The organism is Rhodococcus tukisamuensis NBRC 100609, from assembly GCF_001894985.1.
Lineage (GTDB): Bacteria > Actinomycetota > Actinomycetes > Mycobacteriales > Mycobacteriaceae > Rhodococcus_G > Rhodococcus_G tukisamuensis.
This window is the reverse complement of record NZ_BCXG01000019.1, coordinates 1-55,807: the sequence shown is the minus strand read 5'-3', so window position 1 is coordinate 55,807 and position 55,807 is coordinate 1. Positions and strand designations below refer to the sequence as shown.

Genomic DNA, 55,807 nt, shown 5'->3' with positions numbered 1-55,807 from the left:
GCCGTCACCCTCGGCATCGAGGTCTCCGAACTGTTCGGCTGCACCCTGCGCGGCGACGTGCCCCAGTGCACGGCGGAGGACATCGACCGCGGCCTCGACGAGGTCTACGCGATGGGCGTGCGGCAGCTCATCCTCACCCACAAGTTCGACAACGCGCTCGGCGGAACACGATTCGACCCCGGCACCACCGGCATGGCGATCAACATGGGGAACTTCCTGGGCACCGGGAGGTTCTGGCAGGTGGAGCCGTGCCAGGGCGAGGCGACGGACAAGACGCTCGAGTCGATCGCCCCGGCCGAGATCGCCGACCTGTCGGCCTCCCTGCCACTGGGCATCGCGGCGCCCACGTACCCGGACGGCCCGCACTGCAACATCCGAGGGCTGAGCGACCTCGGCGAACACGCGGTCCGGGGGATGATGAGCCGCGGCATGATCGTCGACATCGACCACATGAGCGCGAAGGCATCCGACGCCACCCTCAACCTCCTCGAGGCCGCCCGGTACTCGGGCGTGGTGTCCAGCCACGGCTGGACCGACGAGACGAACGTCCCGCGCATCTACGCGCTCGGGGGGTTCGTCTCGCAGTACGCGGGCACCCTGCCCGGCTTCGTGGAGACCTGGCACGAGACGCGGGCACAGCGCAGCGACAACTACTACTTCGGCTTCGGCTTCGGCGCCGACACCAACGGATTCGCACCGCAGGTCGCACCCCGCGAGGACGCCGCCGAGAACCCGCTGCGCTACCCGTTCACCACGTTCGACGGCGGCACCGTGATGGACCGCCAGCGGACCGGGGACCGCGTGTTCGACATCAACACCGACGGCGTCGCGCAGTACGGGCTGATCCCCGACTGGATCGCGGACGCGCGCCTGGTCGCCGGTGCGGACGGCGACCAGCTCGTCGAGGACCTGAGCCGCGGCGCGGAGGCCTACCTGCAGATGTGGGAGCGGGTCGCGAGGTAGCGGGCCGCTAGCGGGCGAACCGCAGGGCGGCGCGGGCGATGGCCAGCTCCTCGTTGGTCGGCACCACCAGCACCGCCACCGCCGAGTCGTCGGTCGAGATCAAGCGGGCACCACGGTCTTTCGCCGTGTTCCGATCCGGGTCCACCTCGATGCCGAGACCGGCGAGCCCGGCCAACGCGTCGGCCCGCACCTCCGCCACGTTCTCCCCCACGCCGGCGGTGAAGGTGATCGCGTCGAGCCTGCCGAGCGTCACCAGGTAGGCGCCGATGTACTTGCGCAGCCGGTGTACGTAAACGTCGTAGGCCAGCACCGCGTCGGCGTCGCCCGTGTCGATCAACCGGCGCAGCTCGCGGAAGTCGTTGACCCCGCACAGACCCTTGAGCCCGGAACGGCGGTTGAGCAGGGCGTCGATCTCCTCCACGTCCATCCCGGCGCTGCGGTGCAGATGGGTCACGACGCCAGCGTCGATGTCGCCGCTGCGGGTCCCCATCACCAGGCCCTCGAGCGGGGTCAGGCCCATCGAGGTGTCGACGGCCCGGCCGCCCTCGATGGCCGACGCGGACGCGCCGTTGCCCAGGTGCAGCACGATCTGGTTGAGCTCAGCCACGTCCCGCCCCAGCGTCGCCGCAACCTGACCGGCGACGTACTCGTGCGAGGTGCCGTGAAAACCGTAGCGGCGCACCGAGTGCTCGCGAGCGACGTCCCGGTCGATGGCGTAGGTCCGGGCCCGCGCGGGCAGCGTGTGGAAGTACGCGGTGTCGAAGACCGCGACGTGCGGCACGTCGGGCAGTTCCCGCACGGCGCCCTCGATGCCGGTCGCGTTCGCCGGGTTGTGCAGCGGCGCGAGCTCGGACAGTCGGGATATCTCGGCGAGCACCTCGGGGGTGATCTCGGTCGGCTGGTAGAACACCTCGCCGCCGTGCACCACCCGGTGCCCCACCGCGGCGATGCCCGCGGACGCCAGGTCCAGCCCGACCTCGGCCAGCATCGAGAACGCCTGCCGCAGCCCCTCGGAGTGGTCGGCGATCGGCCCGCGGTGCTCGGTGTCGACGCCACCGTGCCGCAGCTTCACCAGCCCCTCGGGCTCGCCGATCCGCTCGACGATGCCGTCCGCGACGGCGTCCCCGGCGTCCGGGTCCACGAGCTGGAACTTGATCGACGACGACCCCGAGTTGATAACCAGGACAGAGCCTTTCACGACTCCCCCTTCTTCGCAGACTGGCCCTGCGCCTGGATGGCGGTGATGGCGACGGTGTTGACGATGTCCTCGATCAGCGCGCCCCGGGAGAGGTCGTTGACCGGCTTGTTCAGTCCCTGCAGCACCGGGCCGACGGCGACCGCGCCGGCGCTGCGCTGCACCGCCTTGTAGGTGTTGTTGCCGGTGTTCAGGTCCGGGAAGACGAAGACGGTGGCCCGGCCCGCCACGTCCGAGCCCGGCAACTTCGCGCTGGCGACCGTCGGTTCCACCGCGGCGTCGTACTGGATCGGACCCTCCACCAACAGGTCCGGCCGCCGCTCACGGACCAGCGCGGTGGCCGTGCGCACCTTGTCCACGTCAGCGCCGGAGCCCGAGTCGCCGGTGGAGTAGGAGAGCATCGCGATCCGGGGGTCGATGCCGAACTGCGCGGACGTGCGCGCGGACGAGATCGCGATGTCCGCGAGTTGTTCGGCCGTCGGGTCGGGCACCACCGCGCAGTCGCCGTACGCCAGCACGCGGTCGGCCAGGCACATCAGGAAGATGCTCGACACCGTCGACACCCCGGGCTCGGTCTTGACGATCTCGAAGGACGGGCGGATGGTGTGCGCGGTGGTGTGCGCGGCGCCGGAGACCATGCCGTCGGCAATGCCCTTGTGCACCATCATCGTTCCGAAGTAGGAGATGTCCGTCATCACCTCTCGGGCACGTTCGAGGGTCATGCCCTTGTGCGCCCGAAGTCGGGCGTACTCGGCGGCGAACTCCTCGGTGTACTCACAGTCCCTCGGGTCCAGCACCGTCGCGGCGGCCAGGTCGACGCCGAGTTCGGCGGCGCGGCGGCGCACCGGGCCCTCCTCGCCGAGGATCGTCAGCTCGGCCACCTGCCGCTGCAGCAGCCGGCTGGCGGCGCGCAGGATCCGGTCGTCGTTGCCCTCGGGCAGCACGATGTGTCTGCGGTCCGCGCGGGCCCGCTCGATCAGCTGGTACTCGAACATCTGCGGCGTCACCACCTCCGGGCGCGCCACCTCGAGCCTGGCCAGCAGCTCCCTCGAGTTCACCCGCTGCTCCATCAGACTCAGCGCGGTGTCCACCTTGCGCTGCGATCCGACCGCGACCCGGCCACGGGTGCGGGCGGCGGCCGACGCGGTGTCGAACGTGCCGAGCGCGGTCTGCAGGATCGGCAGCCGCGGCCGCAGCCCGGCCATCAGCTTCGCCACCGCCGGGTGCGGGCGCAGGCCACCATTCATGATGATCCCGGCCAGTGACGGAAAGCCCTCCGCCTCATGCGCGTTGACGACGGCCAGCAGCACGTCGGACCGATCGCCGGGCGCGATCACCACCATGCCCTCGGCGAGCCGCTCGAGGATGTGTTCGGCGGTCATCCCGCCGACCATCACCTGCAGCACCTCCCGCTGCAGCAGTTCGCTGTCGCCGCTGTACATCTCGCCGTCGACTGCGGTGAGCAGCTCGTTCATCGTCGGCGCCACCAGCAGCGGGACCTCCGGCAGGCTCCACGTCGGCACCCCCAGCGGGGCCAGCGCCTCGGTGACCTCGTCGAGTCGCTCGGGGTCGCAGCGGTTCGCCACCACCCCGACCAGATGCGCGTGCTGGGCCCGCAACTCGGACGCGCAGATCTCGCCGAGCTTGTGGACCTCCTCCGGGCTGCGTTCGGAGCCGCGGAGCGCGAGCAGCACCGGCGCATCCAGGTTCACCGCGATGCGCGCGTTGAAGCCGAGCTCGGTGGGACTGCCCACGTCGGTGTAGTCGCTGCCGACGATCACCACGGCGTCGCACTGCTGCGCGACCGCGTGGTAGCGGGCGACGATCTCGCTGATCGCCAGCTCCGGATCCGCGTGCACCTGTTCGTAGGTCACGCCGAGGCACTCGTCGTAGCCGAGCTCCGCGGTGGTGTGGGCCAGCAGCAGTTCCAGGATGTAGTCCGGCTCCTCGGTGGAGCGGGCGATCGGCCGGAACACCCCCACCCGGGCGGCACTGCCGGCGAGCATCTGCAGGACGCCGAGTGCGACCGTCGATTTTCCGGTGTCCCCTTCCGGAGAGGCGATGTAGATGCTCGAGAGTGCCGATTCACCGGAAGCCATGGCGTCCACCCTAGTGGTGCGGATCGTGGTGCGGATCGTGGTCCGCCGACGGCCACAGCCGCTCGCCGCGGCGCCGGAATCGGGTAGTCGTCTACTCGTGCCCGATCCGGCACACGGTGGCAGTGTCGTTTTCAGGCTCGATCGGTGTGATCTGGCCACAGGGGATGAATGTCGATGCGAACTGCATCCTGGCCGATGATGCCCGTGTTGGCCGGCGCGGTCTTCGCGCTGGCGCTCGGCCTGTTCGCCCCCGGGTCCGGGACGGCGGTGCCGACGCCACCGCCAGACACGTCGACGACCGACGAAACTGGGCCCACCGACGAAACCGGACCGGCTGACGAAACCGGACCAACTGACGGATCGGGGTCGGTTACCGGAGAGACCGTGCGACACGCGACCCTCACCCTCAATCCAGCTGAGGCACCTGTGTCCACGACCGTGACTGTTCGGGTCACGTGCAGGGGGAATATCGACAGGGAGACTGAGTCGTTGTCAATCGATTCCTCCGATGGAGAGCCAATACCCCTCGACGGGGCAGACCTGCTCCCGCCGCTCGGCGACGATGACTTCCACTCTGCATTCGTCGCGAGTTTTGTGGTCCCGGACATCGAACCCCGCCAGTACACCCTCCATACGATGTGCGGTGGGCAAGCTCCCTTCACCGTGACCGAGGAGCCGTCCGATCCGATCCTGACGGTCTCGCCCGATCACGGTGTCCCGGGTACCGAGGTCGTGTTCCATGGGACGAATTTGCCCCGGTGCACCCAATCGTGGAGCGTCACGCTCGACGGATCCGTACTGGGCAACGTCACCCAGGACGGCGACACCTTCGACCACCCCACCACGGTCCCGGCGAAGGCCGTCCCGGGTGGCCAACTGGCCCGGATCGAGTGCGCGAGCCCCGAGTCGTCCGCACAAGCCGACTTCGAGGTCGAGTCCGGCCCCAGCACCAGCACCAGTACTGGCCCCGGCAAGAAGACCACAACCACGACGAAGAAGGTGTCGTCGACAACGACCACCGATCAGCCGATGACAGCCACCGACGAGAAGGTCGCATCCGACTCGAAGGGCAACCCACAGGTCGCCCTGATCGCCGTGGCGGGACTGACCTCCGTCGCCGCGGCCGTGAGCGCCGGGTTCATGGCGCGGGCCCGACGGGCCCGGAGGTGGCTGAACGAGCACGTGGACACCCAGCCGAGGCCGGCGCCTCCCGCCGTCGCGGTCGATCCGCCGCCGGGGCAGGTGCGCGGCCGGTCCGTGCGACTCGAGCCCCGGGGAGACGCCGGCCACCAGATCATCGAGGAGAACGGCCGTGACCAGAACTGAGATCGTGCCCAGGTCGACCCTGCGCGCCGCGGTGTTCGGGCAGGAATCCGACGATGCCCTCACCGCACGCATGAAGCCACACGTGCCGCCGACCGGAATGGCCCCGGCCCGGGTGACCGGGACGCGCTCGGTGCCGCGCTCGACGCTGCGGCTGATCGACAGCCGGATCCTGTCCACCGCGTTGAAGTTCCTCGATCAGGACCCCTGCCCCCTGCTGTTGTCCGGCGTGAAACGCTTCCGGGCCCTCACCGAGGCCGCGCGCGTCACCACGGCCGCGCCCGGGCGGGAGGAGGTGGTGATGCTGGTCGATCCCTACCGCGTCACCTCCGAGCACCGGCCGGAGGTCGCGCTGCTCGTCGACGGCGCCGAGATCGCCCTGATCGCGTTCGACCTGCGGGTTGCGTTCGCCATGTGCGAGACGGCCGTCGCGGTGCGGCTCGGGGCCATCGATTCCGTTGCCTGCGAGGCCGGGTCGCTGACCGTGGACCTGTCCGTCCCCGGCGGCGAGCACCTGCTGCACGGTGAGGCCAAGTACTCGGTGCGGCGCGAGGTGCGGCCGCCGATCACGATTCCACTGGTCGATCCGCGCGCACAGTTGCATCACTGATGCATGCGCCGACCGCCCGGTAGCGCTGCGGGCACGCCCCGCGCTCAGACCACCGGTGCCCGGTTGATGTCGGAGACGTCGGCGCCGGCCGCCTCGAGCCGCCGGAACAGCGCGTCCGGGCCGCTGTTCGACGCGAAGTCGAGTTCGCTGTCGCTGATCGGCACGGCCTGCAGCCAGGTGGTGACACCGTCGTCGTCCTCGACCAGGATCTCGAGGTCCGGCCAGATGAACGGGGCCACCAGCAGGGCGTGGCGCATCGCGGCGTCGGGGTCCACCTCGCGGACCGCGTTGGGGATGATGCAGTTCGGTGTCACGTGGAACGAGCCTGTCGCGATCGCGAAGGCGCAGCGGGCCAGCACGTCCGCGAGCGGGCGGTAGTCGGCGCGGCCGACGGTGACCAGCTCGGTGCGGATCTGGGAGCCGTCGTCGGTGGTCACATTGGTGGGGAAGCGTGCCATGTCCAGGGTCGAGTAGGACGCGTACCCCGGCCCCGGGCAGCCGTCGCCGACCGCGATCGTCACCTCGTCGGGGCCCTCCCCCTCCGCAGCCTCCGGGTCGACGGCATTTCGGAACTTGAGCACCCGGGTGGCCTCGCCGAAGACGAGACCGATGCGGCGGGCGGATTCCTTGGCGTCCATGAGGGACAAGCCTAGTGATCCACCCGCCGCCGACTTGGCTCAGGCCAATGCACGCGCCTGGTCAGGCCAATGCACGCGCCTGGGGGTCAGGCCAATGCACGCAGCCGCGGCTCCAGGTCGCGCTGGAACAGGTCGAGGAAGCGGCGCTGGTCGTGGCCCGGCGCGTGGAAGACCAGGTGGTTCAGGCCCGCGTCGGTGTACTGCTTGACCTGCTCGACCGCCTCGTCGGGGTCGGACGCGACGATCCAGCGCTTCGCGACCTGCTCGATCGGCAGTGCGTCCGCCGCGGCCTCCATCTCGATCGGGTCCTCGATGCTGTGCTTCTGCTCGGGGGTCAGCGACAGCGGCGCCCAGAACCGGGTGTTCTCCAGCGCCAGTTCGGGGTCGGTGTCGTAGGAGATCTTGATCTCGATCATCTTGTCGATCTCGGCGACGTCGCGCCCGACCTTCTCCGCACCCTCCGCGACCGCGGGCAGCAGCTTCTCGGTGTAGAGGTCCATGCCCTTGCCGGAGGTGCAGATGAAGCCGTCGCCCGCGCGGCCCGCGTACCGGGCGACGACCGGTCCGCCGGCCGCGATGTAGACCGGGATGCCGCCCTCGGGCACGTCGTAGATCGAGGCGCCGGTGGTGCGGTAGTACTCGCCCTCGAAGTCGGTGCGCTCGCCGGTCCACAGCGCACGCATCAGCTGCACCGACTCGCGCAGCCGCGCGAAGCGCTCCTTGAACTCGGGCCACTCGCCCTGGTAGCCGGTGGCGATCTCGTTGAGCGCCTCGCCCGTGCCGACGCCGAGCATGACGCGGCCCGGGTACAGGCAGCCCATGGTCGCGAACGCCTGCGCCACCACCGCCGGGTTGTACCGGAACGTGGGGGTCATCACCGACGTGCCCAGCTGCAGCGTCGTGGTTCGCTCGCCGACCGCGGTCATCCAGGACAGCGAGAAGGGCGCGTGGCCGCCGTTGTGCCGCCACGGCTGGAAGTGGTCGGAGACCGTCGCCGAGTCCATGCCGTGCGCCTCTGCAGACACCGCCAGTTCGACGAGCTCGCGCGGGCCGAACTGTTCCGCGGACGCCTTGTACCCGAGCTTGAGAGCCACCGTTCCTCCTCTTGGAAACTGCTGTGGAAACACCGAAGTGGATGCCGTGCGGTGACGGCCGTTACAACAAATCAATCACGCTGACCCGGTCGTCGGTCCGCCGGGTCTCGATCAGCGACACCGAACTCAGACGGCTCCGAGCACGGTCACCACCACGGCGGCCACCGCGACCAGCGCGATGACGACCGCGAACAGCCACAGGTCTTTCGCCTCCGGCATCGGGGCGCCACGTTCGAGCGCGTTGCGCACCTGCAACCAGCGCCGCATGCCGACCAGCGCGGCCAGCACCGCCAACGCCAGCAGCACCAGGCCCAGCGAGGTCCGCACCCAGCCGGTGCTGAACTCAGGCACCAGGTGCACCATCGCGATGCCGCCCGCCAGGAGTCCGAGCGAGGTCCGCATCCAGGCCAGGAAAGTCCGCTCGCTCGCGAGGGTGAATCGTTCGTCGGGCCGGTCCGGTTCCACCACTCGGCCATCCTCGCACCGCAGGCCGCCAAACGCGTGGCACAACACCCTGACTGTGAGCGCCGCGTAGTACCCCTGCCGGAATCCAAGACCCTCTGCCGTCACGGCCGGCGCCCGGGCATGAGAAGGACGCCGACATGACGCCCAGGATCCAGCGGTTCTGAGCCTGGCCACGGCACCTGGTCCGAACGCGGTGCAGCAAGTCACGTGATCGACCGAGTCGACGCGGTGAGTGATCTGTAACACTCCGCGGTCGAATTGTTATCTAACAACTGACCGCTACTCGACGCCGGCCAGGAGGACATCCACGTGACCCCATCGACAGTGAGCGGAAACCGCACCAGGCACCTCCGCCGGACCTTCGTCGCGGCCGCACTGGCGGCCGGCGTGGTGGCCCTGCCTGCCGCACCCGCGTTCGCGCAACCCTCGTCCGGCAGCGCGGGCAGCTCCTCCGGGTCCGGCAGTTCCACCGGGTCCGGAAGTTCGGACTTCGCACTGCCCATCTCCAGCCCCGCCGGGCTGATCGCGTTGGCCGCCGCCACCACCCAGACCGGCAAGCCGTACCTGTGGGGCGGAACCGGGCCGAATGCCTGGGACTGCTCAGGCCTGACACAGTGGGCCTTCCGCCAGGCCGGCGTGAACCTGCCCCGGGTCAGCCAGGACCAGGCCTGGGTCGGCGCGTCGATCCCGTTCGCCGCGATGGCGCCGGGCGACATCATCACGTTCCGGACCGCCAACGACCATGTCGGCATCTACGCGGGCTTCGGCCAGGTGCTCAACGCGTACGGCGCCGGCGTACCGGTCGGGCTGACCCCGCTGTCGGAACTGCCGCCGATCAACCAGATCCGCCGCTTCTGACGAGTTGCCCGAGCTCCGGCCGCGATGAGTTCGGCCCGCGAGTCTGGTCTACATCGATGTACCCACTCGACCGACCGAGAGGACCGAACATCATGCAGAAGATCACGCCGTGCCTGTGGTTCGACACCCAGGCCGAGGACGCCGCGAAGTTCTACACGTCCGTCTTCAAGAACTCGAGCATCGGCGCCGTCAGCCGCTATTCCGAGGGCATGCCGATGCCCGCGGGCACCGTGCTGACCGTCGCCTTCACCTTGGACGGCCAGGAGTTCACCGCCCTCAACGGCGGCCCGGCGTTCCACTTCACCGAGGCGATCTCCTTCCAGATCGACTGCGCCGACCAGGCCGAGGTCGACGAGTACTGGAACCGGCTCACCGACGGCGGCGAGGAGTCGCAGTGCGGCTGGCTCAAGGACCGCTTCGGGGTGTCCTGGCAGATCGTGCCGAGCGACCTCGAGAAGTACATCGGCGGCCCGGACACCGCCGGCGCGCAACGAGCCGTGCAGGCGATGATGCAGATGCGCAAGATCGACATCGACGTGATCCGGAAGGCGTACGAGCAGGACTGACCCGCTACGTCGACCCGCTACGAAAACACCTCCCCGGCCCTGACTCGAAAAGGTACGACTCACCGTTTCGGTACAACTCGCGGAATCCGTACCGATTCCGCGTTTCGTACACATTCGGCGTGTCGTACCTTCTCAATTCACGGTGGACGGTTGTTCTCGAGGCCCGGTCTTTGTTCGCTGCGCAGTCCTTTCGCGACACAGCCGCGACCACCGTGACGCGGCACACGACCTCCGGGACTGGTCGGTAACCCCGGCCAGGCGGCACACTTGACCCGTGAGCCGCGACGAGCAGCAGTCCCCCGCCAACTGGACCTACCTGATGGACATGGACGGCGTCCTGGTCCACGAGGAGCACCTGGTGCCCGGCGCCGACGAGTTCCTCGCCGAACTGCAGGCCGCGGGAACGCCCTTCGTCGTGCTGACCAACAACTCCATCCGCACCCCGCGGGACCTCCGGGCCCGGTTGGTGCGCTCCGGCCTGGACATCCCCGAGAAGTCCATCTGGACCTCGGCGCTGGCCACCGCGACGTTCCTCGACAACCAGCGGCCGGGTGGCAGCGCATACGTGGTCGGCGAGTCCGGTCTGACCACCGCGCTGCACGAGATCGGCTACGTGCTCACCGACAACGACCCCGACTACGTGGTGCTGGGCGAGACCCGGACGTACTCCTTCGAGGCCATCACCACCGCGATCCGGCTGGTCGAGCGCGGCGCCCGGTTCATCGCCACCAACCCCGACGCCACCGGGCCGTCTCGCGACGGGTCGCTGCCCGCGACGGGCGCCGTCGCGGCACTGATCACCCGGGCCACCGGACGCGACCCGTACTACGTCGGCAAGCCCAACCCGCTGATGATGCGTTCGGCGCTGCGGGCGATCGGTGCGCACTCCGAGAACACCCTGATGATCGGCGACCGGATGGACACCGACGTGGTCTCCGGCCTCGAGGCGGGACTGCAGACCATCCTGGTACTCACCGGGATCTCCACGCGCCAGAGCGTCGAGATGTTCCCCTACCGCCCGACGCTGGTGCTGAACTCGGTGGCCGACCTGGTGGGCCGGACCCAGAACCCGTTCGGCGGCAACTGATCCGGCCGACGGGTCACCTCAGCGTGACCGGCAGCCCGGCCGAGACCAGCACCACGGACTCGGATTCGGCGGCCAGCGACGCGTTGACCCGGCCCAGCAGGTCCCGGAACCGGCGGCCCGACGCCGTCGCCGGGACCACCCCGCTGCCCACCTCGTTGCTCACCGCGACCACCCGCACCGACGCCGACCGCCAGGCACTCAGCAGGTCCTCGACGTCCGCGTCGACCGCACCGAAATCGCCACTGCGCCAAGCATCGTGGTGGTCGAGCCGGCCCGCCAGCCAGGTGCCGACGCAGTCGAACAGCACCGGATCGCGCGCGCTCCGCAGCGCCACCGCCGCGTCCGCCGTCTCGACGGTGTGCCAGCCCTCCGGCCGTCGGGCCCGGTGCGCGGCCACCCGCACCGCCCAGTCTGCATCGCCGCCGTCGGTTCCGCCCGTCGCCAGGTAGAGCACCCTCGACTCGGCGGCGAGCAGACGTTCGGCGTAGGTGGACTTTCCCGCCCGGGCGCCGCCCAGCACCAAGGTCCGGGACGCGCCGGCCGGGCGGAGCGGCAGCGCAACGATCGAATCCCCGCCGATCGACACCACCGCACCGTCGTCGAGAACCCTTGCACCCCAATGACTCAGCCGCTCGGCAAGCTCGGGCAGCGGCGGGTTGTGGTGACCCAGGTGCACGGCGACCACATCGGTACCGTCGGTGACCGCGCCGGCCTCGCGGAGCGCCGCCAGCGTCCGCGGGAAGCTGGTCAGGTCGTGGTGGTCGCCGCCGTGGTCGGTCTTCGTGCCGAACGTCTCCTCCAGGAACACCGCGTCGTAGGCGGCGCCGCGGACGCGGGCCAGGGCAGCCCCGCTCAGCGGCCCGGTGTCGGTGGCCCACAACAACCTTCGTCCGTCCGGCCCGGCGAGGTCGTAGAGCACGGCGTCACCCTCGCGCACCGCCCAGTGGGTGGCGGCCAGCACCCGCACCAGGTACCCGCCCAACGTCACCGTGTCCCCCGCCGCGACCGGCACGAACCGCACCGGGTCGTCCGGACCGACCCAGTCGCGACACAGGTCCAGCGCCTCCGGCGGGCCGAGTACGTCCAGCGGTTCGGTCCGGCCCGCCCACGACCGGAACAGCAACGCCGCCGGGCCCACGTGGTCCGGATGGGCGTGGGTCAGCAGGACGTGCCGCACCCCGGCGAGGGTGCGACCCGACCGGACCGCCGCGCGTGGCGCCTCCGGCCCGCAGTCCAGCAGCAGCACGTCGTCGACCAACGCGGAGGTCTGCCCCCGGATGTCGCCGCGGGCCGCGGCCAGCATGCAGGACGCGCAGGTACAGAACGGATTCGGCCAGCCGTCCGCGGCGCCGGTACCCAGCAGGACCAGTTCCATCAGCCCGCCACCGAGCCGTCGCCCGGCCGGCTGCGAACCGGCAGCACCGCCAGCCCGCCGGGCCGGTCCAGCACCTCCACCCGGGCGCCGTAGACCCGGTCGATCGTCTTCGCCTGCAACACCTCTCGCGGCGTACCGTCCGCGACCACCCGGCCGCCGTCGAGCAGCACCAGCCGGCGCGCGTACTGGGCGGCGAGCGTCAGGTCGTGCATGGCCGCGACCACGGTGAGGCCGTCGGCCGCCCTCATGCCTTCCACCAGGTCCAGCACCTGCTGCTGGTGACCGATGTCGAGGGCGCTGGTCGGCTCGTCCAGCAGCAGCACCTGCGGTTCCTGCGCCAGCGCGCGGGCCAGGCCCACCCGCTGCAGTTCGCCGCCGGACAGCGCGGTGACGCGTCGGTGCGCCAACCGGGTCAGGTCCAGCCGCGCCATGATCTCGTCGGCCACGTCGCGGTCGTGCGCGGACTCGGTGCCGAACCTCGGTACGTGGGGCGTGCGTCCGAGCCGGACCAGTTCGGTCACCGTCACCCCCTCCGGCACCACCGGCCGCTGCGGCATCAGGGCCACCACGCGCGACATCGCCCGGCGCGCAGTCTGCGAAGGGTCGAGGCCACCGACCGTGACCGTCCCGGTTGACGGCACCAGCCCGGCCAGGGCGTGCAGCAGGGTGGTCTTGCCCGCGCCGTTCGGTCCCACCATCGCGACCCACTCGCCTGGCCGCACCAGCAGGTCGATCCCGTCGAGCACCGGGACGCCGCCCCGGCTCGCCCCGAGCCCCACACACTCCACGGCCGGCGGCACAACACCCGGCGCCCCGACTCCCCCGCTCATGCCACGCCCCGGCTGCGACGCAGCACCAGCAGGAAGAACGGCGCACCGATCGCGGCCGTCACGACGCCGATCGGCAACTCGGCCGGCGCCAGCGCCCACCGAGCGACCACGTCGGCGAACACCAGGAACGCCGCACCCAGCAGCAGCGACAACGGCAGCAGCAACCGGTGCCCGGGCCCGACGACCAGTCGGATCGCGTGCGGCACCACGATGCCGACGAACCCGATCAGCCCGCTGACGCTGACCACCGCGGCCGTGCCGAGGGTCGCGGCGCCCACCAGGACCAGCCGTACCCGAGCCGGATTCACGCCCAGGCTGGCGGCCTCCACGTCGCCGACCGCCATCACGTCCAGCGTCCGCCGGTGCAGCAGGATCACCGCCGCGGCGACCACCACGTACGGCAGCACCACCCGGATGTCAGTCCAGCCGTCGGTGCTGAGCCGGCCCAGCAGCCAGCTGTAGACCTGCCGCAGCGTCTCGTCGTAGCGCTGCATCAGGAAGGTCTGGACGGCGTTGGCGAAGGCCGCGACCGCAACGCCGGCCAGGATGATCACCACCTCGCTGCGGACCCCGCCGATGCCGCGGCCCAGGAGGTACGTCGCGGCCACCGCGAGCACCCCGCCGACGAACGCGGCGACCGGCACCCCGTAGGCGACGCCGGCGCCACCGGCCACGATCGCCACCGTCGCACCGAGGCTGGCGCCGCTGGACACTCCGAGCAGGTACGGATCGGCCAACGGGTTCCGGAAGACGCCCTGGTAGGCGGCGCCCGCTATGGCCAGGGTCGCGCCGACGAGGGCACCGAGCACCACCCGCGGCAGCCGGATCTGCCACAGGATCGCGTGCTGTTGCGGGGTCAGCCCCGAGTCCACGTGCACACCGGGGATCGCGTCGAGCAGGTCCAGCAGCACCGACCGGGCGGTGAGCCCGGCCGGACCGACCAGCACCCCGACGAGCAGCGCGGCCATCAGGATCAGGACTGCCGCCGCGAGCACCAGCGCGGACCGTCCCCGGCGCGGCCCGGTGTCGACGCGCGACGCCGCCGTGGTCCCGGCGGGCCCGGTGCCGGCGGCCGGGACGGTCACCCGACGGGCGCCGGCTGGGCGGCGAGCACGCCGCCGATCGCGGTCACCAGGTCCACCACCCGCGGGCCCCAGCGGCTCGAGACGTCCTCGTCGAGCACGTGCACCCGGCCGTCCCGGACCGCGGCCATCCCGGACCAGCCGGGCCGGGCGGCAACCTTCTCCGCGGTGACGCCGCAGCACTGGCCGTCGGCCAGGAAGATCAGGTCGGGGTCGGCGGACACCACGTACTCGGCCGACAGCTGCGGGTAGGCGTCCCCGGCGCCGGCCGCGTCGGCGATGCTCCGCAGCCCGAACAGACCGTAGATCTCGCCGAGGAAGGTCTGGCCCGAGATGGTGAAGAGGGTGTCGTCGAGTTCGTGGAAGTAGGTCGACTGCTCGGCGCGCGGCGGGGCCGCCGCCACCGCCGCGTCGATCTCCCCGCGCATGGACGCCACCAGCGCCGCCGCGTCGGGCAGGTGTCCGGTGGCCGCGCCGATCCGCTCGATCTGCGAGTACGCGTCGTCGAGGTCGGCGGCCGCGGGCAGCAGCAGGGTCGGCACCCCGGCCGCCTTCAGCCCGGAGACCAGTCCGCCGGTGTCGTCCATCGCGATCACCAGGTCCGGCTGGTAGCCGAGGACCGCCTCCACGTTCGGGGAGAAGCCGGACAGGTCGGTCGTCGGCACGCCCGCCGGGTAGTCGGACAGCGCATCGACGGCCACCACCTGCTCGCCGGCGCCGAGCGCCCACAGCGTCTCGGTGGCGGTGGGACTGAGCGAGACCACGGCCTCCGGCCGCGCGGCGATCGTCACCTCGTCGCCGGATCCCGACGCCCCGGACCGCACGGTCACCGGGAACGTGCCGTCGCCGGCGGAGGCGCCGCCGGACGCGTCGGAACCCCCGGTACCGGTCGAGCCGCCGCAGGCCGCCGACGCGAACGTCGCCACCACCGCGATCAGCGCCGCGGCGACCATCCGTCCTCGACGCCGACGCGGAACCGACGCCCCGCGCCCGACCATCGCCGCACCTGCCACCGACACACTGACCTCCGAGAGTTCGCTACGTGCCCGGCGGGCGGCGTCGGCCGCCGGATTGGCTCGACTAGTCGAGCGCGCCGGCCAGGTCCGCGAGCAGGTCCTCGACGTCCTCGAGACCCACCGAGAGCCGCACCACGCCGTCGGTGATCCCGACCGCCGCGCGACCCTCCGGCCCCATCGCGCGGTGCGTGGTGGTGGCCGGGTGGGTGATCAGCGACTTGGCGTCGCCGAGGTTGTTCGAGATGTCGATGACGCGCAGCGCGTCGAGCATCTCGAAGGCCCGCTTCTTGCCCTCGCCCTCGGGGGCGTCGAGTTCGAAGGTGACGACGGTGCCGCCGCCGCTCATCTGCCGCTTCGCCAGGTCGTACTGCGGGTGCGACTCCAGGTACGGGTACTTCACCCAGCGGATCGCCTTGTGTCCCTCCAGGAACTTCGCGATCTGCAGCGTGGAGTCCACCGTGTGCCGCAGCCGGACCGGCATGGTCTCCAGGCCCTTGAGCAGGGTCCACGCGTTGAACGGGCTCAGCGCGGGGCCGGTGTGGCGCATCAGGTTCTTGACCGGCCCGTCGATGAACTCCTCGCTGCCGAGGATCGCACCGCCGAGCACCCGGCCCTGGCCGTCGATGTGCTTGGTGCCGGAGTAGACGACCACGTCCGCGCCGAGGTCGAGGCTGCGCTGAAGCAGCGGCGTCGCGAAGACGTTGTCCAGCACCACCTTCGCGCCGGCGGCGTGCGCCATCTCGGAGACCCGAGGCACGTCGACCAACGACTGCATCGGGTTGGAGGGCGTCTCGAAGAACACCGCGGTCGTCGGCACCGACAGTGCCTGCTCCCACTGCTCGAGGTCGTCGCCGTCGACGAAGACGGTCTCGACGCCCCAGCGGGGCAGGATCTCGTTGCACACCACGAAGCAGGAGCCGAACAGGCTGCGGGCGGCCACCAGCCGGTCACCAGCGCCGAGCAGTGCGCCGAGCGCGGTGAACACCGCGGACATGCCGCTCGCGGTGGCGAAGCAGGCCTCGGCGCCCTCGATCAGGCGCATCCGCTCCTCGAACATCTTCACGGTCGGGTTGCCGTACCGCGAGTACACGAAGTGGTCGACCTCGCCGGTGAAGGCGGCCTCCGCCGCACCGGCCGACTCGTAGACGAACCCCGAGTTGAGGAACATCGCCTCCGAGGTCTCCTCGAAGCCGGTGCGCATCACACCGCCCCGCACCCCGAGGGTGCCCAGGCCGACGTTCGGAGGCAGTTCCTTGTGGAACGCGCCGCCGCGGGGAATGCCACTCATGATTGCCTCCAGGGAAGTCCGACCGCGCGCCAGCCGGCTGCGCCGCGGTGACCGTCCGCGCCGATGCCACCCTCGAAGCCGTCGAGAACGTTGTAGGACGGGCCGATTCCGGCCGCGGTCGCGGCCTCGGCCGCGCCGATGGAACGCTGGCCCGAACGGCACAGGAACACGACCTCGCGCGCCTCGCCGCCGGTGATGCCGGCTTCCTTGAGCTGGTCGACGAAGTTGTCGTTGCGGGCGCCGCTGACGCTGACCCACTCGATCAACACCGGGGTCCGGCCCAGTTCCGAGGTGTCCGGAACCCCGACGAACCGCCACTCCGCGTCGGTACGACAGTCGACGAGGACCGCCCCGGGATGCTCGCGCAGCAGGTCCCATGCCTGCTCGGGAGTGATGTCGCCTGCGTAGCTCATGGGGACAGTTTTTCACAACCTCCCGGAGCGGCTCACGCGGCGGCAGCCTCCTTGACCGCGTGCCCCACCTGAGCACGCAGGCCGGCGAATCGCGGCGACCCCCGCAAAGCGTCCGGGTCGACCCCCGAACGCGGCAGGTCCACCGTCAGATCCAGCGCGATCCGGCCCGGCCGTCGGCCGAGTACGACGATGCGCGATCCGAGGAAGACCGCCTCGTCCGCACTGTGCGTGACGAACACAGTGGTTCGACGGGATGCCGTGCCGACCACCCGCAGATCCTCCTGGAGCCGCTCGCGGGTCAGGGCGTCCAGCGCGGCAAACGGCTCGTCGAGCAGCAGCAGCGAGGTGTCCGCGGCCAGTGCCCGCGCGATGGCCACCCGCTGCTGTTGGCCGCCGGAGATCTCCCAGATCCGCCGGTCCGACATGGCGTCGAGACCGACCCGCACGAGCAGCTCCTCGCGCCGCGCGGCCCGCTCCGACCGCGGCACCCCGGCGTACTCGAGCGCCAGGTCGACGTTGCCCCCGACGCTGCGCCACGGGAACAGCCGCGGCTGCTGGAACACCACTCCCGCGCTCACACCCGGTTCCGGGGACACGCCCGCGACGCTGATCTCGCCCGCGGTCGGTCGCTCGAAGCCGGCAATCAGCCGAAGCAGGGTGCTCTTGCCGCAGCCGGACGCCCCGACCAGCACCAGGAACTCCCCGGCGGGCACGTCGAGCGAGAGCGGCCCGACCGCGGTGACCTCCCCGTACGAATGGGTGACGTCGCCGAGCCGGACGTGCGGCTCCGCGTCACTGGACGGCACTGCGTCACTGAACGGCACCGGGCAGTCCCTCCACGTACAGCGCCTGCTGGAAGACGGCCAGATCCGGCGCGGCACCGATCTGCTTCTGCTCCGCCAGGAACTGCGCGGCGCTGTGCAGGTTGTTCGCCAGGTTGCCGGGCGCGCCCTCGGTGCCGAGCCAGTCCGGCGAGGACAGCGCGGCGGGCGCGAGGAAGACGCCCTGCTTCAGCTGTGCGGCCGCGTCCTGCCGGGTGCTTCCGATCTCCGCTGCCACCGCCTCGGCCGCCGCGGCCGGGTCGTCGGCGATGGCGGTCAGGGCCCGCGCCTGGGCAGTGCGCCAGGCGTCGACGACCTCGGGGTGCGCGGCGGCGAAGTCCGCGGACACCACGCCCAGGTCGAGGGTGGGCTTGCCGGCGGCGGCCAGCTCACGGCTCGTGATCAGGGTCTTGCCGCCGCGGCGGAGCTCGTCGAGCGTCGGCAGCCAGGTGTAGACCGCGTCGACGTCGCCGCGCTGCCACGCCGCGAGCGAGGCCTGCGGCTGCAGGTCCACCAACTGCACGTCGGAGGCCGACAGGCCGGCCTGGTTCAGCGCGGCCAGCAGGCTGTAGTGGGCGGTGGAGGCGAACGCGGTGCCGATCTTCCTGCCACGCAGGTCGGCCACGGACTCGATGCCGGTGCCGTTCCGGGCGACGAGCGCCTCGTTGTCGCCGGCCACGTCGAGCACGAACGCAACCCGGTACGGGATGCTCAGCGGCGCCGACAGTCCGCGCGCCACCGGGCTCGATCCGATCGCGCCGAAGTCGACCTCGCCCGCGACGAACGCGGTGTTGACGTCCGCCCCGGAGTCGAACTTCGTCCACTTGACGTTGTAGCCGGGCAACGCGTCCTCGAGCCAGTGACCGTTCTTGACCACCAGGTCGCCGCTCGGAAAGGACTGGTACGCAACGCGGATGGTCGGCTTGTCGTTGCTCGCCGACGAGTCGACCGAGCAGGCCGCCACGCCCAGCGCGAGGACCGCTCCGGCCACGGCGACGGCCAGCACCCGGCGGGCACGACTGACGGGGATACTCATAGATTTCCTCTCCAGGGCACCGCGCGCCGTTCGGCGGCACGCAGCAGGGCGTCGATGACGAGTCCGGACAGTCCGATGGCGACGATGCCCACCAGCACCACCGGGGTGTTGTTGTAGTTCGAGGCGTCCTTGACCATGCCGCCGATTCCGGGCAGGCCGTTGAACAGTTCCGCGGCGACCACCGACGAGTAGGCGATGCCGACCGCGAGACGCACCCCGGTGAAGGTCTCCGGCAGCGCGGAGGGCACCACCACGTCGCGGATCACCTGGGCCCGGGTGGCACCGAGGGCACGCGCGGCCTCGATCAGGCCGACCGGGGCCGCGAGCACCGCGGCGGTCGTGGCGACGGCGGCCGCCGGCAGCGCCGCGAGGGCGAGCAGGGCGATCTTCGGCGCCTCGTCGATCCCGAGCCAGATCACCAGCAGGAACAGGTAGGCCAGCGGCGGCAGCGCCCGCAGGAACGTCAGCCAGGGTTCGAGGATGCGGCGCAACCAGCCGACGGTGCCCATCGCCAGGCCGAGCGCTACCCCGACGGCCACGCCGATCACCACGCCCGCCGTGACCCGGCGCAGCGTCATGTACAGGTGCTCCCACAGCAGGTGTCCCTGGTAACCGCGGACCCCGTCGTGGGTGGTGGAGGCATCGACCGCGGCGCGCCAGACGGTCGCCGGGTACGGCACGAAGATCTCGTTCCACAGCCCGCTGACCGCGGCGAGCTGCCACAACCCCAGGAAGACCAGGACCGGCAGCAGCGGCACTGTGGCCCGGCCGCCGCGACGAAGCCAGCGCGGCGTAGCCCCGGCGGGGGCCTCCCTGGGCGCCGCCGTCCCGGGCCGGGTGGCGGCGGCCGGGGCGCCGCGGGCGAGCGTCTCGGTCATGAGGAGCATTGCTACGCGGCGCCCGCTGGACGGTGAAGGGTTTCGCTCAGCCGTGACTCGAATGGTTGCGCCCCTGGTCGACCCCCACAACAATGCCTTGGCACAACCGCTGTTTGTGGCCCCTCAAATTTCGATGGTCTACCCATCCGGGGCCGGGCGGTGCATGATCGAAGACTGCCGCCTGTGCCTGGGACCGGACACGACTGTCCTGGACCGGACAGGACGTTAGGCAGGGCTTAGCTTAAGCTGAAAGCTCTCCACCTTTGCCTGATCCAGAGCACCGCGCCGCCTGTCCGCTAATCGAAAAGGTAGTTCGTTTCCGATGACTCAGAACCTCGCCCGCCCACTGCGCGTGGCCATCGTCGGGGCCGGCCCGGCCGGCATCTACGCCGCCGACGCCCTGATGAAATCCGATACCGCCGCCGGCCGCGGCGTCTCGATCGACCTCTTCGAACGCATGCCGGCCCCCTTCGGCCTGATCCGCTACGGCGTCGCGCCCGACCACCCCCGCATCAAGGGCATCATCACCGCCCTGCACAAGGTGCTCGACAAGGACCAGGTCCGCCTGCTCGGCAACATCGACTACGGCACCGACATCAACCTCGAAGACCTGCGTCGCTACTACGACGCCGTCATCTTCTCCACCGGCGCCAACGCCGACCGCGCCCTCGACATCCCCGGCATCGACCTCGACGGCAGCTACGGCGCCGCCGACTTCGTCTCCTGGTACGACGGCCACCCCGACGTGCCCCGCGAGTGGCCCCTCGACGCCGAGAAGGTCGCCGTCCTCGGCGTCGGCAACGTCGCCCTCGACGTCGCGCGGGTCCTCGCCAAGACCGGCGACGAACTGCTGCCGACCGAGATCCCGGCCAACGTCTACGAGGGCCTCAAGAACAACAAGGCCGTCGAGGTCCACGTCTTCGGACGCCGCGGACCCGCGCAGGCCAAGTTCACCCCGCTCGAACTGCGCGAACTCGACCACTCGCCGACGATCGAGGTCATCGTCGACCCCGAGGACATCGACTACGACGAGGGCTCCGAGGCCGCCCGCCGCGGCTCCAAGCAGGTCGACATGGTGGCGAACACCCTGCAGGACTGGGCCATCCGCGACGTGGGCAACCGCCCGCACAAGCTGTTCCTGCACTTCTTCGAGTCCCCCACCGAGGTCCTCGGCGAGGACGGCAAGGTCGTCGGTCTGCGCACCGAGCGCACCGCGCTCGACGGCACCGGCAACGTCAAGGGCACCGGCAAGTTCAACGACTGGGACGTCACGGCCGTCTACCGCGCCGTCGGCTACCTCTCGCAGAACATCGCCAAGCTGCCGTTCGACGAGCAGGCCGGCACGGTCCCCAACGAGGCCGGCCGCGTCATCGGCGACGACGGCGCGCCGCTGGCGGGCACCTACGTCACGGGCTGGATCAAGCGCGGCCCCGTCGGCCTCATCGGCCACACCAAGGGTGACGCCAACGAGACCGTGGCGAACCTGCTCGCGGACGCCCCCGACCTGGTCGGCGCCGCCGAGCCCGACGAGGACGCAGTGGTGAAGTTCCTCGACGAGAAGCAGGTCCCCTACACCACCTGGGACGGCTGGTACCGCCTCGACGCACACGAGCGTTCGCTCGGCGAGCCCGAGGGCCGCGAGCGCATCAAGGTCGTCGAGCGCGAGGACATGCTGCGCGCTTCCAAGAAGTAGTTTCCGACCGGTACTGCGGCGCTCGACCCGTCACGGGTCGGGCGCCGCAGTGTTTTCCCTCACAGGTGGCATGCTCTTATCGTGTTTGACGCTCACGTTCACATCCTCGATCCCCGGTTCCCGCTGGTCGAGAACAACGGCTACCTCCCCGAGCCGTTCACCATCGCCGACTACCGCGCCCGCGTCGACGGATTCGGGGTGGACGGCGGCGCCGTGGTGACCGCCTCGTACCAGGGCACCGACCAGTCGTACCTGTTCGCGGCCCTGCAGGAGCTGGGTCCCGGCTGGGTGGGAGTCGCCCAACTCGACGCCGACGCCACCGACGAGGACATCCTCGCGCTGGACCGGGCCGGGGTCCGCGCCTTGCGATTCAACCTGCGCCGCAGCGCAACCGACATGAAGCTGTTGACGACGCTGGCCCTGCGCGCCTGGGACCTCGCCGGCTGGCACGCCGAGTTCTACGTGGACGCCTCGCTGCTGCTGTCCCTGGAACCGGTGTTCAAGAAGCTCCCCGCGGTGAGCATCGACCATCTGGGCATGTCCACCCGCGGGCTGCCGTACCTGCTGGACCTGGTGGACCGGGGCGCGAAGGTCAAGGCCACCGGGTTCGGCCGGGCCACCATCGACGACGTCGGCGACGCCCTGCGCCGCCTGCACGCGGTGAACCCGTCGGCGCTGATGTTCGGCACGGACCTCCCCGGGACCCGGGCGCGACGGGCCTTCGAGGCCGCGGACCTGGACCTGGTGACCGAGGCGGTCGGCGACGACCTGGACGCCGTGCTCAGCGGCAACGCCCGCGCCTGGTACCGGCTGACCGACCAGTCCCCCAGCTGAGAGCGGCCCACAGCTAGGCGAGAAGGACTGCGCCGAACCAGATTCCGGCCGCGATCAGGGCGCCGAGCAGTTCCACCAGCATCGACAGTCCCACCGCCTTGGTGGCGTGCACCGTGGCACGCCAGGCGTCGGCATGGGTGCGCCGACGGCCCGCCTCGGCCAGGTAGGTGCCCAGCAGGAATCCGATCAGCAGACCTATCACCGGCACCACGAAGAAGCCGACGATGCCGAGCAACCCGCCGACCACCAGCGACCGCGTCGGTACCCCGGCGTCGCGCATCCGGCGTCCCGGCCAGGTGTACTTGACGACGCCCGACACCACCAGCGCGGCCGAGGCGACGCCGAACACCGCCCACGCGCTGCCCGTGCCCTCGACGATCGCCCACACCGCGATCGCCCCGAAGATCAGCAGCGCGCCGGGCAGGATCGGCACCACGATCCCCACCAGCCCCACCACGATCGCCAGACCGACCAGTACCTCCGCGCCCGTGCTCACGGGCGTCACTGTGCCAGACCGGATCCGGACACCGGGTCAGCCGCCGCGGTCAGGCCACAATGTCCGGATGGACCTGGGGATCGACACCACGCTGACGCTGCTCGCCGCCGGACTGCTCTTCCTGCTGGCGCTCGGCCTCGGGGTGTGGAAGTACCGGCAGATGGCGCTCTCCGAGAACCACCTGGCGCACCCGTACGTCGACATCGCGCACCGCGCCGCCCTCATGTACTCGTTTGCGACGCTGCTCATCGCGGTGTTCGTCGAGCTCAGCGCGTGGCCGACCTGGCTGAACCTGACCGCGGCGGCCGTGCCGGTGTTCTTCTTCGTCTCGGCGATCGGCAGCTATGTGCTGCACGGCGCGCGGCGCGACACCGACAACCAGTTCGCGCACGGCGGCGTCGGCCTGCACCTGTCGATGACGCTGCTCATCGTCGGCGAGATGGGTGGATTCGCGGTCCTGCTGGCCGGTTTCGTGTGGGGCGAGCTACTGGGCTGACCCCTGCCCCGCGGCCGCCTGGTGCAACGAGAGCACGTTGCCGTGCGGGTCCCGGAACCAGGCGACGCGGGTGCCGTCGGGGGCGGTCCACGCGTCGTGCTCGTCCTGATCCATGCCCTGGTACCGGGTGAACTCCACCCCCTTGGACCGCAGCTCGTCCACCCCGGCGTCCAGGTCGTCGAGCTGCCAGCCGAGCACCGTGTACCCGGTGTCCTCCTTGGCCTGCACCAGCGTGACCCGCAGGTAGGTGCCGCCCCCGTCGACGACCAGGGCGAACTGGGTGCGCTCGACGAGCCGGAGACCGAGCGTGTCGACGTAGAACATCGACGACACGTCCAGATCGGTGCTGGCGATGAACGCGACGAGCCGACCGGGGAACGTCATCGCTCCACTGTGCTCGGTGGCAGCCGAACAGGCAATACCCCACCCACCAGTGACCCGCGGCACACCCCACCGCAGAATCAAGTTAACGTCTGTTAAACACGCCCCACCATGCCCAGAACGCCAGACCCAGAACGAGGAGAACCGTGTCCGCCGAAGACGCCGCCGTTACATCCCCCGTCGCTCAGCCCGGGTCGGGGAAGGGCCCCCTCGCGGGTGTCCGAGTCATCGAGCTCGCCGGGATCGGCCCCGGCCCGCACGCCGCACTGCTGCTCGCCGACCTCGGCGCCGACGTGATCCGGGTGCAGCGCGCCGGCATGATCCCCGGCCCGGACCAGAAGCACGACCAGACCCAGCGCGGCCGCCGCATCGTCGAGGCGAACCTCAAGGACCCGGCCGACATCGAGAAGGTCCTGGGACTGATCGAGCGCGCCGACGTACTCATCGAGGGCTTCCGCCCCGGCGTCACCGAGCGGATGGGACTCGGACCCGACGCGGCGCTCGCCCGCAACCCGCGCCTGGTCTACGGCCGGATGACCGGCTGGGGCCAGGAGGGTCCGCTGGCGCAGTCCGCCGGCCACGACATCAACTACATCTCGCTGACCGGCGTGCTGCACGCGATCGGCCGTCAGGGCGAGCGCCCGGTCCCGCCGCTGAACCTGGTCGGCGACTTCGGCGGCGGCTCGATGTTCCTGATCTTCGGCATCCTCGCCGCCCTGGTCGAGCGGCAGACCTCCGGCCAGGGCCAGGTCGTCGACGCCGCGATGGTCGACGGCACCGTCGCGCTCTCGCACATGATGTGGAGCTTCCGCGGCCAGGGCGTCTGGTCCGACGAGCGCGGGGTGAACATGCTCGACACCGGCGCGCCGTACTACGACACCTACGAGACCGCCGACGGCAAGTACATGGCCGTCGGCGCCATCGAGCGCCAGTTCTACGCGGTGCTGCTCGAGGGTCTCGAGCTGGACCCGGCCGAACTGCCCGCGCAGAACGACATGAAGGCGTGGCCCGAGCTGCGCAAGGTGTTCACCGAGCGCTTCCTGTCCAAGACCCGCGACGAGTGGGCCGCGATCTTCGACGGTACCGACGCGTGCGCCACCCCGGTGCTCACGTTCGCCGAGGCCCCGGACAACCCGCACATCGCGGCCCGCGGCTCGCTGGTGGAGCTGGACGAGGTCACCCAGCACCGGCCTGCGCCGCGGTTCTCCCGCTCCGAGCCGGGCCTGCCGACGCCGCCCGCCGTCGAGGCCACCGACATCGACAGCATCTGGCAGTAGCCCCTCGCGGACTTCCCCGATGTCACACTGGGTATCCAGGCGGCACCCAATGTGACATCGGGGAACGCTCGGGCGACCGGCTCGCGCCCGTGACGTTCAGATCACCGACGTTCACACCACCATGGCCGGGCGCACCCGTTCGACGCCGCCGTCCAACGCGCGGTACGCGGCGGCGACGCCCCGCACCCCGGCCCGCAGGGACTCCTCGTCGAGCGCGTAGGGCAGTCGCACGTAGCGCTCCAAGGCGCCCTCGACACCGAAACGGGGACCCGCGGCGAGCAGCACCCCGTGGTACGGCGCGGTCGCTGCCAGCGCCGTCGACATCGGCGCGGGCAGCTGAAACCACAGCGCCATGCCGCCGCTGCCGACCTGGCACCGCCACTGCGGCAGCTCCTCCGCCACCGCCTCGAGCAGGGCGCCCCGCCGCCTGCGCAGCTGCTCGCGGCGCTGCGGCAGCACCAGCTCCGCCCCCTCGATCAGCGGTACCGTGGCCAGCTGTTCCAGCACCGCGGTGCCCAGGTCCTGGGCGGACCGGGACGCGACCAGCGCCCCGATCATCGACGTCTCGGCCCGGATCCAGCCGATCCGCAGTCCCGGCCAGAACGCCTTGGACGCCGAGCCGACGGTGATCACCTGCGCACGCCCCGGCCCCCGCGCGAACGAGGCCACCGGCGGCGGCGCGTCCATGTCGAGGCCCAGGTCCATCATCGTCTCGTCGACGATCAGCGTCATCGACGTCTCGCGCGCGATCTCGACCAGCTCCGCGCGGCCTGGCTCGTCGAGGCAGAATCCGGTCGGGTTGTGGAAGTCCGGGATCAGGTAGGCCAATCTGGCCGCGGTTTGCCTTGCGCTGCTGCGGATTCCGTCGAGATCCCAGCCCTGTTCGGACAGCCGGAGCGGTACCGGCACCGGCCGGGCACCCGCGCGCCTGATCGCCTCGATGGCGTTGGTGTAGGTCGGGTGGTCGATCAGCACCCGCTCACCGGGCGCGGTGAGCAGCCCGAGGAGCAGCACCAGCGCCTGCTGGGCGCCGGAGGTGATCATGATCTGTTCGGGCTCGGTGGGCAGCCCGCGTCGGCAGTAGCGGTCGGCGACCGCCCTGCGGAGCACCTCGATACCGGCCGGTTCCATCCCGTGACCGGCGAGGTGCGCCGGCAGTTCCTCCAGGGCCGACGCGAACGCGGCCTGCACCTGCGGGACGGCCGCGGACATGGCGGCGCAGGTCAGGTCCACCGGCGGCGCCGAGCCCTCCTCGTCCGCGGACACCGCCCGGAACGACGCCGCGGTCCGCGCCACTCCCCCGGACCGGCCCGCACCGCCGACGACGGCCGGCAGTGCGACGGTGCTGCGCGAACCCTGCCTGCTCTGCAGGTAGCCCTCCTCACGCAGGACGGCGTACGCCGAGGTGATGGTGGTCCGGCTCAGCTCCAGGACCGCCGCCAGGTCGCGCTCGCTGGGCAGCGCGACGCCGATCGGAATCCGGCCGTCGAGGACCAGCAGACGCACGCTGTCCGCGAGCGCCCGGTACGCGGGCACGCTCAGCTTGCGGCGGCCGCCCCGGTCGTCGCCTGCCCTGTCCGCGTCCCGCGGTTCGTCGCCCCGGCCCTGGTCGCCCTGCCACTTGCCGAGGTCGCGGGCCAGGGTGGTTGCGCCGAGCACTCTCACTGCCATAGAGGCCAGTATCGAGTCAACGGCCATTGATTTCAATGCCAGCAGGTGGCGGCGTCCGGGAACCACCTCGCCGCCGTGCCGCGACGACACCCCAGAGAGCCGAAGGGTCCAGATGCATCAAACTGGATATTTGCAATAAGGCCAGTGGACCGCAGGATGAGCACATGATCCCCGCGCTGACCATCCTCGCCGTCATCCTCGGCGCCGCCGCGCTCTACCTGGCCGCCCGCCGCTCGAACGGCGGCCAGGTCTTCCGGCTCGAGCAGTTCCGCCCGGCTGCACCGCTGGCCGGAGTGCTTCCGGAGGAACGCGACGCCGCCCGCGCCCGCCACGACCTGGAGGCGGTCCGGGCCCGGCAGAACGTCGAGTTCCTGACGAAGTCCGCGCCGCACCACTAGAGCGGGCCCGTAACCGAAAGGTCCAGTTTCACTCAACTGGACTGCATGTGTCGGTCTGCTCCTCACTCCTGACGCATACTGGGGTCGTGCCCGACGTCCGATACACCCTCTTCGACACCGCCATCGGGCGGTGCGCACTGGCCTGGGGCGATCGCGGCGTGGTCGGGGTCCAGTTGCCGGAGGGCAGCGACGGCACCACCCGAGAACGAATCCGGGCCGCGTTCCCTGCCGCTGTCGAATCGGGCCCGGACGCCGTCGGCCGGCGGGCCGTCGAGGCCGTCACCGAGTTGCTGGTCAGCGGCCAGGACCCCAGCGCTCAGGTGCCGCTCGACCTGAGCCAGGTTCCCGATTTCGATGCGCGGGTGTACGCCGTGACCAGGACGATCACGGCCGGGTCCACCCTCACCTACGGGGAGGTGGCCGACCGGGTCGGCAGCCCCGGTGCGGCGCAGGCCGTCGGACAGGCGTTGGGGCGCAACCCGATTCCGCTGCTGGTCCCGTGCCACCGGGTGCTCGCCGCCGGCGGCAAGGTCGGCGGGTTCTCCGCCCACGGCGGCGCCGTCACCAAGCGCGTGCTGCTCGCCCTCGAGCACGTGCCGGGTTTCGACGAGCCGACGCTCTTCTAGTCCCCCCCCCGGCTACGAGGCCTCCGCGCACCCTAGGCGGGGGTGCCGAACATCAGCAGACCGTCCTTGGTGCACTCCGGGAAGTTGTTCTCCCGGGTCGAACACCATGGCGCCGACGGCAAACTGACCGCAGGCGGTGTCCGCGGGCTCCGGCGCCGGGCCGCTGCCGGACCGCGGGGCCACGTCGGACAGGCCGTCGCCCGGCTGCACGGTGGACGCCGTGGTGCCGGGGTCGCCGGGAGCCGGTCCGGGCCTGCCGGACACGTGGAGGACCTGGCCGGGACGGATCACCGAGTCGACGGGTGAGTCCGTTCGCCTCGAGCAGCGCGCCGAGCGGGATACCGTGCCGCGTGGCAATGCCGTACAGCGTGTCCCCCCGGCGCGACGTCACCGGGACCGTCGCCGACACCGCCTCGGATTCACCGGAATTCGACGAGCAGCCGGCCAACGCCAGCATTACCGAGCGGGCACCGACAGCGGCCGTCCGGAAGCGCTTCCCGGGACCGGGGCGCACCGCAAAGCGCGCCCCGGCCCGAAACGCCGTCGGAGCGCTTCCACACGGCCCGCGGCGTAACAGGTAGTCCACTACGCGCGACCGCGGACGGGTCCGGCACCAAGATTGAGGAACTGCGGAACCGCACCTGTCCCAGAAATGCCGGGGAGCCTGTCGATGATCTGTTCTGTCCTGTTCCATGGCGACGTCGTGCTGACCGCAATCGCCGGCGGACTCGACCGCATGTCGACTGCCCGCAACGCGTCGGGGGACGCGGTCGGCAAGCTGCAGACGGCGCTACGCAACTGGGACCCGCACTGCTTGCCCGCGCAGGACCTGGCACCGACCTACTGCGCGGAGACCGCCGCCGCCGTCCGCCGGTTCAAGGTCACGGTGCTCGGCGAGCCGGAGACGAGCGCGACGGACGTGGCGGGACCGGAGATCGTGTTGCACCTGGACCGCCTGCAGGCGACGGCGGAGAGCCGAGCGGCGGACCCGCAGCCACGGGTCCGCCGCAACGTTTGGCGGCTGAGCACCGACGCGTCCTGGGACCCCACCCTGCTGGCCTACGCAGAGGCGGTGCGGACGATGCAGTCGCGGCCGGCGCACGACCCCACCAGTTGGGCCTTCCAGGCCGGGCTACGAGCGCATTTCGGCGCCGCCGTCGCCGCTGCGGGCGCCGCGAGCAGCGGCCGCGGCAACTGGTTCTTCCTACCCTGGCACCGGATGCACCTGCACTACTTCGAGCTGATCGTCCGGGACACCGTCGCCGCCAACGGCGGGCCCACCGACTTCGCGTTGCCCTACTGGAACTACGGCAACCCCGCCCCGCAGAACGCGCTGCCACACCCGTTCCGCGACACCGGCCTCCGGCTGCCGGACGGCTCGCCGAACCCGCTGGCCCTGCCGTCCCCGCTGCGCAACGCCGACGTGATGGCGGGCGCCGCGTTGAGCCCGAGCATCACCTCCACGTTCACCGCCATGTGGCAGCCGTCGTTCGCGGAGCCGAACCGCACCGGGTTCTCCGGTCAGCTCGAGAACGTGCCGCACGGCAGCGTGCGCGTCGCCGTGGGCGGCAGCGGGTGCGACTCGGAGCCCGGCGCCCTGATGAGCAGCGCCGTCCGCGGCGCCCTCGACCCGGTGTACTGGCTGCATCACGCAAACCTCGACCGGCTGTGGGTGCAGTGGCTCGAACGCCACTCGAACCCGTCGGACCCGGCCTGGATCGATGCGGAGTTCGAATTCTTCGACCCGGCCGGGACGCCGGTGCGCTGCCGGGTAGGCGACGTCCTCGACCATGCGGAGCAACTCGGCTACCGCTACGACGACCAGCCGCAGGCGTCGGCCTCCTCGCGGCGCCTGGTCGCCATCGCGCCGACACCGATGCGCGTCGCCGCCACCGACGGCCCGTTCGAGGTGACGGGTCGGGTCACCACGCAACTCGTCGTCCCCGACAGCTGTGTGGAGGCGGTGGCGCACGCGCCGGACACCGCCGCCGCCGCGGGCTTCGGGGCGGTGCTGCTCGCCGTCGACGGACTCGCGGCGGACCGCACCCCCGGCGTCGCCTACCAGGTGTACCTCAACGTCCCCGACCCGACCGCCGATGCCCTCCCGGACCAGCACCTGGCCGGCACCTTCGCGGCGTTCGGCCTCGACGCCGACCCCGACGCGGGGCCGGTGAGGGCCGCGGTGGGGTTCACCTTCGACGTCACCGCGCTGGTGCAGATCCTCGCGCCCGCACGGCGGTGGGACCCGCGGTCGCTGACCGTCACCGTGCAAGCGGTGCTGCCGACCACCGGGGCGAACGAGCGGGCCGCGGAGTGTGGGCTGCCGACGGCCACCGAGCGTCCGCTGCACATCGGTCGGGCCGAGCTGCTGGTCGGCTGAGCGCAGAGACAACGCCTCCAGAGACAACCCTGCCCCGCGTACGGGTACGCGGGGCAGAGTTGTCGGCGGGCGATTGTGTCGACGCTGAGGTCAGCGCAGAACGTCCCGGCGGACGATGGTCTCGTCGCGGCCGGGGCCGACGCCGATGCACGACATGTACGCGCCGGAGAGCTCCTCGAGTCGCAGCACGTACGCCTGCGCGTTGGCCGGCAGGTCCTCGAAGGTGCGGGCGGCCGAGATGTCCTCGGACCAGCCGGGCATCTCCTCGTAGATCGGCTTGGCGTGGTGCACGCCGGTCTGCGACATCGGCATCTCCTCGACCCGCTCGCCGTCCACGTCGTATGCGACGCAGATCGGGATGGTCTCGAGGCTGGAGAGCACGTCCAGCTTGGTGAGGAAGTAGTCGGTGATGCCGTTGACGCGGGTGGCGTACCGGGCGATGACCGCGTCGAACCAGCCGGTGCGGCGGCCGCGACCGGTGGTCACGCCGACCTCCCCGCCCTTGTCCGCCAGGTACTCGCCGAACTCGTCGAACAACTCCGTCGGGAACGGACCGGAGCCGACGCGCGTGGTGTAGGCCTTGAGGATCCCGAGCACCGTGGTGATCTTGGTGGGGCCGATGCCCGAGCCCACCGCGGCGCCGCCGGAGGTGGGGTTCGAGGACGTCACGTACGGGTAGGTGCCGTGATCGACGTCGAGCAGCGTGCCCTGGGAGCCTTCCAGGAGCACCGTCTCGCCCGCGTCGAGGGCCTGGTTCAGCCGGAGCCGGGTGTCGGCGATGCGGTGCTTGAAGCCCTCCGCCTGCGCGAGCACCTCGTCGACGACCTGCTGGGGGTCGAGGGCCTTGCGGTTGTAGATCTTGACCAGCACCTGGTTCTTGAATTCCAGTGCCGCCTCGACCTTCTGAGTGAGGATCTTCTCGTCCAGGACGTCGGCCGCGCGGACCCCGACGCGGGCGATCTTGTCCTGGTAGCACGGGCCGATTCCACGGCCGGTCGTGCCGATCTTCCGGTTGCCGAGGTAGCGCTCGGTGACCTTGTCGATGGCCACGTGGTACGGCATGATCAGGTGCGCATCGGCGCTGAGCAGCAGCCGGTCGGTGTCCACACCACGGTCCTCGAGGCCCGCGAGCTCGGTGAGCAGCACGCCCGGGTCGACGACCACGCCGTTGCCGATCACGTTGGTCACGTCGGGGGTGAGGATTCCGGACGGGATCAGGTGCAGCGCGAACTTGTCGCCGTTGGGCAGCACGACGGTGTGACCGGCGTTGTTGCCGCCCTGGTATCGAACCACCCACTGCACGCGACCACCGAGCAGGTCGGTGGCTTTGCCCTTCCCCTCGTCGCCCCACTGGGCTCCGATCAGGACGATTGCCGGCATGACGTCTCCTACGGTTGACGGGCGTCTGCACATCTCAGCGCAGAGGCCAGCCGTCCGTGGACAGTGGCCGGAAGGACAGTTTAGTCCAGAGGTGTGACACACCCGAGTCCAGTACGGGCGCGGGCCCGTTCGGCCCGCGGCGGCGGCGGCGGCCGGAGGCCCCTCGATGCCGCTCCGGCGACCACCTCGCACCCCGTGGCGCACCGCCGTCCGCGGCCGAATCACTCGTCAGGGCGTGCGCGACGGCTTGCGCCCGTGACGCCCATTGCCGTGCAACCACGGCGCGGGACTGACCTGGACCTCGAGCCCCCGCTCCCCTGCGTTGGACCGCACCACGCAGGCCGGGGTCGACCAGACCGCGCCGTCGACCTGAACGTAGATCGGGCGGTCCGCGTCTCCACCGAGCAGAAAGCTCAGGCCGCGGCGCATCACGAACTCGCCCGAAGCGTGCGGACCGACCCGGTTGGGGGCCTTGCGTCGCTCCAGACCCGGCAGCAGCGGGTAGCCGAACTCGACGGGGTCGAGCAGCAGTTCCTCATTGGTCGTGTTGACCATCGTGACTGTCACGGTTGTCATCGCCACTCACCTCGGATTCATCCGCACCACGAATGTCTTCCGCCTCGGGTTCAAGCATGCCACCAGGGACCGACACGAGCACCCGTAGACGACTACTCGATCCGCCTCTGCTCCGGTTCCTCGAGCAGCAACGCGACCGCCCGCTCGGCGACCGCGGCGATCGTCTTCGAGGGGTTCCTGCCTATCGCCCTGGGGATGACCGAACCGTCCATCACGTACAACCCGTCGTGACCGAACACCCTTCCCGCGTGGTCGACGACGCCGGCCCCCGGCGCGGCGGCCATGTTGCACCCGCCGAGCGGATGCGGCGTCGCCAGGGCGCGGAGCCACTTCCAGCTCGCGAGCGGCAGCACGTCGCCCCCGGTCGCCTTCGCCAACCGCTCGTGCTCGGCCGCCATCGCGACGATGACCGTCTCGGTTCGGTAAGGGTTCCAGTTCAGTTTCATCACCTTGCGCCGCGGACGCACCCGGGACCGCCGCAGCCGGAACACCCCGTCCGCCGCGTCGATCGACTGCCCGAACCAGGGCATCACCGTACGGAGTTCACCTGCCCTGGCGAGCCTTTCCCAGTACCAACGCTGCCACGACGTGCCGCCGCCGCCGCGCAGCCGCGCCTCGTACGCGTTCCGGAACAGGTTGGGGAGACCGCCGTCCTCGACGAAGTACCTGCGCCCACGATCCCCGTCGAGGTGGTCGATTGCCGAGGTGATGGTGGGCCCGACGGTGGGCGCAACCACCTGGCCACGGTGCCGGGAAGGGGTGAGGAAGTCCCCGTTCGAGCTCCACCCGCGACCGAGCGCCCGCGGCAGCCCGGGCAGGGTGCCGTAGTCGTCCCGCGCGCGCAGCAGCAACTCGGTGGTCCCGAGGGAACCGGCCGCCAGGATCACCCGCCGGGCCACCACCGAGTCGGGCCGCCGGCGACCGTCCTCCAGGTGGTCGTAGTGCACCCGCCAGCCACCGCCCGGCTCCCGCGAGAGGGTCCGGACCAGCGACAACGGCGAGATCGTCGCGTTCCCCGAATTCTCTGCCTCGGCAAGGTAGTTCATGTCCAGGGTGTTCTTCGCCCGGACCGGGCAGCCGACGTCGCAGCTGCCGCAGTGCACGCAGGTGCCCTGCCGCACGCCGTGCGCGTTGAGGAACTCCATCGACGCCCCGAGCCCGGGCGGTGCCGCGCCGTCGAGCACCAGGTCCTCCCGGAAGCTGACGGCCAGCGGCACCTTCCGGAATCGCGCACCGTCCTCCAGTTCGCCGGCCGCCCGGCGCATCAGGTCGAGCCGCACCGGGTGCTGGCCCTCCGGAACCGTGGTCGGCCGCAGCATCTCGCCGACCGCCCGGTAGTGCGGCTCGAGTTCCGCCGCCGTGATCGCCGACGGCCAACCCGATCGGAAGGTCTCCGGCCGGGCGTCGATGCACACGTTGGCGTAGATCAGCGACCCGCCGCCCACCCCGGCACCCAGACCCACCAGCATCTGGTCCAGCCAGCGCACCTCCAGCCAGCCGTTGCGCCGGTGCGGAACCCGGCCGTCGAAGAGCCACGGGTCGCGGAGCCGACGGGGGAAAGTCGCCGGGTCCCAACGGCGCCCGCGTTCGAGGACCAGGACGCTGCGCCCCGCCGCGGACAGCCGGCACGCCGCCACCGCACCCCCGAACCCGCTGCCCACGATCACCACGTCGTAGCTCGCCGCCGCCCTCCCCCGCCCGCTCATGCCCGCCTCCGGAGCAGGTACGTCGAGACCAGGCCCCCGGCGAAGAAGGCGGCGAACCGGCCGCGGGCCGACCATCGCCGACGCACCGTCGCGCCGCCGGTGGCCCGGAGCGAGCCGAGCAGCGACAGGAAGTCCGTCGGCCGCAGCCGCAGCACCCCCGCGCCGATCACCGGTCCGGCGTCCTCTGCCTGCCCTGCCCCGTCGTGCAACGTCACCAGCAGGGTGGTGGTCGCCGGCCACAGCCGCCACGGGCCGGCGACCCGAATCTCCTTGTGCCCGTGGAACCAGTGCGGTCGGCCGTCGATCACCACCCGCGACTGGTAGACCATGTGGGTGAGCCGGGCACTGCCGCTCGGCACGAACAGCCCGAACCGGCCCGCCTCCGACTCGAACCGCCCGCCGAGCACCGGGATGTCCACGTCCCCCAGCAGTTCCGCGCCGTGCGCGGGGTCCTCGAGAAAGGCGTCGACGTCCGCGATCCGGATCCGGCCGCGCAGCACCACCCCCACCGCGCCGGGGCTGCGGTATCCGGCCCGCGGGTCCGTCTCCCCGAGCGCGAGGCGGCCGGTCATCACCTCGTCGAAGCGGACACCGGTCGCCCCGCCCGCCCCGGTCACCGGTCCGCCCTCGCGTCGAAGGCCAGCCGGTAGAACCAGTACGCGACCGCACACCACTGAACGCACCACGCCGCCACGGCGACCGCACCCAGCGAATCCGACTGGTAGGCAACGGCCATCGCCACCAGCCCGGCGACCACCGCCACCCGCGGCGGCCAGCCCAGTCCGCTGAGCCACTCCGTCCCTGCCATCAGCAGCCCGGTCACCAACGCGAGCAGCGACACGGCCAGGAACACGCCGTCGGGCAGTGGCCGCGGGCCGCTGCCGCCCGGCGTCAGCGCGGCCGCGACGGCCGACCCCGCGAGCAGGGAGGCGCATCCGAGCAGCACCAGGTGGCTCCACAGCAGCGAGCGCGGCATGTCAGTCCCTGCCCAGTTCGTCGACGATGAACGGGAAGACGTCGCGGGCCGCATGTCGGCCGAGGAACACGTCGAGGTGGCCGTACCCGGCCATCTGCTGGAAGACGTGGCGCCCCGGCGCAATCGCATCGAAGTAGTCGAAGGTCTTCGCCATGCCCGACGGCAGGAACGTCCGGTTCTGGTCGCCGGTCATGAACACGAACCGGGCGCCGGTCTGGGGCGGCTGGGCCAGCATGTCCTCCGGCAGTTCGTCGTAGACACCCATCGACATCAGCTTTCCGTGCAGCGCGCACTTCTCCATCTGCTCGAAGAAGGTGACGGGGACGAATCCGAACTCACCCTTGATCCACTCGTGCGTGGCCTCGTCGAGGTTCTCGTGGGACCACAACGTCGGGAAGCCGCTGCCGTAGGTGAAGCTGGTGTGCTTGCACACCGCGTTGTTGCACTCGTGGTGCGTCGCCCGCACCGCCCAGTCGAACACCTTGGGCCAGAACCCGGATGCGTGCAGGCCCCACTGCGGGTTGAAGTACGGCATGACCTTCCCGAAGGTGGCCACGGCCAGCGGCAGTTTCAGGAACGCCAGGGTGGGAAACTGCGGGTGCAGCGCCACCGAGTTGCTCACCACGGTGGTCACCTCCGGCACGAGTCCCGCGATCAGGGACATCATGAAACTGGTGGACCCCTGGCAGTGCACGACGGCCTTGAGGGTCTGCGCACCGGTCGCCGCGAGCACCGTCGCGACCGCCGCCGGGTGGTCGTGGACCGCGGCGTCGTCGAGGTAGAACCGGCTCGGCGCGAATTCGAAACTGGCCCGCCAGTTCGAGATCCACACGTCGAACCCGGCCCGGGACAGCATTCCCGGCAGGGTGTCCTCGGTCGGCGGCGAAAAGATGTTCGCCCGCACACTCGTGCCCGCGATCATCAGCACGGGCCCCCGGCTCGGTCGCGGGCCGGAGACCACGTGCCGCAGGTTCAGCTCACGCGGCGGCGACTCGGTGGTGCGGAAGGGCACGGTCTCGAACACCACCGGCTCGGCGGCACGCACCGGTGGGGGCGCGAACTTCGCCCCGCCCAGACGCGCCGGGTCCGGTCCCGCGGGACGCGAACGCCGCATCATCGCCATTCCCTCCTGGACTCGCAGATCGCCGTCGCTCTCCATCAGTCTTGCCGAGGTGACGGACTCCCGCGCGGGTAGTGGGCTACCTGCCCTCGATCCGGACCGCGGCGGCCAGCGCCGACCGGTCCGGCACGTCGAGCTTGGTGCAGGACCGGTAGATGTGGCCCTCCACGGTGCGCACCGACACCACCAGCTGCTCGGCAATCTCCTTGTTGGACAGCCCCTGCGCGACCATCGACGCCACCTCGAGCTCCCGGCCGGTCAGTGGGAGCGGGTTCGAGACCGCCGTCAGCGCCGGGGTGGACGCCCCGTCGCAGCGCTCCGCCAGCCGCTTGGCCGACGCGGTGGACGCCAGCTCGGCGCGGCGGTTGCCCGTCGCGGCGTGTGCCGTCGCGGCCTGCGCCCAGGCGTCGGCCGCCGCCAGCAGCGCGCCCACGGCCTCCAGCTTGCCGGCGAGTGCGTCGAGTCGGTCCCCGTCCCGGTCGGCCACCGCCCGGGCGTGCGCGGCACCCATCGAGATCAGGGGGCTGTCCACGCGCGCGGCGATCTGCCCGAGCCGGTCGGCGACACTGCCGTCGCCGAAGCGGGCCGCCAGGTACAGGCACAACGCCTCCTGCGCCAACTGGTCCGACGCCGCCGCGACACGGGCCCCGGTCCGCGCGTGCGCGACCGCGCGGTTGCGGTCGCGCACCACAGCCGCCACCCAGGCACGGGTCATCTCGAGGTCCGACCGGAACAACTCGGTGTTGACGCCGAAGAGCCGCTCGGCCCGGATCAACGCCTCCTGCGCCTCGACGGCCAGGCCTCGCGCCGCGAGGGTCTGGCACAGGAACGCCGCCGACAGGAACGCCCACGAGTACCCGGTGCCCTCGAGCACCGCGGCGGCCTGACGGAATTCCGTCTCCGCCGCCGACAGCGCGCCCTGCAGGTAGTACACGCGCCCGAGCAGCACCCCGCCGAGGGAGCGCCCCGGCTGCTGCATCTCCGCGTAGTCGGCGTACTCGCGTGCCGTGGCCCCCGCGGCCACCAGATCGCCCCGCATGCTGTGCGTGTACACCTGGCCGAGTCCGATGGTGAAACGCAGATTCCCGCTCTCGGACTGCGCCGCGGCCGCCAGCCCCCGCACCGCGAACGGCTCGACCTCGTCGAACCGGCCCAGGTACGCGGTGGCGAGGGCGCCGCTGGCACCGGCCCAGGCCGTCGCCAGCGGCAGCGCGTGCGGCGAGTCGATCACGTCGTAGATCTGGGTGGTCGCCCCGGCCTGGACGGTGTACACCGCGAACATCGCCTCCAGCGCGTCCACCAGGTTCAGCGCCGACGGGTGGGTCAGCCGGGCGCGCGTCGACTCCATCACCGCGGCCGCGTCGGCGGGCCTGCCCAGCATCCAGAACAAATTCGCCGCGCGCGGCAGGCACCACAGCAGCAGGTCGAACTCGCCTAGGTTCGTGGTGTCGATCGGCCCCAGCACGGCCTCCGCCTCGGCGCCACGTCCCTGCCAGGCCAAGGTGTTCGCCAACGGCAGGGCCGCCGCGAACCCGGCCCCCATCGCCATCGCGCCCCGGGCCAGCCGCTCCCCCAACTCCAGCTCGCCGAGGGTGAGCGCCGCGCTGGCCGCGGAGATCAGCAGGTCGGGCTCGGGGGGCGAGTCGCTGTCCAACGCCAGCGCCGCCAGCCGGATCCGGTCGCTGACGTGGGCGGGCGGGTGCGCGGCGATCTGCCGGGCCAGCTCGCCGCGGAGCCTCCGGGCCGCCAGGACGCCGGTGCCGGCACGCACCACCTCGCCGTACAGCGGGTGCGCGAGCTTCACCGTCAGCCCGGTGTCGTCGCGCTGACGCACCCGGATCAGCCCCGCGCTCTCGGCTGCCTCCACCGTCGCGGGGTCGCTCAGCGTGGAGAGCACCTCCAGCGACAACGGCTCCTGGAAGGCCAACAGCTCCAACACGTGTCGCAATGCCGGATCCAGGTGGTCGATGCGCGCCTCGATCAGTGTGCTCAGGTGCGGGTTGACGACCGTCTCGCCGCGCAGCTGCCACACCCCGGCGACCTCACGCAGCCGCCCGACCTCGACCGCACCGTCGACGACGTGCCGCAGGAACAGCGGATTGCCCTCCGACATCACGTGGATTCGCTTGACGCTGGACTCCTCGACCGGCGCGCCGAGCACCGACTGCACCAACGCCCTGGTCTCGTCCAGCGTGAACGGCGCGAGCTCCACCCGCTCGAGCAACCCGTCCTTCCACAGGGCGGTGACCGCATCCGGCACCTGCTCCCCGTTGCGCACGGTAACCACAAGGGGCGCAATGCGATTGACCGCCAGCTGATGCACGAAGGTGGCGGAAAGCTTGTCCAGCAGGTGCGCATCGTCGACGCCGATCACGACGTCGGTGCCGAGCTCCTGCAGGTGTGCCCGGGCCGCGCGCAGCACCGACGCCGGTTCCATCGGACTGGACACCCCGACCACGTGCGCGAACGCCCCCAACGGAACGCTGCGTGCGGATTCGGTGCCCGCCGCCCACCGGCTCTGCGGCGCGAACGCCTCGACGGCGTCGCGGGCCAACGTTGTCTTCCCCACCCCGGCGTCACCTGTCAGCACGGCCCCCCACGGGCCGCGTCGGTTGCGAAGAGCCGACATCACCGTGTGCAGTTGCGCATCACGGTTCACCGTGGACCATGCGACGACCATCTGCCGAGTCTATGACCTGGCCCGACATTTCTCGGGACAAGGTGTCCGTCCCCCACCACTCCGGCATCCGGCGCCACGCGGGCCGGCCGGGCTCACTCCGCGACGAGTGCGAACCCGGCCCGGACCTGACCCTCGTCGACCGCGGGGACCAGCCCCGCGACCACCACGCCGACACCCGACTGGACCTCGCTCTCGGCCCGGTACGACCCGTCGCCCTCGAGGTGCGGTTCGACGGTCTGCGTCCCGCCGACCAGGGAGTCCATGTTGAACCAGACGATCCGCACCGGTCCGTGCGGCGCGTCCGCGGGCAGGTCCGCGGAGACCTGCACCCGGTCCGGGTGTGCGACGAACCGGCCGATGTCCGCATGCACCTCCTGCTCTCCGAACACGGGCTGCACCTGGAACGGGTGCTCGTGCAGCGACGTCAGGGTGGACATCTGGCCGATCCCCAACGCGAGCAGCGTGCGGGCGGCGGCCAGTTCCTCCGAGGTCTCGGCGGCGCCGTCGCGACGCAGTTCGGTGACCACCGCCGCGAGACCGGACCGACAGAACCTGGTGACGCGGGCGTGGGTGCGGGACCGTGCCCGCGAGAATTCGTTGAGCTGCATCTCGGTGATCTGCATCGTGCACTCCGATGTCGGTAGCGACTAGATGGCGTAGCCACGCGAGGGCGTAGCGACTACACCGTTCAACGCTAGGACTCTTCGGCCCGCCGCACACGCGTATTGCGCTACCTGATCTGTGGAACTTCCGCGGTTCCGGGCCACCGGTGTCGGCGGCCGCGTGCGACGTTCGTATCGTCGGGGCGGACCACCGCGACATTCACACCGACCGGGAGCTGACCCTGTGACCACCATCGTGCTTGCCTGTGGAGACGTGACAGTGCCCGGGCCGTTGGCGCAGCTGCCCGCCGTGACCGCGCCCGCGGTGCCCGCCAAGCCCGACTTCGACACCCTGCTCCCGCAGTTCGACGACGCCGGCCCCGGCGCTCCCCGGCTGGTGGTGGTGGGCGGCGACGGTGCCCTGGCCGCGGCCCTGACCCGGCTGATGCGCAGCGACCGACTGCACGTCGAACTCGCCTACGTGAGCCCGACACGGTCCGCCGCGACTCGGCTGTACGGGCTGCCGGTCGGCGACCGCGCGGCCGAACTGGCACGGCGCGGCCGGGCGCGAACCGTGCCGCTGATCCGCGACGACGCGGGCACCGCGCTGGTCGGCGAGGCCACCGTGACCGGCCCGGAAGGCGCCGCGCTGGTCGGCGAGGCCTACGTCGACTCGACCCGGCTGTTCTCCGGGACCGTGTCGACGCTGCGGATCACCCCCACCCTCGAGATGCCGGGCCTGCGCGCCGGCGTTGCGCGCCGCTGGGCGTTCCTGCCGACCAGATGGTCACCGGGACGGGCGATCCAGCTCGGCGCGGTCGGGGCGGTGGTGACCCGCGACGGGGTGACCACGCCGCGGGCGCTCAAACGGTCGAGCTTCTACCGGGACACCCGGGAGTGGTTGCTCGTCCGCGGCTGATCCACGGACACCGGATGACGCACCACCCACGGGAGATACTGGGCCTATGACATTCCCAGACGCCTCCACCCGACGGGCCGCGGTCCGACCGAGCCCCGTGTTCCTCGGGGTGGTCGCGATCGCGGTCGCGGGCGGCGTGCTCGCCTGGCAGGCGGAGCCGCGGTCGACGCCGGCGAACGTCGGGGTCTTCCTGCTCGTCGTCGCGGGCTGGGTGGTCACCGTGTGCCTGCACGAGTTCGGGCACGCGTACACGGCGTGGCGGTACGGCGACGACGAGGTGGCGGCCCGTGGCTACCTCACCCTGAACCCGCTCAAGTACAGCCATCCGCTGCTGTCGATCGGGTTGCCCGTGCTGTTCATCGCGATCGGCGGCATCGGCCTGCCGGGCGGCGCGGTGTACCTGCGCACCGACCTGTTGCCCGCCGGCGCGGCGCGCCGGATCGCGCTGGCCGGACCCGCCGCGAACGCGGTCTCGGCGGTGGTGCTGTTGGCGGTGATCCGGCTGTTCGCAGACGTCGGCACCCACCCGGTGTTCTGGTACGGGCTCAGCTTCCTGGCGTTCCTCCAGGTGATGGCGACGGTGCTGAACCTGATCCCGGTACCCGGCCTCGACGGCTACACCGCCCTCGAGCCCTCGCTGTCGCCCCGGACCCGGCGCTCGCTCGACCAGTTCAAGGGCCTCGGCCTGCTGTTCCTGGTCGCCCTGCTGTTCGTGCCCGCGATCAACGTCGTCTTCTTCGACGCGATCTACGGGCTGTTCGGCCTGTCCGGGGTGCCCGCAGAGTGGGCCCAGTACGGCAACTACCTCATGCGCTTCTGGCTCTGACCCGCTCAGACCACCCGCAGGGGCACCTTCGGTTCCGTCCGCAACTCACCGATGAGGTCGGACGGCGCGGCCTCGAGCAGCCGGGTGAACAGCCACAGGAACCGCCGGTGGTGCCGGGCGAGCGTGCCCTCGTCGTAGCGGTACGGGTTCGCCGTGAACCCCAGCCGCACAATGCCGTCCGGGCACTCGGCCAGCTCGACCCGCAGGTCCACCACCGGCGAGGTGGACAGGTCGCGAATTTCGACGTCCAGCCCGGTCAGGCGAATCTCTCTGGGAGACAAGGCGACCTGCAGCAACGGTCCGTGCGCCACGGGACCGTCACCGGCCGCGACCCGGAACTGCTGATGCTGCACCGCCCCGACCAGTGCCTGGTGGGCATCGGCGAGCAGCTCCCCCACCGTGGCGTCGACGGGGGCATGCAACCGCAACGGCACCGTGTTCTCCCGCGAGCCGCCCGAGTACCGAAGCCCTGCCCCCATCCGGGCCGGTACCGGCAGGTCCAGCACCAGGTCGGTCCGCCCGGTCACCCGCGCGAGGTAGGCCGCGAGGGCCGACGCGGCGAGCGCGGCGGAACCCAGTCCGTACCGTCGCTCCGCCGCCACCAGCAGGTCCGATCCGCCGGGCAGCACGGCGTCGACGGTCAGGTCACCGCGACGGGGGCCGTCCGCGGGCGCGAGTTCGCCGGGCCCGAAGCCGGGCGCGACCTCCCCGGCGAGGCCCGTGTACGCGGGCGCACCGGCCAGCCGTTCGGCCCAGTACGCGGCGTCCGTGCGCCGTCGCTGCGACGCGGCGTAACCACGGTCCAGGTCGTCGATCGCCGAGGGCGCGAGGGCCCGGTTCGGACGCGCGGCTCCGCCGCCGGTCGCGGCGTCGTACAGTTCCGCGGCGCGCGCAAGCAGGGTCACCGCCCCGAATCCGTCCAGGACGGTTCGATGGGCGCGGCTGAACCACAGGTGGTGCGCATCGCCGATCTGCAGCACCGCGATCCGCGCGAGCCGGTCATTGCCGAAGTCCACCGGTCCGGTGAGCTCCGCACGCATCCATGCCTCCGCCGCTGCCCGCGGGGAGACCTCGTCGCGCAGGTCGAGGTAGTCGGGCTCGACATCGAGTGTCGGGTCGAACAGCTGGTGCGGCAGGCCGTCGACCACCACGAACCGCACCAGCCCGGTCCCCAGTTCCGCGGTCGCGCAACGACTGGCCGCCCGCAGCCGGTCCACGTCGAGCCTCGCTCCGGAGCCCGAACCGACGCCCGCGGCGCCACCGATCTCGACGCCACCCATCTCGGCGCAACGGATCTCGACACAGTGGGCGACCCACAACGCCAGGTCCGGCCGCTGCACCTGGGCGCGCCACAGTTCGCCCGGACCGGACGCGAGCGGCACCGGCTCGGACCCCACCGCAGCCGGCGTGCTCGCCGAATTCGTGTGGGGACCAGGGGCGCCCGTCCGGCGCGCCCTGCGGCCGCCGCGGAGGATGCTGACTGGATTCACGTCGCAGACGCTATCGTCTGGCACCGACGACCACATGAGTACTGGCTACCTGTGTCCGACCTGTGTCCAGTAACCACTCGGTCAGGACCGGTTCCGCGGCGGCCCATCGGGTCTCGGAGATTTGTCGGTGCCCGCGTGCACACTGGACCGATGACCACCTGGCAGCAGTTCAGCGCAGAGGCCCCCGTTCTGGCCGCGGCGATCCGGGCCCGGCTCGAGGCGAACAAACACCACGTCCTGGCCACCCTCAGGACCGACGGCGCGCCCCGCGTCAGCGGCACCGAGGTGGAGATGTTCGAGGGACTTCTGGTGCTCGGCTCCATGCCGGGCGCCCGCAAGGTGCTCGACCTGCGGCGCGATCCGCGTTACGCGCTGCACTCCAATCCGGGCGACGCCACCATGTCCGGCGGCGACGCGAAGATCTCTGGCCGGGCACGCGAACTGCTCGGGGCCGAGAAGAGCAAGATCATCGACGCCTACCCGAACGACCCCGGCGACGCGGAGATCTTCGAGTTGGCCGTCGAGGAGGCGGTGCTCACCACCGTGGAGGAGGACAAGCTGCACGTCGACCTCTGGCGGCCGGGCGCCGGGGTCACCCGCTTCACCAGGTGAGGTCCTCCTTGCAGCGCGAGCCCTCGCTGCTGGACTCCACCTGCACGGTGGCGTGGCCGAGGCCGTGTCCGTCGAGCACCACCTTGGCCGCGCCGAGCACCCCCACGGCCCCGGCCTCACAGGTCAGGTGCACGGTGGCGACATCCATCCCGGTCGTGAGGGTCCACACGTGCAGGTCGTGCACGTCCTGGACCCCCGGCAGGGCAAGCAGGTCTGCCCGCACCGCGTCGACGTCGACGTTGGCGGGCGAGGCCTGGGTGAGGATGCGCAGCGCCGCCCCCGCGAGCTTGACCGCACGCGGCACCACCCACAGGGAGATCAGCACGCCCACCACGATGTCGGCGTAGGCCCAGTTGAACGCCATCACCAGGGCGCCGGCGATGAGCACCCCGACGCTGCCGACCGCGTCGGCGAGCACCTCGAGGTAGGCGCCGCGGACCGCAAGGCTGTCCTTCGCGTCGGCGCGCAGCAGCAGCATGACCACGATGTTCGCCGCCAGACCGGCGGCAGCAGTCAGCATCAGGGGCAGGCCCGGAACGTCCGGAGCGTCCCCGATCCGGCCGATCGCCTCGTACATCACCCACGCCGCGACCCCGAGCAGCAGTACCGCATTGGCCATCGCCGTGAGCACCTCGGCGCGATGCCAGCCGAAGGTCCGGGCGGCGGCTTTGGAACCCTGACTGGCCAGCAGCAGCGCCACCAGGCCCATCGACATCCCCACCACGTCGGTGAGCATGTGGCCGGCGTCCGCGAGCAGCGCCAGAGAGTTGATGGCGAGCCCGACGGCCACCTCGAGTCCCAGGAACGCCAGCAGGATGCCGAGGGCGATCACCATCCGGCTGATCCGCGACCGCGACGGCCCGACCGCGGTCGGCGCACCACCGTGACTGTGACCGTGCCCCACACCCATGACTGCCTCCTTCACGCGGGTAACCCGCCGCCGACTCGCGACCATCATATGCACACATTCGCATATGTCGAAACCGGAGGCAGCCCGGGTGTACCCCTGAGGCAGTCGGGAAGCGATCCGGGCAGGTCACAACTCCGGCGGATACGCGGGATGGGGCACGGTCGGCGGCAGCGTTGCGATGGCCGAGATCCGGCTCAGGCCCGCGACCTGGAGCAGGTCGACGATCAGCGACCGGATCTGGGCGAACACCACGGTCGCCGAGATGCCCGCGCCCTTCACCATCTCCGGCTTCGCCGCGGCGGCCACCGACCGCAACACCCGGGCCGCCTCCGCCCGGTCCGGCTGCTGGCCCGGGTCGGCGAGCGCCATCCGGCGCAGCACGTCCACGGCATGCGCGAGCCGTTCGATCTCGTCCACCAGCCGGGGGTCGAGGATCTCGTCGTCCTGGACCAGCGTGAGCGACCGCCGGGCCAGCACCCGGATGTTGCGCATCGCATTGTCGATCGGGTCGGCGGCAGCGCTGAGCCGTTCGAGCCGGGGCCGCGAACGCCAGTACATCGGGGAGACGAGGCTGACCTCCTGGCCCCCGACGATCTGCGCGCGCAGCCCGTCGATCTGGGCCTGCGTGCCGCGGGCCTTGCGCAGCGCCGCCACGATCGGTTCCGGGTCGTTCGCGATCAGACCGTCCGCGACCATCTGCAGGACCTCGGCGGCCGTGCCGAGAATGCCGGCGGCACTCTGCCTGGCGCGGAGCACGGGGTGGCTCGGGACGAAGGCCACGACGAGAACCCCGACCATCCCGCCGATCAGCGCGTCGATCATCCGGTCGGGACCACCGCCCACGTCCGGCGGGATGAGCGTCGCCACCAGGACGGCAGAGGTGGCGGCCTGCATCGGGATGATCGGTCCGCCGTCCACGAAGATCGCGGTGGCCATGGCCAGCGCCACGACGAGCATGATCTGCCAGGCGCCACTGCCGATCTGGGAGATCAGCAGGTCGCCGACGCCGATACCGACGGCGACACCCGCCACCAACTCCATCGACCTCCGCAGCCGCGCACCGATCGACAGTCCCAACGAGATGACCGCGGCCATCGGCGCGAAGAACGGATTCGGGTGGTGGAGAAGGTCATTGGCGACCCACCAGGCCAGCCCGGCAGCAATCGCACACTGCAGGACCGGGAACAGGGAGGCGCGAAGTCGCGTCGTGGAGACCTTCAATCGCCTCCGGCCGCGCTCCGTGATACGAAGCCGGCGGGCCGCCACCGGCTAGCCGAGACCCAGTGCTTCCGCGGCCCGCGGGTCGCAGTCCTCGAGCAGGTCGAGGCAGCGGGCGTGCTCGTCGGACTCACCGATCTGCTGGGCGGCCTTCGCCAGCACCGCGACGCAGCGGAGGAATCCGCGGTTCGGCTCGTGGCTGTACGGGACGGGGCCGAAGCCCTTCCATCCGTTGCGCCGCAACTGGTCCAGGCCCCGGTGGTAGCCGGTGCGGGCGAACGCGTAGGCGGTGATCGTCTCGCCCCCGTCCAGGGCCGCCTCCGCCAGGTAAGCCCAGGCGATCGAGGCCGTCGGGTGCTCTGCGGCCACCTGCTTGGGGTCGGCATGGTTGAGCAGTTCCGACTCCGCGTCCTCGTCTCCGGGAAGGAGGGTGGGCTGCGGGCCGAGCAAATCACCGAAAGAGGTCATGGCGACCATTGTGCCCCGGCGGCCCCATGCTCGATAGGCTGCCCACACCAGGACACGGATCGACGATTGAAAGGGTGCACCACGTGCCGGACCCCAAGACGCCTGACCCCACGCTCTCGGACTCCCCGACTGCGGACGCGTCGGGCCCGGATGCCTCGACAGCGGCATCGGCCGACGCCGACAGCGCGACGGTCCGGCTGGAACGGCCTGCCCCCGAGCAGACGCGGTCCGAGCCGTCTGCGGCCGAGAAGTCGGCGGCCCCAGCGACGGCGGCCCCGGCGACTGAAACTGCGGAGACGGCGCCGGGAAACCCCGCACCGGACAACTCGACGCCCACCACCGTCATCCCGCACGCGACGCGGGCCGCGCCCGTCCGGGTGGGGCCGGGTCGCCCCGCGCCAACCCGGGTCCAGCCCCCGGCCGCAGGCGCGCAGGAGGTTCCCGCGGCACCCGCGGCGAACGTCCCGGCCGCCGCGCCGCGGCCGGCGAGGATCCCCGCGACCGAGCCCGCCCCGACCGGCCGTCGACGGTGGCCGCTGCTCGTGGCGGTCGTCGCGGTGGTGGCCCTGGCCGTCGGTGCGGGGGCGTACCTGCTGTCCGGCCGCAGCGCCGACAACACGCAGTCCCAGGTCGAGGACGCCATCCACACCTTCACCGGCGCGATCGCGGCGGGCGACCTGACCACGCTGCGCGCCTCGACGTGCGGCGAGCTGGGCGGCTACTACCAGCGGATCCACGACGCGCAGTTCGCCCAGGTGTACAAGGCCTCGACGGATCAGGGTTCGATTCCGGTGATCGACAGCGTCGACGCGGTCTCCGTCACCGACGGCACCGCCATCGCGCAGGTGACGGTCCACACCGCGGCCGCCCCGAACGACCGATCCGCGCGTTCATTCACCCTGCAGCAGGACGGCGAGGTCTGGAAGGTCTGCTGACCCGGGCACAAACGACGAACCCCTCGGGCAACTCGGGCTCAACGAAAAAAGTGCAGTTGTCGACGCATCGGCCGAGTGGCCGCGTCGACAACTGCACTTTCGTCGGGTCGAACTAGCCGGCGGAGACGGAACGTCCCGCGGACTTGAGGTCGTTGCAGGCCTCGATGACGCGAGCGGTCATGCCGGCCTCGGCCTTCTTGAGGTAGCTGCGCGGGTCGTAGACCTTCTTGTTGCCGACCTCGCCGTCGATCTTCAGGACGCCGTCGTAGTTGGAGAACAGGTGTCCGGCGATCGGGCGGGTGAACGCGTACTGGGTGTCGGTGTCGACGTTCATCTTGACAACGCCGAAGTTCAGCGAGTCCTCGATCTCCGACTTCAGCGAGCCCGAGCCGCCATGGAAGACGAAGTCGAACGGCTGCGATCCTGCGATCAGGCCGAGCTTCGCCGCGGCGACCCGCTGGCCCTCCTCGAGCACTGCGGGCTTGAGCTTGACGTTGCCCGGCTTGTAGACGCCGTGCACGTTGCCGAAGGTGGCGGCCAGCAGGTACTTGCCGTTCTCGCCGACGCCGAGGGCGTCGACGGTCTTCTCGAAGTCCTCGCTGGAGGTGTACAGCTTGTCGTTGATCTCGGCCTCGACGCCGTCCTCCTCGCCGCCGACGACGCCGATCTCCACCTCGAGGATGATGTTCGCGGCCGCCGAGAGCTTGAGCAGCTCCTTGGCGATCTCCAGGTTCTCGTCGATCGGGATGGCGGAGCCGTCCCACATGTGCGACTGGAACAGCGGGTTCTGGCCGGCGTTGACGCGCTCCTGCGAGATGGCCAGCAGCGGGCGGACGAAGCCGTCCAGCTTGTCCTTCGGGCAGTGGTCGGTGTGCAGCGCGATGGTCACGTCGTACTTCGCGGCGATGACGTGCGCGAACTCGGCGAGCGCGACGGCGCCGGTCACCATGTCCTTGACGCCGAGGCCGGAGCCGAACTCCGCGCCGCCGGTCGAGAACTGGATGATGCCGTCACTGCCGGCGTCCGCGAAGCCCTTGATCGCGGCGTTGATCGTCTCGGAGGAGGTGCAGTTGATGGCAGGGAAGGCAAAGGAGTGCTCCTTGGCCCGACCGAGCATTTCGGCGTAGACCTCGGGAGTTGCGATCGGCACGGAACTGACCTCCATAAAGCGAGTCGGTGGGGGTGGCACCGATCGTGTCGGTGCTCCGGTTGGGTACATGCAGTATGGCAACCCGGACGCCGATAGTCTCCTCTGCGTCCGCTGACCAGGCCCGCGGCCACTGACCAGGCTTGATTCCGCCTGTCAAGGCGACGGGCTCAGATGCACTCAGCGGACCCCGGTACTCTGGGCCGCGTGATTGTGCAGGCGGCATCAGAGTCCGTGACCACGAATCTGGCGCTGCTGCCCGGATTCCTCGACCCCGTCAACATGTTGAACTCGTTCGGCACGTGGGTCCTTGCGGGCCTGCTGCTGGTGGTGTTCATCGAGTCGGGCCTGTTGTTCCCGCTGCTGCCTGGTGATTCGCTGCTGTTCACGGCGGGTCTCATCGCGGCGTCGAAGTCGACGGAGATCGAGCCGTTCGCACCGCTGTGGGTGCTCATGGTGACGATCCCGATCGCCGCGATCCTCGGCGACCAGGTCGGCTACTTCATCGGGGCAAAGGGCGGCTCCGCCCTCTTCAAGTCGAACGATTCGAAGATCTTCAAGAAGGCCTACCTCGACGAGTCGCACGCCTTCTTCGACAAGCACGGCCCCGCCACCATCTTCCTGGCCCGCTTCGTGCCGATCGTGCGCACCTTCGCCCCGCTGGTGGCCGGTGCGGCGAAGATGAAGTACTCGGTGTTCCTCACCTACAACGTCGTCGGCGGCATCGTGTGGGGTGCCGGCGTCACGCTGCTCGGCTACTTCCTCGGCCAGATCACGTTCATCCAGGAGAACGTCGACATCATCTTCATCCTCATCGTGTTCGTCTCGGTGATCCCGATCATGCTGGAGGTCGGCAAGCGGTTCCTGGCCTCCCGCAAGGCCGGTGGCGTGGCGCCCGAATCCGCCGCCGCGCCCCAAGACGAGCGCACGCCCTGATCGCATGATGCTCGAAGTTCTGTGACGGGCGCCGCCCTCATGACCGGCCCAGTCCCCACGCCGACCTCGGCTCCGACACCGGACTCAACTCAGTGACACTTGCCGCAGGCGTCTTCGGACCGCTCGAGACGGCGGGGCCGATGCTGGTGTGGCTGATCGTCGTCACCTTCGTGTTTCTCGAGTGCGCGTTCATTGTCGGGTTGTTCCTCCCCGGCGACTCGATGCTCCTGACGGCGGGCATCGTGCTCGCCGGACACGCCTCGGGCGCCGTCCACGTGTGGGCGCTGGCCGCCGGCGCCGCGATCGCCGCGATCGCCGGGAACCAGGTCGGGTACGCGATCGGGCACCGAACCGGTCATCGACTGGTCGCGCGCCGCGGCGGCAAGTACGTCACCACCGAGCACCTGCACAAGGTGAACACGCTGTTGGACCGGCACGGGTTCTGGTCGGTGCTGGTCGCCCGCTGGATCCCGTGGGTGCGCACGCTCTGCCCGATGGTCGCGGGCGCGGCCCGGATGAACCACCGCACGTACACCGTGGCGAGCACCCTCGGCGCCCTCGCCTGGGCCCCGGTGCTGCTGCTGCTCGGGTTCTACGCGGGTGGCTTCCTGCACCGGGTCCCGTGGCTGATGCCCGCCGTGCTCGGTGTCCTGATCACGCTGCTGGTGGTGGGCACGATCATCGGGATTCGGCAGTACCGGCAGGAGATGGCGCGCCCCGCCGAGGACTACACCGTCGACTGACGGGCGGGGCCTGGGTAGAGTCGTCCTCCCCGACTGCAGGGAAGGACGGCCGACGCGATGTCCGACTTCCCGCCGATCGCGGACTACGCCTTCCTCTCTGACTGCGAGACTTCCGCGCTGATCGCCCCGGACGGCAGCGTGGAGTGGCTGTGCCTGCCGCGGCCCGACGCCCCGAGCGTGTTCGGCGCGCTCCTGGACCGGAGGGCCGGCTACTTCCGGCTGGCGCCCGCCGGCCTCACCGTGCCCTCCCAGCGCCGCTACCTGCCGGGGACGCTGGTGCTCGAGACCACCTGGTGCACCCCCACCGGCACCCTGGTGGTGCGCGACGCCATGGCGATGGCGCCGTACCGGGGTGGCGGGCGGATGGAGCACTACCGGCGGCCGCCGTCCGGCTTCGTGGCGCTGGGCTGCCTCGTGCGCACCGTGGTCTGCCTGGAAGGGACCGTCGAGCTCACCACGAACTGCCTTCCGCTGTTCGACTACGGCCGCACGCCCGGTTCGTGGCGGTACTCCGCCGACGGCTACGGGTCCGCGCGCGCCGCCGCCGCCGGTTCGACGGTTGCGCTGACGCTGACCACCAGCCTGAGCCTCGGCCTCGGCGGCGCCCGCGCCGGCGGCCGGGTCGACATGGACGCCGGCGACACCGCCTTCGTGGCGCTGTCCTGGGGAGACTGGACACCGGCCGACTACGACGTGGCGGCCGGGCAGGTCAGTGACACCGAGCGGTTCTTCCTGCGCTGGCTGCGGCACACCCGGTTGCCCGACCACAGGTGGCGCCCGCACCTCGAGCGCAGCGCCCTCACGCTCAAGGGACTGACCTACGCGCCGACCGGCTCCATCATGGCCGCCGCGACCACCTCGCTGCCGGAAACGCCCGGCGGCGAGCGCAACTGGGACTACCGCTTCACCTGGATCCGGGACTCGACGTTCATCCTTCGGGCCCTGTTCGAGCTCGGCCACGAGTGGGAGGCGTTCGAGTACTTCGCCTTCCTCGTCGACACCGTCGCGTCCGGTCCGTTGCAGATCATGTACGGCCTCGACGCCGAACGAGAGCTCACCGAGCACACCCTCGACCACCTCGGCGGCTACGACGGTGCCCGGCCGGTGCGGATCGGAAACGGCGCCTGGGACCAGCAGCAGCACGACATGTGGGGCATGACCGTCGACTCCATCGCCACCCACGTGAAACATGCCAGCCAGCTCGGTCCCCCGGCCTGGACCCTGGTGACGAACCTGGTCGCGGGTGCGCTGGCGGTGTGGCGCGAACCCGACCGCGGCATCTGGGAGATCCGTGGCGAGCCGCAGCATTTCACCGCGTCGAAGGCGATGTGCTGGGTCGCGGTCGATCGGGGGGCGACGCTCGCCGCCGGCCGCGGCGACGCGGACCTGGCGCGCCGGTGGCGCGAACAGGCCGACGAGATCCACGCCGACGTGTGCGCGCACGGCGTCGACGCCCGCGGGGTGTTCGTGCAGAGCTACGGCTCCACCTCGCTCGACGCGGCCGTGCTGCTGCTGCCGATCATGGGGTTCCTGCCCCCGGACGACGCGCGGGTGCGGGCCACGGTGAACGCGATCGCCGACGAACTGACCGCCGACGGTCTGGTGCTGCGCTACCGGACCGCCGAGACCGACGACGGGCTCAGCGGCGCCGAGGGCGCCTTCGTGACCTGCTCGTTCTGGCTGGTGACGACGCTGTCGATGATCGGCGAGGACGAGCGTGCGAGCGCGCTGTGCGAACGGCTGCTGTCGCTGGCCAGCCCGCTCGGGCTGTACGCCGAGGAGATCGACGCGGCCACCGGTCGGCACCAGGGAAACTTCCCGCAGGCCTTCACCCACCTCGCCCTGATCGACGCGGTGACCCGGGTGATCAAGGCGGAGTCGACCCCGACCTGACCGGCCCGCTCGACGTTCCGGTCAGCGTCCGAACGCCCCGGCCGCGACGTGCGCGGCCTCCATCAGCATCCAGCCGCCGAGCTGCACCGAGAAGTCCCGCTCCGCGATGTCCGAGGACCGGACGGTCCCGCCGGTGAAGGTCGCGATGCCGCCGCCGAGCCCCGGCATCTGCGCGGGCTTCGCCCAGTCGTGGCCGAACAGCGGCAACCCCTCCACCTGCAGCCGGTTGTCCCAGGCCGCGTCGGCCGAGTCCAGCACGATCGCCCCGGCCGTCCGGCGAGCCCGCAGGTCGGCGGCATCGTCGCCGGGCAGGTCGGCGGCGACCAACGCCAGGTACCGGGCCAGGATGCCGTCGAACAGTCCGCCGTCGCCGCCCCCGCCCCCGGAGATGACGCCGTCCACGGTCAGGTTCCGGTCGACGGCGGCGACCAGCGCGTGCACCCGCTCCCGGTGGCGCGGATTGCCCACCCGCACGGCGAGTTCCGTCTCCAGCCCGAGCACCACACCCTGGCAGTAGCTGTAGATCGCGCGGTCGAGTTCCTGCCGCTCCGCACCCGGCTCGAGGTTCGGCGTCCGCCGCCGTCCGCTGAGCAGCGCCTGGGCCGCCAGATCGACGCCGCTCGCCCGGATCCCGGTCCGGACGCCGTCGAAGATCAGGCCGGTTGCCGGGTCCCGCAGGGTGGCGTCGATCCAGTCGGACATCGCCTGCGCGCGCCAGAGCCGACCGGTCCGGGCGAGCATGATCGCCGCCGGACCGTTGGCCGGGGTGTTGTAGAAGTTCGACCTCTTGCACCAGGGGATGCCGCCGCCGCGTTCCGGCGCCCAGGAGTCGAAGACCTCGGACTCGAGCGCCTGGATCGGGATCCGGTAGTCGACGTGCTGGAGTCGCTGCGCGCGTTCGAGCGAGATGCCGAGCCAGGCCATGTCGTCGTAGTAGCTGTTGGTCCAGCCGGTCAGGTTCCGGATCCGGTGGGCCCGGGCGGTTTTCGCGATCCTGCGGCGCCGCTTCGCGGTCGGTTCCCGCTCGGCCGCGTCGATCATGCAGTCGAGCAGGTGCGCCTGCCACCAGTAGTGCCAGGTCAGGAAGAGTCGTTCCTTACGTACCGCAGGCCAGGCCACCACGCCGAGCGCGGTCCCCGGCAGCGCCCACAGCCGCCGGACGTGTCGGGAGACCATCGCCTCCTCGGCGGCGTCCGCCCTGCTCGACCACTCGTCCCCCATGACAACAGATCCTGCCTACTCGCGCGCCGATTGGCTACCAGGACTGTCCCAGGTCCGCATGCTGGCGGATCCAGGCGTGCATGGCGATCCCCGCCGCGACCCCCGCATTGATGCTGCGGGTCGAGCCGAACTGCGCGATGGAGACGGTCATCGCGGCCGACCGCTTCGCGTGCTCGGTCACCCCCGGCCCCTCCTGGCCGAAGAGCAGGACGCACCCGCGCGGCAGGTTGGCCGTCTCGATCGGCACCGAGCCCGGGGTGTTGTCGACGGCGACCACCACCAGGTCCTCCCGCGCGGCGAACTCGAACAGTTCGGCGGCGTCGGGGTGGTGGACGATGTGCTGGTATCGGTCGGTGACCATGGCGCCCCGGCGGTTCCAGCGCCGACGGCCGACGATGTGCACGGCGGCGGCCGCGAAGGCGTTGGCGGTACGGACCACGGTGCCGATGTTCGCGTCGTGCCCGAAGTTCTCGATCGCGACGTGGAAGGGATGTCGCCGGCTGTCGATGTCCGCGACGATGGCCTCGCGCGTCCAGTACCGGTAGGCGTCGACGACATTGCGCCGGTCCCCCAACGCCAGCAGTTCCGGGTCGTAGCGCGGGTCGGTCGGTTCGGGCTCGTCGTGCTCGACCGCCCACGGCCCCACCCCGTGCGGGTGTTCCCCCCACTCGGTGGGTCCGGGCTCGTGTTCGGTCATGTCGTGGTGCCCGCTCTCAGAAGACTTCGTTGGACGCCGCGGCGATCCGGAAGCCGTGGCCGGTGTCGTCCTTGCGGCAGGTCACGCCCGCCGCCTCGGACGTGCAGGTGTACCCGAACGAGCTGACCTTCTGCCCCGCGGCCAGCGGGGCGCCGGGGGCATCGGTCGCGGTGAGGTAGATCGGCCCGCCCGCACACATGAAGGCGCCGCGGCCGTCGCCGGTGATGCGAATGCCGTTGCCCCAGCCGATCATGCAGTCGTCCGGACGCGGCGGCACCGGGGTGGTGGTGCCCTGGCATCCGGCTTCCACTCGCGAGGCCAGCTCGACGATGCCGCACTGGAATCGGCCGTCGGCCGAGGAGAAGTAGACGGCCTCGTTCCGGACGAACTCGACGGTCGCCAGCGTGGTGGGCCCGGCAGTGGTCGTGGCGGTCGGCGGCGCCGGAGTGGTGGTTGTGGTGACCGCGGCGGTGGTGGCCGGTGCCGGTGTCGTCGTCTCCACCGCCGTGGTCGTGTCGGCGGACGGCGCCGCCTGCTCCGCGGTGGACGTCCCGCAGGCCGCGGCGGTAGTCGCCACCACGGCGGCAATCACAACCGGCCACACTCGACGTGAACCCACGCGCACACCCCTTCAACCGTCGGCAATGGCAACGCCGTCCCGACGCTGCCGTCACAAACGACCCTAGTGCCTCGTGCCCGAGGTCCATTGATGGGTGCCGGGGATCCACGTGGATGCATCGCAAGGCGGAGGAGTCCCAGCTAGCGGGGTTCTACCCGGGACTTCGACAACGCGGCGAGGCGCCTCGTGGGCCCCGGCAACCGCAAGAAGACTTCGGGCGCGGGGCACTGGTGGCCCGGCGATCGCGGGACGAAGCCGTGCAGGTCGCCGGGCACCGTCGCGCCTATCCTGGACGGAGGAGGACTGTGATGTTCCATGATCGCATCGTCCGCACCGTGCTCGCCATCACGGCCGGCTACGTGATCGTCCTGGCGGTCTGGCTGGGCTGGCTGATCCAGTACACCGAGGAGGGCACCGCGCCCTATCAGGTCGGCGGACTGCTCGCGGCGTACGGGGCGACGCTCGGGCTGGGGATGATGTGGGCGAACCGACCCACCCACGCGGACCGCAAGCTGCTCAAGCGCGGGATGGAGGGCTGGGCCACGGTCGAGAGCGCCCAGCGCCTGGCCGAGACCCCCGACCACGGCCAGCTCACCGCGCTGAAACTGCGACTGGTGGTGCCGGGCGAGGAGAGCTACACCGGTCGGGTGGTCTACGAGGTCGCCGAGGAGGACCGCGAACGCTTCGCCCCCGGGGCGACGGTCACCATCCGGGTCGACCCCAAGAACCGAGACCGGATCATCTTGTGCCCCTGAGAACTTCCCGCCGAGACGTCAGTTCCCGCCGCGCCGCGAGGCGCCGAGGGCGAGCATGCCCTCGACCAGCAGTACCTGGGCGGCGGCGTAGCTGGCCAGGATCACGCCCTCTGCCGCGCGGCGACCGCCCTCGCCGCGAACGAACAAGCGCCGCACCACGATCAGCGCGTCCGACCCGGTGAACAGCATGCCGCCGAGGGCGAGCCAACTGCGGCGGTCCGCGTTCGGCAGTGCGGTGCCGGCGACCACCGTCGCGCCGGGCGCGAGCGCCGGGTCCGCCGACAGCGTCGAGGTGGTGCCCAGCACGGCGCCGTACGCGGTGAGCGGGGTGGACACCGTCCGTGCCCGGGACCGCAGCACGCCGGCCGCACCCAGCCAGCCAGCCAGCCGCGGCACCAGCGCGGGGGCCGTCGGGCGGGCGCCGTGGCGGGCCAGCAGCGTGGAGTAGCCGGCCTGCATCACCGCGAACGAGGAGGCGCCGCGCACCAACCGGGCGTCGTCGTCGGGCTCGATCATGAACACGTCGCCGACGGTGGCGGCCGCGAGCCCCGCCAGCAGCAGCCCGGCGTCGGCGGCGTCCACGTCCGCGCGGCGGCGCAGCACCCGGACCGCCAGCGCGGGCGCCATCAGGGGCTTGGCCACCTGCTGGAGCCGCTCGTTTCCGATGACGGCACCGACAACCGTCGCCGTCGTGGCGCCCAGGAACACCGCGTGCTCGAGCTTCATGCCGTCAACCTCCGTGTGTGTGCCGTCTCGTGTGCGGGGTGAGCGTAACGGCTGCCGTGGCCGGACCGGCCCGATGCACCGAATATCCTGGAACCGAACGCCCACCGGGAGGACCTCGAGTTTCATGACTTTCATCAAGATGTGCGGACTGCGCGACGAGGCCACCGTGGACCTGGCCGTGCGCCTGGGTGTCGACGCGGTCGGGTTGGTGCTGGCCCGCAGCCCGCGGCAGGTGACCGCGGAGCACGCGGCGCGACTGCGGGCCCGCGTCCCCGACGGCACCCTCGCCGTCGGCGTGTACGTCGGCATCGGCCTCGACGAGATCGTCGAGACGGCCCGGGTGGCGGGACTGGGCACCGTGCAGGTGCACGACCTGCGGTCCGCGGCGGACGTGGCGATGCTGCACGACGCGGGCCTGAAGGTGGTGCGGGCGTTGAACACCGGGAGCGCGACCGACCTGGACTCGGACCTCGGCGAGGACCTGCTGCTGGTGGACGGCGCGGTCGCGGGCGCGGGCGTCACCTGGGACTGGCAGGACCGCAGCGCGCTGCCCACCCGGCGCTGGGTGCTGGCCGGCGGGCTGACGCCGGCCAACGTGGCGCGGGCGGTGGCATCGAGCGGCGCCTGGGGCGTCGACGTGTCGAGCGGCATCGAGTCGAGCCGCGGCGTCAAGGACCCCGCGCTGATGACGGCGTTCGCCGAGGCCGTCCGCTCCCCTCAGGGCTGACCGGTCAGCGGCGTTGCGCCCGCCGGTACCGGCGGG

Annotated in this window: 56 protein-coding genes (1 of these 56 cut by a window edge); 22 read left to right on the top strand and 34 right to left on the bottom strand. The window is 71.1% G+C overall.

The genetic code is table 11. The features are described 5' to 3' along the window. Positions 1–963 carry the 3' portion of an amidohydrolase family protein gene (locus RT2_RS18100; RefSeq protein ID WP_072846187.1) on the top strand. The gene continues 1,104 nt to the left of window position 1, outside the view, so only the last 963 of its 2,067 coding nucleotides appear in the window; its start codon lies off the left edge, out of view; its stop codon occupies positions 961–963. A 7-nt stretch (positions 964–970) separates the two neighbouring features. On the opposite strand, the gene RT2_RS18095 is transcribed toward RT2_RS18100, so the two are convergent. Together RT2_RS18095 and pta are read right to left on the bottom strand one after the other, a co-directional pair. Beyond that, entirely contained in the window at positions 971–2,161 is a 1,191-nt protein-coding gene (locus RT2_RS18095; protein ID WP_072846186.1) for an acetate kinase, read from the bottom strand. Further along, positions 2,158–4,257 carry a phosphate acetyltransferase gene (gene pta, locus RT2_RS18090; protein WP_072846185.1) on the bottom strand — a complete coding sequence of 700 codons (2,100 nt, stop codon included), beginning with the start codon at positions 4,255–4,257 and terminating at the stop codon, positions 2,158–2,160. Before pta ends, RT2_RS18095 begins: the two co-directional genes overlap by 4 nt. 636 nt (positions 4,258–4,893) lie before the next feature. Between pta and RT2_RS18085 the strand changes: the two genes are divergently transcribed. Continuing rightward, positions 4,894–5,583, top strand: a complete 690-nt coding sequence (locus tag RT2_RS18085) for a hypothetical protein (RefSeq protein WP_139191188.1) — start codon at positions 4,894–4,896, stop codon at positions 5,581–5,583. After that, entirely contained in the window at positions 5,570–6,190 is a 621-nt protein-coding gene (locus RT2_RS18080; RefSeq protein ID WP_139191187.1) for a hypothetical protein, read from the top strand. Before RT2_RS18085 ends, RT2_RS18080 begins: the two co-directional genes overlap by 14 nt. Positions 6,191–6,234: 44 nt before the next feature. Here the strand turns inward: RT2_RS18080 and RT2_RS18075 are convergent, their stop codons facing one another. The 3 genes from RT2_RS18075 to RT2_RS18065 form a co-directional block, all read right to left on the bottom strand. Then, positions 6,235–6,828, bottom strand: coding sequence for a suppressor of fused domain protein (locus tag RT2_RS18075; RefSeq protein WP_072846183.1), 594 nt, complete (start codon positions 6,826–6,828; stop codon positions 6,235–6,237). An 86-nt stretch (positions 6,829–6,914) separates the two neighbouring features. Then, positions 6,915–7,922 (bottom strand): glucose-6-phosphate dehydrogenase (coenzyme-F420), encoded by a 1,008-nt coding sequence (gene fgd, locus RT2_RS18070; RefSeq protein WP_072846182.1) that lies wholly within the window; start codon positions 7,920–7,922, stop codon positions 6,915–6,917. A 126-nt stretch (positions 7,923–8,048) separates the two neighbouring features. Beyond that, a complete protein-coding gene (locus RT2_RS18065) occupies positions 8,049–8,390 on the bottom strand; it encodes a YidH family protein (RefSeq protein ID WP_072846181.1) in 342 nt (113 codons plus the stop codon). A 306-nt stretch (positions 8,391–8,696) separates the two neighbouring features. On the opposite strand from RT2_RS18065, the gene RT2_RS18060 reads away from it, so the two are divergent. From RT2_RS18060 to RT2_RS18050, 3 genes are all read left to right on the top strand, one after another. Continuing rightward, positions 8,697–9,245: a C40 family peptidase gene (locus tag RT2_RS18060; RefSeq protein ID WP_245709308.1), complete on the top strand. Its 549-nt coding sequence runs from the start codon at positions 8,697–8,699 to the stop codon at positions 9,243–9,245. Positions 9,246–9,337: 92 nt separating this feature from the next. Next, positions 9,338–9,811 (top strand): VOC family protein, encoded by a 474-nt coding sequence (locus RT2_RS18055; RefSeq protein WP_072846179.1) that lies wholly within the window; start codon positions 9,338–9,340, stop codon positions 9,809–9,811. Positions 9,812–10,130: 319 nt separating this feature from the next. Next, complete coding sequence (locus tag RT2_RS18050) at positions 10,131–10,898, top strand: HAD-IIA family hydrolase (protein WP_092776091.1); 768 nt, start codon at positions 10,131–10,133, stop codon at positions 10,896–10,898. A 13-nt stretch (positions 10,899–10,911) separates the two neighbouring features. Here RT2_RS18050 and RT2_RS18045 read toward each other — a convergent pair whose 3' ends face one another. The 9 genes from RT2_RS18045 to RT2_RS18005 form a co-directional block, all read right to left on the bottom strand. Beyond that, complete coding sequence (locus tag RT2_RS18045; RefSeq protein WP_072846177.1) at positions 10,912–12,273, bottom strand: bifunctional adenosylcobinamide kinase/adenosylcobinamide-phosphate guanylyltransferase; 1,362 nt, start codon at positions 12,271–12,273, stop codon at positions 10,912–10,914. Next, positions 12,273–13,103 carry an ABC transporter ATP-binding protein gene (locus tag RT2_RS18040; RefSeq protein WP_072846176.1) on the bottom strand — a complete coding sequence of 277 codons (831 nt, stop codon included), beginning with the start codon at positions 13,101–13,103 and terminating at the stop codon, positions 12,273–12,275. The genes RT2_RS18045 and RT2_RS18040 overlap by 1 nt, the downstream gene beginning before the upstream one ends. Beyond that, positions 13,100–14,071, bottom strand: a complete 972-nt coding sequence (locus tag RT2_RS18035) for a FecCD family ABC transporter permease (protein WP_072846219.1) — start codon at positions 14,069–14,071, stop codon at positions 13,100–13,102. Before RT2_RS18035 ends, RT2_RS18040 begins: the two co-directional genes overlap by 4 nt. A 113-nt stretch (positions 14,072–14,184) precedes the next feature. Beyond that, positions 14,185–15,183, bottom strand: a complete 999-nt coding sequence (locus RT2_RS18030) for an ABC transporter substrate-binding protein (RefSeq protein WP_072846175.1) — start codon at positions 15,181–15,183, stop codon at positions 14,185–14,187. A gap of 82 nt (positions 15,184–15,265) precedes the next feature. Continuing rightward, positions 15,266–16,489: an O-succinylhomoserine sulfhydrylase gene (locus RT2_RS18025; protein WP_072846174.1), complete on the bottom strand. Its 1,224-nt coding sequence runs from the start codon at positions 16,487–16,489 to the stop codon at positions 15,266–15,268. Beyond that, entirely contained in the window at positions 16,486–16,902 is a 417-nt protein-coding gene (locus tag RT2_RS18020) for a rhodanese-like domain-containing protein (RefSeq protein ID WP_072846173.1), read from the bottom strand. The genes RT2_RS18025 and RT2_RS18020 overlap by 4 nt, the downstream gene beginning before the upstream one ends. A gap of 32 nt (positions 16,903–16,934) precedes the next feature. Further along, the gene (locus RT2_RS18015) at positions 16,935–17,708 is read right to left on the bottom strand and encodes an ABC transporter ATP-binding protein (RefSeq protein WP_083577466.1); all 774 of its coding nucleotides are present in this window, start codon (positions 17,706–17,708) and stop codon (positions 16,935–16,937) included. A 4-nt stretch (positions 17,709–17,712) separates the two neighbouring features. Then, positions 17,713–18,759, bottom strand: a complete 1,047-nt coding sequence (locus RT2_RS18010) for a taurine ABC transporter substrate-binding protein (RefSeq protein ID WP_072846171.1) — start codon at positions 18,757–18,759, stop codon at positions 17,713–17,715. Beyond that, positions 18,756–19,637 (bottom strand): ABC transporter permease, encoded by an 882-nt coding sequence (locus tag RT2_RS18005; RefSeq protein ID WP_072846218.1) that lies wholly within the window; start codon positions 19,635–19,637, stop codon positions 18,756–18,758. The genes RT2_RS18010 and RT2_RS18005 overlap by 4 nt, the downstream gene beginning before the upstream one ends. Before the next feature lie 322 nt (positions 19,638–19,959). On the opposite strand from RT2_RS18005, the gene RT2_RS18000 reads away from it, so the two are divergent. Next, complete coding sequence (locus RT2_RS18000) at positions 19,960–21,330, top strand: FAD-dependent oxidoreductase (protein ID WP_072846170.1); 1,371 nt, start codon at positions 19,960–19,962, stop codon at positions 21,328–21,330. An 81-nt stretch (positions 21,331–21,411) separates the two neighbouring features. Next, entirely contained in the window at positions 21,412–22,164 is a 753-nt protein-coding gene (locus tag RT2_RS17995; protein WP_072846169.1) for an amidohydrolase family protein, read from the top strand. 13 nt (positions 22,165–22,177) lie between these two features. On the opposite strand, the gene RT2_RS17990 is transcribed toward RT2_RS17995, so the two are convergent. Continuing rightward, the gene (locus RT2_RS17990; protein ID WP_072846168.1) at positions 22,178–22,660 is read right to left on the bottom strand and encodes a DUF456 domain-containing protein; all 483 of its coding nucleotides are present in this window, start codon (positions 22,658–22,660) and stop codon (positions 22,178–22,180) included. A 67-nt stretch (positions 22,661–22,727) separates the two neighbouring features. Here RT2_RS17990 and RT2_RS17985 point away from each other — a divergent pair, with 67 nt between their 5' ends. After that, positions 22,728–23,156 (top strand): hypothetical protein, encoded by a 429-nt coding sequence (locus tag RT2_RS17985; protein ID WP_072846167.1) that lies wholly within the window; start codon positions 22,728–22,730, stop codon positions 23,154–23,156. Here the strand turns inward: RT2_RS17985 and RT2_RS17980 are convergent. Continuing rightward, positions 23,145–23,540, bottom strand: coding sequence for a VOC family protein (locus RT2_RS17980; protein ID WP_072846166.1), 396 nt, complete (start codon positions 23,538–23,540; stop codon positions 23,145–23,147). The genes RT2_RS17985 and RT2_RS17980 overlap by 12 nt on opposite strands. A 143-nt stretch (positions 23,541–23,683) precedes the next feature. Between RT2_RS17980 and RT2_RS17975 the strand changes: the two genes are divergently transcribed. Further along, positions 23,684–24,814 carry a CaiB/BaiF CoA transferase family protein gene (locus RT2_RS17975; RefSeq protein ID WP_072846165.1) on the top strand — a complete coding sequence of 377 codons (1,131 nt, stop codon included), beginning with the start codon at positions 23,684–23,686 and terminating at the stop codon, positions 24,812–24,814. 111 nt (positions 24,815–24,925) lie between these two features. On the opposite strand, the gene yczR is transcribed toward RT2_RS17975, so the two are convergent. After that, positions 24,926–26,485, bottom strand: coding sequence for a MocR-like transcription factor YczR (gene yczR / locus RT2_RS17970; RefSeq protein ID WP_072846164.1), 1,560 nt, complete (start codon positions 26,483–26,485; stop codon positions 24,926–24,928). A gap of 164 nt (positions 26,486–26,649) precedes the next feature. Between yczR and RT2_RS17965 the strand changes: the two genes are divergently transcribed. From RT2_RS17965 to RT2_RS17950, 3 genes are all read left to right on the top strand, one after another. Further along, on the top strand, positions 26,650–26,883 hold the full coding sequence (locus RT2_RS17965) for a hypothetical protein (RefSeq protein WP_072846163.1): 234 nt from the start codon (positions 26,650–26,652) through the stop codon (positions 26,881–26,883). An 86-nt stretch (positions 26,884–26,969) separates the two neighbouring features. Further along, positions 26,970–27,509, top strand: coding sequence for a methylated-DNA--[protein]-cysteine S-methyltransferase (locus tag RT2_RS17960; RefSeq protein WP_072846162.1), 540 nt, complete (start codon positions 26,970–26,972; stop codon positions 27,507–27,509). Between the two features lie 670 nt (positions 27,510–28,179). Then, positions 28,180–29,889, top strand: coding sequence for a tyrosinase family protein (locus tag RT2_RS17950; RefSeq protein ID WP_169888437.1), 1,710 nt, complete (start codon positions 28,180–28,182; stop codon positions 29,887–29,889). 90 nt (positions 29,890–29,979) lie between these two features. On the opposite strand, the gene RT2_RS17945 is transcribed toward RT2_RS17950, so the two are convergent. The 8 genes from RT2_RS17945 to RT2_RS17910 all read right to left on the bottom strand — a co-directional run bounded on the left by RT2_RS17945 (position 29,980) and on the right by RT2_RS17910 (position 38,950). Continuing rightward, positions 29,980–31,269 carry an adenylosuccinate synthase gene (locus tag RT2_RS17945; RefSeq protein WP_072846159.1) on the bottom strand — a complete coding sequence of 430 codons (1,290 nt, stop codon included), beginning with the start codon at positions 31,267–31,269 and terminating at the stop codon, positions 29,980–29,982. A gap of 228 nt (positions 31,270–31,497) precedes the next feature. Continuing rightward, the gene (locus RT2_RS17940; RefSeq protein ID WP_139191186.1) at positions 31,498–31,845 is read right to left on the bottom strand and encodes a hypothetical protein; all 348 of its coding nucleotides are present in this window, start codon (positions 31,843–31,845) and stop codon (positions 31,498–31,500) included. A gap of 92 nt (positions 31,846–31,937) precedes the next feature. Continuing rightward, complete coding sequence (locus RT2_RS17935) at positions 31,938–33,551, bottom strand: GMC oxidoreductase (RefSeq protein WP_072846157.1); 1,614 nt, start codon at positions 33,549–33,551, stop codon at positions 31,938–31,940. After that, a complete protein-coding gene (locus RT2_RS17930; protein ID WP_072846156.1) occupies positions 33,548–34,168 on the bottom strand; it encodes a hypothetical protein in 621 nt (206 codons plus the stop codon). Before RT2_RS17930 ends, RT2_RS17935 begins: the two co-directional genes overlap by 4 nt. Further along, on the bottom strand, positions 34,165–34,527 hold the full coding sequence (locus RT2_RS17925; RefSeq protein WP_072846155.1) for a hypothetical protein: 363 nt from the start codon (positions 34,525–34,527) through the stop codon (positions 34,165–34,167). Before RT2_RS17925 ends, RT2_RS17930 begins: the two co-directional genes overlap by 4 nt. A gap of 1 nt (position 34,528) precedes the next feature. Continuing rightward, the gene (locus RT2_RS17920; RefSeq protein WP_217635602.1) at positions 34,529–35,644 is read right to left on the bottom strand and encodes a hypothetical protein; all 1,116 of its coding nucleotides are present in this window, start codon (positions 35,642–35,644) and stop codon (positions 34,529–34,531) included. A gap of 82 nt (positions 35,645–35,726) precedes the next feature. Then, complete coding sequence (locus RT2_RS17915) at positions 35,727–38,327, bottom strand: helix-turn-helix transcriptional regulator (protein WP_072846154.1); 2,601 nt, start codon at positions 38,325–38,327, stop codon at positions 35,727–35,729. A 92-nt stretch (positions 38,328–38,419) separates the two neighbouring features. Further along, positions 38,420–38,950: a hypothetical protein gene (locus RT2_RS17910; RefSeq protein WP_072846153.1), complete on the bottom strand. Its 531-nt coding sequence runs from the start codon at positions 38,948–38,950 to the stop codon at positions 38,420–38,422. Positions 38,951–39,173: 223 nt separating this feature from the next. Here RT2_RS17910 and RT2_RS17905 point away from each other — a divergent pair, with 223 nt between their 5' ends. Together RT2_RS17905 and RT2_RS17900 are read left to right on the top strand one after the other, a co-directional pair. Further along, complete coding sequence (locus RT2_RS17905) at positions 39,174–39,848, top strand: hypothetical protein (RefSeq protein WP_245709307.1); 675 nt, start codon at positions 39,174–39,176, stop codon at positions 39,846–39,848. A 46-nt stretch (positions 39,849–39,894) separates the two neighbouring features. Beyond that, positions 39,895–40,674 (top strand): site-2 protease family protein, encoded by a 780-nt coding sequence (locus tag RT2_RS17900; RefSeq protein WP_072846152.1) that lies wholly within the window; start codon positions 39,895–39,897, stop codon positions 40,672–40,674. Positions 40,675–40,679: 5 nt separating this feature from the next. Here the strand turns inward: RT2_RS17900 and RT2_RS17895 are convergent, their stop codons facing one another. Next, positions 40,680–42,164 (bottom strand): condensation domain-containing protein, encoded by a 1,485-nt coding sequence (locus RT2_RS17895; RefSeq protein ID WP_169888435.1) that lies wholly within the window; start codon positions 42,162–42,164, stop codon positions 40,680–40,682. A 150-nt stretch (positions 42,165–42,314) separates the two neighbouring features. Here RT2_RS17895 and RT2_RS17890 point away from each other — a divergent pair, with 150 nt between their 5' ends. Continuing rightward, on the top strand, positions 42,315–42,776 hold the full coding sequence (locus tag RT2_RS17890; RefSeq protein ID WP_072846150.1) for a pyridoxamine 5'-phosphate oxidase family protein: 462 nt from the start codon (positions 42,315–42,317) through the stop codon (positions 42,774–42,776). Here the strand turns inward: RT2_RS17890 and RT2_RS17885 are convergent. The 3 genes from RT2_RS17885 to RT2_RS17875 all read right to left on the bottom strand — a co-directional run bounded on the left by RT2_RS17885 (position 42,766) and on the right by RT2_RS17875 (position 45,372). Next, entirely contained in the window at positions 42,766–43,686 is a 921-nt protein-coding gene (locus RT2_RS17885) for a cation diffusion facilitator family transporter (RefSeq protein WP_072846215.1), read from the bottom strand. The genes RT2_RS17890 and RT2_RS17885 overlap by 11 nt on opposite strands. Positions 43,687–43,812: 126 nt before the next feature. Continuing rightward, positions 43,813–44,907: an FUSC family protein gene (locus RT2_RS17880; RefSeq protein WP_245709305.1), complete on the bottom strand. Its 1,095-nt coding sequence runs from the start codon at positions 44,905–44,907 to the stop codon at positions 43,813–43,815. A 48-nt stretch (positions 44,908–44,955) separates the two neighbouring features. After that, positions 44,956–45,372: a DUF3151 domain-containing protein gene (locus tag RT2_RS17875; RefSeq protein ID WP_072846214.1), complete on the bottom strand. Its 417-nt coding sequence runs from the start codon at positions 45,370–45,372 to the stop codon at positions 44,956–44,958. An 83-nt stretch (positions 45,373–45,455) separates the two neighbouring features. Here RT2_RS17875 and RT2_RS17870 point away from each other — a divergent pair, with 83 nt between their 5' ends. After that, positions 45,456–46,307, top strand: coding sequence for an Rv0361 family membrane protein (locus RT2_RS17870; protein ID WP_139191185.1), 852 nt, complete (start codon positions 45,456–45,458; stop codon positions 46,305–46,307). A 112-nt stretch (positions 46,308–46,419) separates the two neighbouring features. On the opposite strand, the gene fbaA is transcribed toward RT2_RS17870, so the two are convergent. Continuing rightward, positions 46,420–47,472, bottom strand: a complete 1,053-nt coding sequence (fbaA, locus tag RT2_RS17865) for a class II fructose-bisphosphate aldolase (RefSeq protein WP_092776065.1) — start codon at positions 47,470–47,472, stop codon at positions 46,420–46,422. Positions 47,473–47,628: 156 nt separating this feature from the next. On the opposite strand from fbaA, the gene RT2_RS17860 reads away from it, so the two are divergent. The 3 genes from RT2_RS17860 (at position 47,629) to RT2_RS17850 (ending at position 51,026) form a co-directional block, all read left to right on the top strand. Beyond that, positions 47,629–48,390 carry a VTT domain-containing protein gene (locus tag RT2_RS17860; protein WP_072846147.1) on the top strand — a complete coding sequence of 254 codons (762 nt, stop codon included), beginning with the start codon at positions 47,629–47,631 and terminating at the stop codon, positions 48,388–48,390. A gap of 140 nt (positions 48,391–48,530) precedes the next feature. Beyond that, positions 48,531–49,133, top strand: coding sequence for a DedA family protein (locus RT2_RS17855; RefSeq protein WP_072846212.1), 603 nt, complete (start codon positions 48,531–48,533; stop codon positions 49,131–49,133). 57 nt (positions 49,134–49,190) lie between these two features. Beyond that, positions 49,191–51,026: a glycoside hydrolase family 15 protein gene (locus RT2_RS17850; protein WP_072846146.1), complete on the top strand. Its 1,836-nt coding sequence runs from the start codon at positions 49,191–49,193 to the stop codon at positions 51,024–51,026. Between the two features lie 21 nt (positions 51,027–51,047). Here RT2_RS17850 and RT2_RS17845 read toward each other — a convergent pair whose 3' ends face one another. The 3 genes from RT2_RS17845 to RT2_RS17835 are packed head-to-tail and all read right to left on the bottom strand — an operon-like array spanning position 51,048 to position 53,563. Further along, positions 51,048–52,247 carry a glycoside hydrolase family 76 protein gene (locus RT2_RS17845; protein ID WP_072846145.1) on the bottom strand — a complete coding sequence of 400 codons (1,200 nt, stop codon included), beginning with the start codon at positions 52,245–52,247 and terminating at the stop codon, positions 51,048–51,050. A gap of 34 nt (positions 52,248–52,281) precedes the next feature. Beyond that, positions 52,282–52,944, bottom strand: coding sequence for a TrmH family RNA methyltransferase (locus RT2_RS17840; protein WP_072846144.1), 663 nt, complete (start codon positions 52,942–52,944; stop codon positions 52,282–52,284). Between the two features lie 16 nt (positions 52,945–52,960). Beyond that, a complete protein-coding gene (locus RT2_RS17835; protein WP_169888433.1) occupies positions 52,961–53,563 on the bottom strand; it encodes a DUF6636 domain-containing protein in 603 nt (200 codons plus the stop codon). Between the two features lie 308 nt (positions 53,564–53,871). On the opposite strand from RT2_RS17835, the gene RT2_RS17830 reads away from it, so the two are divergent. Next, a complete protein-coding gene (locus RT2_RS17830; RefSeq protein WP_072846211.1) occupies positions 53,872–54,318 on the top strand; it encodes a DUF3592 domain-containing protein in 447 nt (148 codons plus the stop codon). A gap of 18 nt (positions 54,319–54,336) precedes the next feature. Here RT2_RS17830 and RT2_RS17825 read toward each other — a convergent pair whose 3' ends face one another. Beyond that, a complete protein-coding gene (locus tag RT2_RS17825) occupies positions 54,337–55,044 on the bottom strand; it encodes a lysoplasmalogenase family protein (protein ID WP_072846142.1) in 708 nt (235 codons plus the stop codon). 124 nt (positions 55,045–55,168) lie between these two features. Between RT2_RS17825 and RT2_RS17820 the strand changes: the two genes are divergently transcribed. After that, positions 55,169–55,771, top strand: a complete 603-nt coding sequence (locus RT2_RS17820) for a phosphoribosylanthranilate isomerase (protein ID WP_072846141.1) — start codon at positions 55,169–55,171, stop codon at positions 55,769–55,771. The last annotated feature ends 36 nt before the right edge of the window (positions 55,772–55,807 follow it).

What these genes read in the sequence shown, in the direction of transcription:
- RT2_RS17935 (WP_072846157.1), bottom strand. Translation starts at nt 33,551, where the DNA reads ATGAGCGGGCGGGGGAGGGCGGCGGCGAGCTACGACGTGGTGATCGTG.
- RT2_RS17945 (WP_072846159.1), bottom strand. Translation starts at nt 31,269, where the DNA reads ATGCCGGCAATCGTCCTGATCGGAGCCCAGTGGGGCGACGAGGGGAAG.
- RT2_RS17985 (WP_072846167.1), top strand. Translation starts at nt 22,728, where the DNA reads ATGGACCTGGGGATCGACACCACGCTGACGCTGCTCGCCGCCGGACTG.
- fbaA (WP_092776065.1), bottom strand. Translation starts at nt 47,472, where the DNA reads ATGGAGGTCAGTTCCGTGCCGATCGCAACTCCCGAGGTCTACGCCGAA.
- RT2_RS17940 (WP_139191186.1), bottom strand. Translation starts at nt 31,845, where the DNA reads ATGACAACCGTGACAGTCACGATGGTCAACACGACCAATGAGGAACTG.
- RT2_RS17890 (WP_072846150.1), top strand. Translation starts at nt 42,315, where the DNA reads ATGACCACCTGGCAGCAGTTCAGCGCAGAGGCCCCCGTTCTGGCCGCG.
- RT2_RS17850 (WP_072846146.1), top strand. Translation starts at nt 49,191, where the DNA reads ATGTCCGACTTCCCGCCGATCGCGGACTACGCCTTCCTCTCTGACTGC.
- RT2_RS18000 (WP_072846170.1), top strand. Translation starts at nt 19,960, where the DNA reads ATGACTCAGAACCTCGCCCGCCCACTGCGCGTGGCCATCGTCGGGGCC.
- RT2_RS17875 (WP_072846214.1), bottom strand. Translation starts at nt 45,372, where the DNA reads ATGACCTCTTTCGGTGATTTGCTCGGCCCGCAGCCCACCCTCCTTCCC.
- RT2_RS17920 (WP_217635602.1), bottom strand. Translation starts at nt 35,644, where the DNA reads ATGATGCGGCGTTCGCGTCCCGCGGGACCGGACCCGGCGCGTCTGGGC.
- pta (WP_072846185.1), bottom strand. Translation starts at nt 4,257, where the DNA reads ATGGCTTCCGGTGAATCGGCACTCTCGAGCATCTACATCGCCTCTCCG.
- RT2_RS18050 (WP_092776091.1), top strand. Translation starts at nt 10,131, where the DNA reads ATGGACATGGACGGCGTCCTGGTCCACGAGGAGCACCTGGTGCCCGGC.
- RT2_RS18010 (WP_072846171.1), bottom strand. Translation starts at nt 18,759, where the DNA reads ATGAGTATCCCCGTCAGTCGTGCCCGCCGGGTGCTGGCCGTCGCCGTG.
- RT2_RS18085 (WP_139191188.1), top strand. Translation starts at nt 4,894, where the DNA reads ATGTGCGGTGGGCAAGCTCCCTTCACCGTGACCGAGGAGCCGTCCGAT.
- RT2_RS18055 (WP_072846179.1), top strand. Translation starts at nt 9,338, where the DNA reads ATGCAGAAGATCACGCCGTGCCTGTGGTTCGACACCCAGGCCGAGGAC.
- RT2_RS17885 (WP_072846215.1), bottom strand. Translation starts at nt 43,686, where the DNA reads ATGGGTGTGGGGCACGGTCACAGTCACGGTGGTGCGCCGACCGCGGTC.
- RT2_RS18005 (WP_072846218.1), bottom strand. Translation starts at nt 19,637, where the DNA reads ATGACCGAGACGCTCGCCCGCGGCGCCCCGGCCGCCGCCACCCGGCCC.
- RT2_RS17965 (WP_072846163.1), top strand. Translation starts at nt 26,650, where the DNA reads ATGATCCCCGCGCTGACCATCCTCGCCGTCATCCTCGGCGCCGCCGCG.
- RT2_RS17825 (WP_072846142.1), bottom strand. Translation starts at nt 55,044, where the DNA reads ATGAAGCTCGAGCACGCGGTGTTCCTGGGCGCCACGACGGCGACGGTT.
- RT2_RS18045 (WP_072846177.1), bottom strand. Translation starts at nt 12,273, where the DNA reads ATGGAACTGGTCCTGCTGGGTACCGGCGCCGCGGACGGCTGGCCGAAT.
- RT2_RS17840 (WP_072846144.1), bottom strand. Translation starts at nt 52,944, where the DNA reads ATGACCGAACACGAGCCCGGACCCACCGAGTGGGGGGAACACCCGCAC.
- RT2_RS17980 (WP_072846166.1), bottom strand. Translation starts at nt 23,540, where the DNA reads ATGACGTTCCCCGGTCGGCTCGTCGCGTTCATCGCCAGCACCGATCTG.
- RT2_RS17950 (WP_169888437.1), top strand. Translation starts at nt 28,180, where the DNA reads ATGATCTGTTCTGTCCTGTTCCATGGCGACGTCGTGCTGACCGCAATC.
- RT2_RS18020 (WP_072846173.1), bottom strand. Translation starts at nt 16,902, where the DNA reads ATGAGCTACGCAGGCGACATCACTCCCGAGCAGGCATGGGACCTGCTG.
- RT2_RS17915 (WP_072846154.1), bottom strand. Translation starts at nt 38,327, where the DNA reads ATGGTCGTCGCATGGTCCACGGTGAACCGTGATGCGCAACTGCACACG.
- RT2_RS17855 (WP_072846212.1), top strand. Translation starts at nt 48,531, where the DNA reads ATGCTGGTGTGGCTGATCGTCGTCACCTTCGTGTTTCTCGAGTGCGCG.
- RT2_RS17910 (WP_072846153.1), bottom strand. Translation starts at nt 38,950, where the DNA reads ATGCAGATCACCGAGATGCAGCTCAACGAATTCTCGCGGGCACGGTCC.
- RT2_RS17925 (WP_072846155.1), bottom strand. Translation starts at nt 34,527, where the DNA reads ATGCCGCGCTCGCTGCTGTGGAGCCACCTGGTGCTGCTCGGATGCGCC.
- RT2_RS18025 (WP_072846174.1), bottom strand. Translation starts at nt 16,489, where the DNA reads ATGAGTGGCATTCCCCGCGGCGGCGCGTTCCACAAGGAACTGCCTCCG.
- RT2_RS17845 (WP_072846145.1), bottom strand. Translation starts at nt 52,247, where the DNA reads ATGGGGGACGAGTGGTCGAGCAGGGCGGACGCCGCCGAGGAGGCGATG.
- RT2_RS18040 (WP_072846176.1), bottom strand. Translation starts at nt 13,103, where the DNA reads ATGAGCGGGGGAGTCGGGGCGCCGGGTGTTGTGCCGCCGGCCGTGGAG.
- yczR (WP_072846164.1), bottom strand. Translation starts at nt 26,485, where the DNA reads ATGGCAGTGAGAGTGCTCGGCGCAACCACCCTGGCCCGCGACCTCGGC.
- RT2_RS17830 (WP_072846211.1), top strand. Translation starts at nt 53,872, where the DNA reads ATGTTCCATGATCGCATCGTCCGCACCGTGCTCGCCATCACGGCCGGC.
- RT2_RS18035 (WP_072846219.1), bottom strand. Translation starts at nt 14,071, where the DNA reads ATGGCCGCGCTGCTCGTCGGGGTGCTGGTCGGTCCGGCCGGGCTCACC.
- RT2_RS17860 (WP_072846147.1), top strand. Translation starts at nt 47,629, where the DNA reads ATGCACTCAGCGGACCCCGGTACTCTGGGCCGCGTGATTGTGCAGGCG.
- RT2_RS18030 (WP_072846175.1), bottom strand. Translation starts at nt 15,183, where the DNA reads ATGGTCGGGCGCGGGGCGTCGGTTCCGCGTCGGCGTCGAGGACGGATG.
- RT2_RS17900 (WP_072846152.1), top strand. Translation starts at nt 39,895, where the DNA reads ATGACATTCCCAGACGCCTCCACCCGACGGGCCGCGGTCCGACCGAGC.
- RT2_RS17820 (WP_072846141.1), top strand. Translation starts at nt 55,169, where the DNA reads ATGACTTTCATCAAGATGTGCGGACTGCGCGACGAGGCCACCGTGGAC.
- RT2_RS18075 (WP_072846183.1), bottom strand. Translation starts at nt 6,828, where the DNA reads ATGGACGCCAAGGAATCCGCCCGCCGCATCGGTCTCGTCTTCGGCGAG.